Below are 55,264 nucleotides of genomic sequence, written 5' to 3' on the forward strand. Positions count from 1 at the left end.
ACACATTGCCCTTCAGGGTTGCATTTGGGCCAGACATATAAAGACTGGCGTTGCCAAGTTCCACATCGCCATTAATAGTGCCTGAATTAGAAATACCATGAGTAATGGTGCCTTTATTATTAATAGAAAACTTATCTCCGCGTATCACGCCTCCAGACGCATTCGTGATGGTATCAACAACGCCTTTAGCGTCGATAGAAATTCCATTTCGCTTTCCATATAGCAAGGAAGCATTGGTAATCTGTTTTATCCTGGACGGCCTCATGCTGGAACCATCCAGTAGAGCCTCGCCTTGCCCGGCGACCTGAATTGCGTCCTGCTCAACTGTGATCCCTTTACTTCCAGAGCGATTATTGAGGTTTCCGAGCCGTCCTCCATTTTGAACCAGAACACCATGCTTGGGGCCAGTCACTGTTCCATCATTATTAAAAGTATCGACATTACTGCCAGCATCAATAACAAATGTTGCGAGATTAGAGCTGATATTATCCTTCAGAGATGTCAATATGCCACTATTATCAAGAGTCTTAAGTGTTGAAGATATAACAGTTATCCCATCAATCGATCCGCGATTTAGGAGGGTATCTACGTATCCATATGGACCATTATTGGAGCCAATCGCTTCTTTGATCATTATTGCATTAAATGAATTAGGATTATTATTAGCTGTGATTGAGCCATAATTATCCAGCGTATTTATTCGACCAGAAACCCATACGGCACCGCTCACTCCACTTATGGTTCCATTATTAAGCAACCGCCCAACAGAACCATTGGCAGTTACCGTGACCCCACTGGTTCCCTGCAAAAAACCATTATTTTCAATGCTAGTAACGGAAATTTTTTTTTCCAGAATATGGTTAGTACCGATATTGACCGCACTGTATTTCAGATCGTAGATATCGTTGACGTCATTCCCTTGAGGAACATCAATTGATACGTCCTTCTTGATAGTAAGATTTTCGCCTGATGAGAGATTACAAGAGGTTGTCTCATTTTGAGAGATAGTGGTATTTGTATTCGACGAACCGCATGATGATGAATCCGCGATTGCATCAACGCTTATTCCAGGAAAGAAAAATAAAGCCACTCTAAGAGTTATTGGGAATACTGAATGTCTGTATATCTTCATAAGAGGAATCCCTAAATAACCTGATTTTCATTTAAATAATTAAGTAGAGCCTACTAGATTCATTATTACTGTAGAATATATTTACCATATCGTCGATTATTCCAACTAAAATTTGATATTAATGATTGTATTAAAGTGGTTACTGGTGAAGATCATAGAGGATCTTGAATTCAGGTCTTTGTAATAATATACTTCTTTATCTTGTTTTTTAAGATGATTATCTTGCAAAAATGTAATTTTTTGTTTGATATAAAGAAGATCATCATTAATAAACCAATTTTTAAACTTTAATAGTAAACTATGTGTAAAGAGCAATGTTTATATTTTAAGGATAAAGATTCGGATTTATAACATTGCCTTTGTCACCTGAAAATTAGATTTAAATAATTTTTTAAAGGGTAAATATCCATTTTTTGTTGTTAATAAATATAACAACCGTGAGATTTAAGTGAGGAAAAAATTATTATGAAATACATTTAATAGTTTAATTTATGGTTTGGCACTTCGATTTTTTAGTTTATATGTAATTTTTTGTTCTTCAAGTGAAATTAATGTTATTGGTAGTAAATATATATGGTAGTCGGTGCCGATATGTTATGTAATAACAGTGTAGTCAAATACTCGAGTATATCCATTAGAAATAATTTCTAAGTTTATATAAAAACGCTTTTATTCTTTAGAAGACATTTTTTGTGGGGTGATTTTAAAGCACTGACGACCATTAATTGCCAGTGTAAGATTTTTATCGTTGTAACGCTACCTTATGGTAGCCAATCAATGTTCTGGCAATCTGAGAGGAACGCCTTTGGGTGACTACACCATCTGCCAGACCTGAAAAGGCAGACAGTAAATACTCTGGGTAAACCCGTTTATTCTTTGAAAACGGGGATCACTAAAGCGATTAAGAAACATTCAACTAAAGTTCATCAAAGTAGATGAACCCTTTCAAACGTGTTGGTTGATGTAATGCGTCTTTTGTAAATACGTCGAGAGCTTCGCGACCTTTACCAGCGTCGATATAACGGTATGCCATTTGAAACATTTGGCATCTTCGTTATCTTCGAGTCACGGTATTGGGAGCGAAAAGATGAGCGGCGTCACTTGAGTAAAAGCATAGCGATTACCAAGTGACGCCGCCAGGCGTAAAACTTCCAGACCGTATTACAACTAACGTTACGACATCTTTTTAAACGGTTTTACCAAATGAAGACAACAGTTCAACAGTTGGTATGTTTCAAAAACGTTGTAAGAGATCGTTTTAAATAATTCATAAAGCGCCCGCCGCGCGGTGGGTATTTCTGGCTTTTGAAGGGATCAGCACCTTTGAATTTCTCAAGAACATAAAATGGTGACAGGAATATAATCTTACCACCATGAGCTGTTGAGTTTATTGGGCTCACAATATAAAGCGGTTTATTCCTGAATTAGGTGCGGAATGACGGATTATTTGACATTGAACCTATCACTGATGTTATCGCGTCATTTCACAGATCACTGATATAAAAAGAGAGTAATTGTTCACATAAAATGGCGGTATTTGCAGTGAACTCACGCTATCTTATTCCCGTCTTTCAACACCAACCCTTTGGGATATCGGTATACCCAAATATACTAATAAGGCGCTAATTATGACTAATCCATTACTAGAATCTTCTGGACTACCCAAATTTGCTTCTATTAAAGCAGAACATGTTGTACCAGCTGTAAAGGAAAGGTTAGCCAACTATCGTCAGGTGATTGAGAAAGTACTGACCGAAAATTCCCCATTTACCTGGGATAATTTGTGCCAACCAATCTCCGAAGCGAAAAATCAATTTGGACGTGTCTGGTCTCCAGTCAAACACCTCAATGCCGTCAAGAATAGCCCGGAATTCCGGGTAGCTTATGAGCAGTGCCTCCGCATGGTTGCCGAGTTCGATACTTGGATGGGACAACACAAAGGATTATATCAGGCGTATAAATCACTGAAAGAAAATCCGGCATTCAGGGAGCTACCCCAATCGCAGCGCAAAGCCATTGAAGATACGCTGCTTGATTTTACATTGTCCGGTGTTGCCTTGCCGGAAGAGAAACAAAAACGCTACGGTGAGATCACAGCCCGTTTATCTGAACTGAGTTCCCAGTTTGGCAATAATGTATTGGATGCCACCATGGGGTGGACTAAGCTCATCACTGACGAATGCGATCTGTCGGGTTTACCTGAAAGCGCCCAAAATGCGGCCAAAGCCGCCGCCAAAGCGAAAGGGTTGGATGGCTGGTTACTGACACTGGATCCCCCCATTTATAATTCTGTCATAAGCTATGCTGATGACCGTGACCTGCGTGAAGAAATATATACTGCCTATATAACTCGTGCTTCTGAGCTAGGGCCAAATGCCTGCAAATGGGACAATACCTCGATTATGGAGGAAATTCTCGCTCTGCGTCATGAACGCGCTCTGCTATTAGGCTTTAAAAACTATGCCGAAAACTCTCTCGCTACCAAAATGGCGAAGACACCACAAGAAGTTCTGGATTTCTTAAACGATCTGGTCAACCGCGCCCATCGTCAGGGTGAAAGGGAGATGGAAGAACTTTGTGATTTTGCCTTCTCTCACTATTGGATTGATGATCTGGAAGGCTGGGATGTGAAGTACTACAGCGAAAAACAGAAACAGCATGATTTCTCTTTTGATGAAGAACAGCTACGTGCTTATTTCCCTGAACAACGCGCACTCAATGGGCTGTTTGAAGTTGTCCGCCGCATTTATGGTATTACCGCGAAAGAGCGCCATGATGTAGAAACCTGGCATCCTGATGTCCGCTTCTTTGACCTGTATGATGAAAAGCAGACATTACGCGGTAGCTGTTATCTGGATCTCTATGCCCGCGAAAATAAAAGAGGCGGAGCATGGAAGAGCAGCTATGTTGACAGAATGCGCCTTGCTTCCGGTGAGTTGCAGAAACCTGTCGTTTTTATTAACTGCAACTTCAATGGACCTGTAGGTGATAAACCCGCTCTGTTCACACACTCTGAAGTGAAAACGCTGTTCCATGAATTCGGACACGGTTTGCACTCCATGTTAACCCTGGTTGAAACCCTGGATGTTGCCGGCACTAACGGTGTACCGTGGGATGCTGTGGAATGTCCAAGTCAGTTTATGGAGAACTGGTGTTGGGAGCCAGAGGCATTGGCATTTATCTCTGGTCATTATGAAACCAAAGAGCCTCTGCCGAAAGAAATGCTGGATAATATGCTAGCAGCGAAGAATTTTCAGTCTGCTATGTCCGTACTGCGTCAGTTGAAGTTTGGTCTGTTTGATTTCCGCCTGCACGTTGAATATGACCCGGCAAAAGGCGCACAAATTCTGCCAATACTTCAATCAGTGGAAGAGCATGTTTCTGTGGTTCCAACACAAGATGATGATCGCTTCCCGCACTCGTTCAGCCATATTTTTAGCGGTGGCTATGCAGCAGGCTACTACAGCTACATGTGGGCAGATGTGCTGGCGGCGGACGCTTACTCCCGCTTCTCTGAGGAGGGCATTTTCAACCGCACAACCGGTCAATCGTTCCTTGATGATTATTTGACTCTTGGTGGTTCGATGGATCCAATGACGCTGTTTATTCGCTTCCGTGGCCGTAAACCATCACTGGATGCACTGCTGAAAAGACTTGGCATCACGGAATAATCATTTGTGTTAATTTGTTAAACTGCATGAATAAGGCGCTGATAACAGGGCCTTATTTCATTATCACTGCCCACCGGCATAAAAAGAACCTAATGATTCGCATATCGCCACACATCACAATACAATATCAGCATTGAACTCACGCTATCTTATCCCCATCTATCGTCAATAACCCATAATGGGATATCAAGCTGATCACAGCTTATACCCACAGACAAAAAAGGCTCTCATTATGATTAATCCGTTACTGATATCTTCAGTATTGCCTAAGTTCGCTGAGATTGAACCTAAACATGTGGTTCCTGCTGTAAAAGAAACGCTGGCGAACTACCGTCAAGTAGTTGAGAAGATTTTAACCGAGAACTCAATTTTCACCTGGGATAACCTGTGCCAACCACTTTCTGAAGCATCAGACAAGCTTTCCCGTATGTGGTCACCTGTCGGACATCTGAACGCCGTCAAAAATAGCCCAGAGCTTCGCGAAGCCTATGAGCAAAGCCTGCCCCTACTTTCCGAATTCAGTACTTGGCTTGGGCAACATAAAGGACTATATCAGGCTTATAAGTCGCTCAAAGAAAGCCATTCTTTTGAATCTCTGTCCCAGGCCCAGCGCAAATCTATTGCAGATACGCTGCGTGATTTTGAGTTAACAGGCATTGGCTTGCCAGAAGAGAAACAAAAACGCTACGGTGAAATCACCGCCCGTCTATCAGAGCTCGGTTCCCAATTCGGCAATAATGTGCTGGATGCCACCATGGGCTGGACGAAGCTCATTACCGATGAAAATGATCTGGCTGGTTTACCTGAAAGTGCCAAAACAGCAGCCAAAGCCGCCGCAGAAGCCAAAGATCAGGAAGGCTGGCTGTTGACGCTGAATATGCCAAGCTATCTTCCTGTCATGACTTATGCTGATAACCGCGAACTGCGTCAGGAAATGTATTATGCCTACACTACCCGCGCATCTGATCAAGGGCCTGATGCCGGAAAATGGGACAATAATGCCATTATGGCGGAAATGTTGGCATTACGTCATGAACTCGCTCAATTGCTAGGTTTCAAAAACTACGCCGAACACTCCCTTGCCACCAAAATGGCTAAAACACCTCAGCAGGTGCTGGATTTCCTAAATGATCTGGCTCATCGTGCTCATGGTCAAGGCAAAAAGGAACTGGAAGAGCTGACCGCCTTTGCCCGTTCACATTTTGGTGTTGATAAGCTGGAAGCATGGGATCTGACGTACTACAGCGAAAAACAGAAACAACATCATTTCTCCATTGATGATGAACAACTGCGTCCTTATTTCCCTGAACAACAGGTAATTGAAGGATTGTTTGAAGTTGTCCATCGTATTTATGGCATCACAGCTAAAGAGCGACACGATGTCGAAACCTGGCACCCTGATGTTCGCTTCTTTGAACTGTATGATGAAAAGCAGACATTGCGTGGCAGTTTCTATCTGGATCTCTACGCCCGTGAGCATAAGCGTGGCGGCGCATGGATGGACGACTGCGCTGGCAGGATGCGCCACGCTGCCGGTGAAATACAGAAACCTGTTGCTTACCTGACCTGTAATTTCAATAAACCAATTGGTGATAAACCTGCTCTGTTTACTCACGATGAAGTGATAACACTGTTCCATGAGTTTGGTCATGGCTTGCACCATATGCTGACCGAAATTGAAACACTGGATGTTTCCGGTATCAATGGTGTGCCGTGGGATGCGGTTGAGCAACCAAGCCAGTTTATGGAAAACTGGTGTTGGGAGCCGGAAGCACTGGCATTTATCTCCGGTCACTATGAGACTAAAGAACCTCTGCCACAAGAGATGCTGGATAACATGCTGGCAGCGAAAAACTATCAGGCCGCAATGTTTCTCCTGCGTCAGTTGGAGTTTGGTCTGTTTGATTTCCGTCTGTACTCTGAATATGATCCGGCAAAAGGGGCGCAAATCCTGCCAACCTTACAATCTGTGAAGAAACAGGTCGCTGTCGTTCCGTCACCAGAGTGGAACCGTTTTCCTAACTCTTTCAGCCATATATTCAATGGTGGTTATGCAGCAGGTTATTACAGCTATCTCTGGGCTGATGTGCTCGCAGCAGATGCTTACTCCCGTTTCTCTGAAGAAGGGATTTTCAATCGTACAACCGGTCAGTCGTTCCTTGACAATATCCTGTCCCGTGGCGGTTCAGAAGACCCAATGACGCTGTTTGTTCGCTTTCGTGGTCGCGAACCCAAACTGGATGCAATGCTGAAAAGCGTCGGTATCACTGGATAACTTGTGTGGAAATTCGCGTGAAGATTTGTTTAATCTGCGAACAAGGCGCTGATAACAGCGCCTTATCTCAGTTAGCTGAACGTTGGGGTCTGATACACGATGAAGATTCCACTATGGCTTTGGTATTGACTCCAGAACGGCTGGAACTGCGCAAGCGCGACGAACCCAAGCTAGGCGGGATTTATGTCGATTTCGTTGCTGGTACGATGGCGCATCGTCGCCGCTTCGGTGGCGGGCGTGGTGAAGCTGTTGCCAAAGCCGTTGGTATCAAGAAAGACTATTTACCCACAGTGGTTGATGCAACGGCAGGGCTAGGGCGTGATGCTTTTGTGCTGGCGGCAATCGGCTGCCATGTCAGAATGCTGGAACGCCATCCTGTCGTCGCGGCTTTATTAGAGGACGGGCTACAACGTGGATATCAGGATGAAGAAATTGGTGGCTGGCTGAAAGAGCGCATGACACTGATCCACACCTCAAGCATTACCGCATTGACGGATATCTCTCCACAGCCTGATGTGGTTTATCTTGATCCAATGTATCCACACCGACAAAAAAGCGCACTGGTAAAAAAAGAGATGCGCGTATTCCAGTCGCTGGTAGGTGCAGATGAAGATGCCGATGCACTATTAGCACCAGCCCGTGCACTGGCAAAACGCCGTGTTGTGGTGAAACGACCAGATTATGCAGAGCCATTAGCAGGGGTTAAAGCATCCGCAGCGATTACCACCAAAAATCACCGTTTTGATATTTATCCTTGTTGATCATATAACCTAATTAGTTGTTCTGACTAAGAAAAAAGACGCAGCCACAGCAGAAAAGCTAATGGCTGCCTTTCCGTTGAAACGTGTGATAATAACGGCAAAAACATCAAACTCAGCCATATTCTAACAATTAAGATTGGGTAAAATTGATTTTAATTACAATGTATTAAGTCACTTTACTGTATTACCACCAATCGCTTCTCATTAGATTATAAACCACCTGCTTGTAACTCAACTGTATGTAAATTGCTGTCAATTTGTTTATAGTTTGTATAGGTAATTATCTCTATACTCCAAAGGCCATCGCGAGTTTCAGCGTGGCATCTAATTCAAAAAAACAAGGAGATATCATGAGCAAATTACAACGTGAAATCGCAGAAAACAAAGCCCAGGTAACCAATTCAGACAAAAATAAAACACAGAGCAAAGAGCTCGTTGACAATCTGCTAGATACAGTTTCAGGTGGTTGGGTGAATGCCTTTGCAAACTGGAGCAAGGCATTGTAATGAGCATAAGTGCAATGGGAGGGAGCAGTTTCTCCCTCCTTTTTTCTTCATGGAGGGTGTGACAATGGCAATAGTAAAAAATGAGAAGATTAAGCATATTGAAATAATTCTAAAAATCAGTGAACGATGCAATATCAATTGTACTTACTGCTATGTATTCAACATGGGGAACACGCTGGCTGCCGATAGTACTCCAATCATATCTCTTGATAATGTAGCTGCGCTGAGAGGATTCTTTGAACGCTCTGTAATAGAAAACGAGATTGAAGTGATCCAGGTAGATTTTCACGGTGGTGAGCCACTGATGATGAAAAAAGAACGTTTCAACCGAATGTGCGAGATTCTCCGCGAGGGAAACTATGGCAGTTCTCGGCTAGTTTTGGCGTTACAGACTAATGGCATTCTGATTGATGATGAATGGATTGCGCTTTTTGAGAAACACCAAGTGCACGCAAGCATATCTATAGATGGCCCAAAACACATCAATGACCGACACCGGCTGGACCAAAAAGGAAAAAGTACTTACGAGGGAACAGTTAAGGGCTTACGCATGCTCCAGAATGCCTGGGCACAAGGGCGCATCCCGGTAGAACCAGGAATTCTTTCTGTGGCTAATGCTAAAGCGAATGGAGAGGAAATTTATCACCACTTCTCAAAGGAACTTAAATGTCAGCGTTTTGATTTCCTCATACCCGATGATCAGCATACTGATGGTATTGACGCGGAGGGCATTGGCCGATTCCTTAATGAGGCGCTTGATGCCTGGTTTGCTGACGGCCAGCCAAATATTTTTGTCAGGATCTTTAACACATACCTCGGTACGATGCTCAATAATCAGTTTAGCCGTGTTCTTGGCATCAGCGCTAATGTTGAATCTGCTTATGCTTTCACGGTAACTTCCGACGGCCTGCTTCGCATCGATGATACCTTACGCTCAACTTCGGATAAGATATTCAACTCCATTGGTCATGTCAGCAAGTTAACTCTCGCAAGCGTACTCGAATCATCTAATGTCAGAGAATATCTTTCGCTGAGCGACGAGTTACCTGACGCTTGTTGCGGCTGTATATGGAGTAAAGTCTGCCATGGTGGCCGACTGGTAAATCGTTTTTCTCAGACAAATCGTTTCCATAATAAAACCGTGTTCTGTCCATCCATGCGGCTTTTTCTCAGTCGCGCTGCATCACACTTGATTGCGGCCGGTATCAGTGAAGAGACAATAATAGAAAATATCCAAAAATAAGAATAGTGAACTCCAACAATGATCAAATTTAATTATTGGTTAGCAATACTTTCATTTTTTATTATCGCTACTTTTTCAGAGAATTCTCCTGCTAATATAGAAAAACCTGTAATACTAAAACTGAACTTTGATAAATATTCTGTTCCTTATACAACATTTATGATTGACGGTCAGCCAGTATATGCAATGGTTGATACAGGCTCTTCTATGGATTTTTACCTTTATGAAGATCAGATAAATAAAATAAAAGGACTCAAAAAAGAAAACACTTATCACAGTACCGATTTAACCGGAAAAGTTCAGGAAAATATAAAGTATCTGGTTAATTCTCTGGATTTAAATAATATGAAATTTAAAAATGTGATTGTAACTCCATTTAAGCAATGGGGACTATTGGTTTATCACAAAGGAAAATTGCCAGATACTCCTGTTGTGGGTCTCGGTGCTTTTAAAGACAAACAAATAACACTGGACTATATCTCTAATTCATTAATTATAGCGGATAGTCTTACTGGTAATCGAAAAACGCCAAAAGGTTTTACAGAACTTACTTTCCAAATGTCCGCTGATGGAATGGTCTTTGATGCCGAGCAGTCAGGTCATAAATATCACATGATCCTGGATACAGGCGCTACCGTATCTATGATATGGCGTGAGAGGCTTAAGTCCTATAGACCGATAAGCTGTTTAACGGCTCATCCAGAAATGGATAACAAAGGATGTGAAGCCACAACGCTTACAATTAAATCAATAACCGGGAAACCAGAACATTTTGGCGCTGTCATTGTTGACGGGCATTTTCAACATATGGGAAAAGTTGACGGCCTTATAGGAAACAGCTTCCTTAGAAACAAAAAAATAATCATCGATTTTAAAAATAAGAAGGTTTTTCTTTCCGATGAGCACCGAAAAGAATGAAAATTCAATCTATCGTATCGAAGCTCTGCAACATAAGCGAGAAGGATGGCTTGGTACATCTTATCTGAACATTCCATCAAGTCTCTCCATTTGTCTTCTGACAGGTATGCTGACTTTCGTTTTCATTATATCAATAATTACATTTGGTTCTTACAGCGAAAGAGTCAATGTCACAGGCATTGTAGTTTATGATCCCCCCGCTGTGTCATTAATTGCGCAAAACGATGGTGTAGTTATTCAATCAGCAGCCTTAGAAAAAAAATTAATTAAGCAAGGTGAAGTCATTTTTTCTGTGAGTGATGAAATTGAAACGCATCTTGGTGCTACCAACTTTGAAATAGAGGTACGTTTGAGAAACCAACAGAATGTACTTTTGAAAAAACTTAATATGACTACCAGAGAAGCTGATGAAAATAAAATTTATCTCATTGAAAAAATAAAAAATAAAGAACAAGAAATAGAAAACCTAAATATTCTTATAAAAACATCGGAGGAGCAGAAGAAATGGTTAGAAAAAAAATCTAGCTTATATGCACAATTGAGGAAAAAAGGTCTTGCACTTGACACTGAATTTATAGACAGGAAGAAAGATTATTATTCCGCTACTGTGAATCTCTCATCTGCAAGGGTAAAGATAATTACCCTGCAAGGAGAGTTACTGGATTTGAAAAAGAAAATATCTGCTATCGACAGAGAATTAGACTCCGCGAAGAAATCAATCGCAACTGAAATTGCCGGCATAGAGCAACAGATCCTGATGATAGAAAGAAAAAGAGAATATTTAATTACTGCACCACTTGATGGAATGATAACCAGCGTAACCGTCCATAAAGGTGAGAGGGTAAAGGCAGGACAACAAATCGCTGTACTCATTCCCCGGAATGCAATGCCAAAAATTGAGCTGCTTTCTCCGTCTGATTCTCTCGGTGATATTGCTAACGGGCAGCGGGTAAAGATGCGAGTGGCTGCATATCCATATCAATGGCATGGAAAGATTGCAGGTATCATAGAAACAATATCAGAAGCACCAGTAAATATTTCCCCATCCGCTCAGGCAAACGATGAAAATAAAGGTAAAGAGCTTTTTCGGATAATAGTACGACCAGTTATGACAGCGAGGCAAAAAAGCATATTTCTTCTGCCGGGCATGAAAGTAGAAACAGAGATATATGTAAGGGCTAGAAAAATTTACGAGTGGCTCTTTATGCCAGTTAAGAGGGTATATGAACGAGCAAACGACAGTATGCAATAAAAAAATGCAGCACAAAATTAATGGTTTTTTTGAGTCTTTCGGCAAAAAACTTCCTGTAATCATGCAAACAGAAACCACAGAATGTGGATTAGCATGCCTAGCCATGATTGCGACTTGGCACAACCGGGAGACTGATGTCTACAGTATGAGGAAGATTTTCGACGTATCGAGCAATGGTATGTCATTAAGGCAACTCATCACGGTAGCAGGAAAAATAAATATGAATGCCAGAGCTATGCGCCTTGAGCTTGAAGAACTCAGAAGTGTCAAGCTTCCATGCATCCTGCACTGGTCCTTTAACCATTTTGTGGTATTAAAAAAAATCACAATAAAAAATGCTGTTATCCATGATCCTGCTTTAGGGAAAAGAGTGATCTCTCTGAAAGAATTATCAAATAAATTCACGGGGATAGTTCTGGAAGTATGGCCACAGTCTGATTTTAAAAAGGAGAAAACGGGTGAGAGCATCACAATCACAGATATGTTCCGGGGGGTGTCCGGGCTTAGAAGCACGCTGTTAAAAATCATTCTGCTGTCGCTCTTTATTGAAGGATTAGCTCTTTCAATCCCCCTAAGTTCTCAATTTATTATTGATGTAGTGTTACGCTCCAGCGACCTTGAGATGTTAAACCTGATTGTTATTGGCGTTATTTTTCTGCTTATCCTTCGCTCTGCCCTCAGTATCATCCGGGCCTGGACGCTAATGGCAATGCGTTACTCACTGGGAATACAGTGGAGCATAGGTTTTTTTAACCGATTACTCAGCCTGCCATTATCATTCTTTGAAAAACGTCATGTGGGAGATATAGTCTCCCGGCTGACATCACTCAATGAGATCAAGGAGGCTTTCACTGCTGAAATGCTGACGTCTTTACTTGATGTACTCATCCTGCTAACGCTGGCTACTCTGATGTTCTGTTACAGCCCACTCTTGGCCATGATTTCACTGCTCATTGCTGCTATTTATCTTGGGGTAAAACTTGCATTCTATGACACATATAAGAGTGCAAGAGTTGAAGCAATTACCAATGAGGCGCGGCAGTCATCTCATTTCCTTGAGACAGTGCGAAACGTATCATGTGTCAAGGTATTTGCTCTGTCAGAAAATCGTCGTATTGCATGGATTAATAAGGTGATTGATACCGCTAATGCCCGGACTCATTTATTTAAGATAGATCTCATAAACCAAACCTTATCCGGGTTTCTTACAGGACTCTCATCGGCGACAATTTTGTTCTTTGGTGGTCATCTCATGGAGCAAAGTGCAATAACAACAGGCATTCTATTTGCCTTTATGCTCTATTCTGATATGTTCCTTACCCGTTTTATCAAGGTGGTAAATTCACTCTTTAACTTTCGTCTTATATCAATACACTCGGATCGTCTCACAGACATAGCAACATCAAAAACAGAAAGCGCCTGGTATCCGAAAAACCGGATATCTCTTAATAACGTAACAGGTCGGATAACACTTAACAATCTCACCTATCGTTACGGAGAAGCTGATCCCTTCATTTTTAAAGGCATCGACATGGAGATTAATGCCGGCGAGAACGTAGCGATCATAGGCCCGTCAGGTTGTGGTAAATCAACTCTTCTCAGAATAATAGCTGGTTTAGCTATTCCTCAGTCAGGGGATGTATTAGTTGATGGTACTAGCTTACGGCAGATTGGTATTGACGAATATCGTCGACACACCGCATTTGTAATGCAGGATGATAAACTTTTTGCTGCTTCCTTGATGGATAATATTTCCTCCTTTGACCCTCAACCCGATCTTGAATGGATGTATCAATGTGCTAAAGCAGCAGCAATACACGACGAGATTATGGCGATGCCGATGCAATACGAAACAATGATAGGTGATATGGGAAGTATTCTTTCAGGAGGACAAAAACAACGCGTATCTCTTGCAAGAGCGCTTTATAAACGCCCGCGCATCCTCTTACTTGATGAGGCTACCAGCGACCTAGACGTTTTTAACGAACGAAAGATAAACGAAGCCTTAAAGCAAATGTCTATTACCCGCATTTTTGTAGCCCATCGGCCAGAAACGATTGCCGTCGCGGATAGGATATATAATCTAAAAAACAAAGCCTTTACGAGATTTGACATCTCCAGCACTGTTTTGTTCTGATTGTATTTTTGATTCTAAGCCCCATGGCAACATGGGGTTTATTCATCAAAAAATCACCTATTGTTCACTGATAAGCTCACTGGATTACAATACCCCCTGCGCCAGCATTGCATCAGCGACTTTAACAAAGCCAGCTATATTCGCTCCCTGTACGTAGTTGGTTTGCTTGCTTTCTCCACCATATTCTACACAGGCCTGATGAATATCGAGCATAATGTGGTGTAAGCGGATGTCCACTTTCTCTGCTTTCCAACTGAGACGCGCTGCATTCTGCGCCATTTCCAGACCAGAAGTCGCTACGCCTCCCGCATTGGCCGCTTTACCCGGTGCAAACAAAACGCCCGCCTCAAGGAAAACATCCGTCGCTGCAATAGTTGCTGGCATATTTGCCCCTTCTGCAACCGCTTTTACACCATTCTTAATCAGTAATTTCGCATCTTCCAGATCCAGTTCATTCTGGGTAGCGCAAGGCAGAGCTATATCGACAGGCACCGACCACGGATTTTGCCCTTTAAGGAAAGTCAAACCACGCTCTTTGGCATAATCTTCGACACGACCATAACGCTTATTTTTAATCTCTTCGAGATGAGCCAGCTTCTCTGGAGTGAAACCTTCCTCATCCAACACAGTACCGCCAGAATCAGATACCGTAACCACTTTAGCGCCCTGCTCCATACATTTTTCAATAGTATATTGAGCAACATTTCCCGCTCCAGAAACGGACACCCGCATCCCATCCAGCTCCATACCATGACGTTTAAGCATGGCATGAGTGAAATAAACCAGGCCATAACCTGTTGCTTCAGGGCGGATTAAACTGCCACCAAAAGAAAGTTCCTTACCAGTGAAAACGCAAGCGGTATTGTTGGATAATTTCTTCATCATCCCCGCCATAAAGGCAACCTCCCGGCCACCAACACCAATATCACCGGCAGGTACATCGGTATCAGGCCCTAGATGGCGGTACAATTCTGTCATCAATGCCTGACAAAACCGCATGATTTCACCCTGACTTTTTCCTTTCGGATCGAAATCAGAGCCTCCTTTTCCACCTCCCATTGGCAACGTTGTCAGCGCGTTTTTCAACGTTTGCTCAAAACCCAAAAACTTAAGGATTGAGAGATTCACGGAAGGATGAAAACGCATCCCCCCTTTAAATGGCCCAATGGCAGAGTTAAACTGTACTCGCCATGCGCGATTTACCTGAACTCTTCCCTGATCATCAACCCAGCTAACGCGGAATTGAATGACTCTTTCCGGTTCAACCAGACGCTCCAGCAAACCTTGCTCACGATATTGCGGATTTCTTTCAAGAAAAGGCCAAAGTGATGACATCACTTCTCTTACCGCTTGTAAATATTCTGGTTGATGTGGATTGTGACACTGTATTGATTCGAGAAATGAGACTAAAGATGATGAAACATTCATTTATAGCTTCCTTTATATCATTCAGATGTGATGCTCCCCCTGCCATTTTCCTTTTTATTTTTTGTCGAAAATGTGAGGTAACTACGGTTTGCTTTCTGAATATACCACTGTTTCATGATTGAATTTCAATAACTATTTTTATAAGTTTTGTTAAAAATAATTCAGACAATTTCCAAAAAAGTGGCATTAAAAGAGTCATCATCTTTTCTTAAGCCAAAAAAATCGCCTGCACAAGCAGACGATTTCACAGAATCCAATTTTAACCGAAGATTAATCTTCATCACGTAATGGAACAATCAGCATATCAATATGAACTGTATTAATAAGCTGACGTGCGGAAGACATTAGCTTGCTCCAAAAATCCTGATGATGACCGCACACAACTAAATCCATATCATATTGCTTGATAGCATCAACAAGGACTTGCCCTAAATCACCGCTGCCACTTAGCGTTTCCTGAATTTCATAGCTTGAATTGGCAGACAATTCTTTCAGAGAATTACGAGTTTCATCAGCAATACGCTCTTGCATATCACCAAGATTCACGTCAATTAGACCGGTATAAAGATCAGAGTAGTTGACATCAACATGGATCAAGGAGACTTTGGCATTGTATGGTTTTGCCAATGAAACCGCTTTATCCACCAAAATCCTGCTTTCTGGAGATAGATCAACTGCAACAAGGATATGTTTGTAAGCCATATAAGTGAACTCCTTCCATCAAATGGATTGGCGGCATTAAACGCCATGATTCTATGCTTATACTATAACTGCTTGAGGTCTCTTTTGAGTGTTGTTGTGATCACAACTTGTTACTTTATTTTTTTAACCATTTGAAAATACAGACATATTATTACAACACTACGGTAATATTAAATACCTTATCAGCATTACATTCCCTGTTCTGGATCCATTTTTCACTGTCGTTTGACTTTTCTAATACTCTATTTCCTCCTAAAATTTAATACAGTGATTATTCATATTGCTACCTTTTGAGATGAATTTTTAATCTGGTATTTCATTGCCGCTCTAAGGAGGGGGAAATATGTTCAGTATGGTTGCATTCTTTTGGGCAATTTGCTTTATCTGTATTATCAATATATTACGCTACATCTCTTCGCTCCGCGTATTATTATCTATTTTGCGCCAGGCAGATCCGATGCTATACCAATCTATTGATGGTAATGGCTTTTTTACTGCTAATGGTCAGTTTGATAAACATATTCGGTTGGTACACTACATCAATTCGCAAAGCTATCTCAACCATCACAGTACTGATGTTATCTTTTTCTGCGAAAGGCTGCGGAAACAATTTATATTGACGAGTGTGTTATGTGGGATTGTTTTACTGTGTCTGATCGTCATTGTCTGATAGTGATAGTTTGATAGCAATGGCAAAGGAAAACGAATGTGAAAAGTGCAATAAAAAGGGTTGAGCCACTGAATGTGACTCAACCCTTTTTCCTAAAAACGATTAGATCAGTTGCAGAGCAATCCAGTACAGACAGCCTGACAGAGCAATTGAAATAGGCAATGTCAGTACCCACGCCAGCATGATATTTTTGATAGTCTTACTTTGAACACCCCCCCCATCAACCAGCATCGTACCTGCTACCGCAGAAGAGAGAACTTGCGTTGTCGATACCGGCATTCCCGTATAACTGGCAACCCCAATCGACACCGCTGCTGTAACCTGAGCTGAAACTCCCTGGGCATATGTCATGCCTTTTTTACCGATTTTCTCACCAATAGTGACAGCAACCCGTTTCCAGCCAACCATTGTCCCCAGAGACAGGGCAAGAGCCACAGCGATAATGATCCACATTGGCGCATATTCAACGGTATTCAGCAGATCTTTACGCAACTTATGCAGGAAACGTGCATCTTCCATACTGGTTTCAGGCAGTTTAGCTACTGCTCCCGCAGTATCAGCAATACACATCAGCATACGACGCATATTGTTACGTTGATCTGGGGTCAACTGATTGAAGTTCTGGATGCTTCCCAACATCGTTTCCGCGTTATTCAGCACCACCAACGCACGTGAGCTATCACAGTGGAAAGTCATGTCCAGTTGGTCTTCAACCGCAGATACAGCCGGTGTCAGTTCAATCGCATGAGAAAGCGCAGGAGCATGTTGTTCATAATACTGGTGTAAATGAACAACTGCATCATGGGTGCGGGCAATGTCATAGCTGGTTGAGTTCATATTGACAACAAAGCCAGCAGGCGCGACACCAATCAAGACCAGCATGATCAGACCGATACCCTTCTGCCCATCATTTGCGCCATGAGAAAAACTCACACCAACAGCAGAAAGGATCAGTGCAGTCCGTGTCCAGAATGGTGGTTTACGTTTACCATCCTGTTTTTCACGTTCAGCCGGGGTCATGTGAATACGACGACGCTTTTTAGTCCCGCTCCAGTAACGGCGCAGTAAAAAGACCATCGCTCCTGCAATCACCAAACCAACCAAAGGAGACAGAATCAATGACATGAAAATCTGTATCATCTTCGGAATATTAAGCGCCTCAACAACAGAAGAGCTGGTCACTATCGCATTGGTCAGGCCAATACCGATAATGGAACCAATCAACGTGTGAGAGCTGGATGCAGGAATGCCGAAATACCATGTGCCCAGATTCCAGATAATTGCTGCCAGCAACATGGAGAAAACCATCGCCAAGCCATGGCTTGAGCTGACATTCAACAGAAGATCTGTAGGTAATAGATGCACAATCGCGTAAGCGACACTTAATCCACCCAGGAGGACACCAAAAAAGTTAAAAACCCCTGCCATGACAACGGCAAATTGCGAACGCATAGCGCGGGTATAAATAACAGTTGCTACTGCATTTGCGGTATCATGAAACCCATTGATGGCTTCATAGAAAAGCACAAACAACAGAGCAAGTACTAACATAAGGCCGGTATAAAAATCCAGGCCAGTAAACAGATGTAGCATAAACGTTAAGCCAGTTAGTAGGACATGAACGCGGCGCATTATCAGTGACAAACGCTGGCGGGAAAAGAGAAATATGACCTTTTTTTGATTTAATGACAAGAAACCGACAGCGAATTAATCATTTTTATAATAAATATCAATATATTATATACTTTCTATGCTTTGATATTTTTTTGATGAAAAATGACTTGTCACGATAAAAGTTCAAACAAATGCTGATTTTTCTCTGCATTTTGCAGATAGTCTCTCCACAATGAAGTTTATTTCCTGCCAAGTGATCTGGCAAGAAAGTCATTCAGCAAGATAATTCAGTAAAATAGAGACAACAAACGAATGGAAAAATTTGATGTAGTAATTATTGGTGCTGGCGCGGCAGGCTTGTTTTGTGCCGCACAAGCAGGACAGGCAGGATTGAACGTTCTGGTACTGGATAACGGTAAAAAAGCAGGCCGCAAAATTTTGATGTCCGGAGGCGGGCGCTGTAACTTCACCAATATATATACTGAACCTGCTGCCTATCTTTCTGCCAATCCCCATTTTTGTAAGTCAGCACTTGCTCGCTATACACAGTGGGATTTTATTGACTTGGTTCAACGTCATAAGATTGCTTATCACGAAAAAACATTGGGACAGCTTTTTTGTGATGATTCAGCCCAACAAATTGTCGATCTGCTTTTGCAAGAGTGTGAAGCAGGTCAGGTGACAATTCGGCTACGCAGCGAAGTGACACAAATCGAGAAACATTTACAGGGATTTGAGGTTATCGCATCGGGGAAAAAAGTAGGTACACACTCACTTGTTGTGGCATCAGGTGGACTGTCCATGCCCGGATTGGGAGCGTCCCCTTTAGGTTATCGCATCGCAGAACAATTCGGTCTTAATATCCTGCCTACCCGTGCAGCATTAGTGCCTTTTACCTTGCATAAGCCATTGCTGGAACAACTGCAAACCCTTTCCGGTGTTGCGGTTCCTTCGGTTGTCACCGCAAAAGATGGCACCGTATTCAGAGAAAATATCCTGTTTACCCATCGCGGACTTTCCGGCCCCGCGATTTTACAGATCTCCAGTTATTGGCAGCCCGGTGAGTACGTGAGTATTAACTTACTTCCTGATACAAACTTGGACACCTTTCTTGATAAGGAGCGAGAATCCCATCCTAATCAAAGTTTGAAAAATACTCTTGCCAAATTACTACCCAAACGTCTGGTGGAATGTTTGCAGTCTCTTGATCAACTACCGGAACGCTCTCTGAAACAACTTAACCTGACACAGAAAAAAGAGCTGATCGCTACCCTGCAATGTTGGCAAGTACAACCAAATGGCACAGAAGGATATCGTACAGCAGAAGTTACTCTTGGCGGTGTGGATACCAATGAGCTGTCATCGAAAACAATGGAATCCCATAAAGTCAACGGATTGTATTTTATTGGTGAAGTTGTCGATGTTACCGGCTGGCTTGGCGGGTATAACTTCCAATGGGCATGGAGTTCTGCATGGGCTTGTGCGCAGGCTTTAATCATGTGTACAGAGACAATAAAGTTTCACTCCAGTAAAAGCTTATAAAATATAAAGACAGTTGCCAATTGGCAACTGTCTAAACCAGATAATACGATTATTTGAGGTCACGCGTTCAACGTATCATATAACGTAACCGCCTTTTTCAATGCATTAATATCTGAAGCACATAAAAAGCGCTTCATAGCGTCAAATTTGGCTGGTGACCAATCATAAACGTTCATAGCAAGAAGCTCATTAATAACATCTTCAGCAAAACGATATCTAATATGTTTAGCAGGGTTCCCTCCCACAATGCTATAGGGTGGAATATCACAAGTGACAACGCTATTTGCTGCAATGATAGCGCCTTCACCAATTGTGACTCCTGGCATGATCATTGCCCGCATTCCTATCCACACGCCATCATGAATATAGGTATCACCTTTGCCAATATAGGCTTCATCGATAAATTCTAAAAAAGGATAAAGGCAAAACCAGTCAGAGCGATGTGTATGGTTTCCTCCCATTAAAATAACCACTTCGGCACCAATACACACATAGTCACCAATGTATAACTTGTCTATATCCCATTTGGAAACCCAATGTCGGCTACCTTCATCGCCTTGCAAATAACGGACAACAGATTCTTCAAAACCACTGTCCCAACAATCGCTGTAATAGCTATGAGTACCTTTAATGTGTATATTCGGATTTTTTATAACATCATGAAGAAGTTGATATGTTGACCAATGTTTTTTTTGCATGGTAAATCTCATCTTAGAAATTGATTGTTACCATAGAACGCTGCCTATGGTGATGTATCCGCGTTCAAAATACATCACTCTGTGTGATTCGAGGTTGTTTCAGTAATGGGATATTCATTGTTATCTTTTAGTGCTAATTTAACGGACTGTTCAGTATGAATTGCTGTTGCAGCATATCACGAAACTCTCTATTTGTAGCCATGTCTTCTTACACCTAAGTTGCCCTGACAAGACTGGTCGTAGAAAGTTAACTGGGTTTACCCGTCGTCTTTCAAATTTCGTCTTTGTTGACTGTAATTTGCAAGACGATGAATATACCAAATAAATAGTACATCAAGGAGAATTCCTATGTATTTTATGACGATGTTTAGTTATTGCCAAATATATTAATACCACGTTTATGATGCCAGAAAATGGTAACTACTGGAGTAAAAAATAATTATTAAGGGGATATTAATAGCTAATTTAGGTTATGAATAAATACCAAAATTTAAATTAATATTTACCCAGAAAAAGAACATATTATTTCATTTAAGTTCTTAGATGAGACAAAAAAATAATTAATGAAATAGGCATATTAAATAAAGATATAATATTATCCTTCAATACACGAAAAACATTAGAAAAATCGATTGATTATTATATTCCAGTTTGGAATAATGCGCGACAACTTAGGACTAACAGCAAACTATAAAACTAGCAATTGTACATTTTCCTAGTCAAATATCCAGTTAACATAGTTTTTAGAATAATTTTAACAGCTGTCAGCACCTTCCAACATAACATCATTCTGCAAACAAGGCTCAGGGATTAATTATTAAATCGAATAATTTATTGATATTCGATAATGAAATAAACCTATTAAAAATTATTAATTTTTACTGGGAAGTGAATCCCAAGATTGTTTTGTTCAAAAAGAATGAGTCTTAAATATGCAAAATTTAACCCATGTTAAAGCACTATGTGCCTTAGCACACCCTTATCATGTTTGTGCCGAGTATGATGCATTATTTAATGATGCTATGCGTGAATTAACGTTATACCACTGTGAACATACTCCGGGTTATGAACAGTGGCTGGCAAACAATGGCTTGGATAAACAGGCTGTCATGGCGCTGGAAGACTGGTCAAGCCTGCCACCACTATTTGCCAATTATTTTAAACGTAACCTAATAGTCAGCAATAGCACAAAGGATGCGCTGGAATTGACATCATCAGGTACAACCGGGCAAAAAAGCCGTATGCACTACGATAACAGGAGTATCACAGCGGCTCAGGATATGGTGGATCACATTTTCAATTATTATGATTGGAATACCCCCGATCAACCGTGTAACTACCTGTTGCTCAGCTATGAACCTGCTGGCTCCATTACGTTAGGAACAGCTTATACCGACCAGTTTCTGTGTAAGTATGCACCTGTAAACCGGGCTTATTATGCTTTGCGTCATAACGGTAAGAGCAATGAATTCGATCCTTTCGGGACAATCAGAACTCTTCAGGAATTCGCCGAAGAAGGGCTTCCCGTGCGTATTTTTGGCTTTCCTGCTTTCCTGTGGTTTACCCTGCAAAGAATGGAAGAGATGGGATTATCCGCTCTGAAATTACATCCAGATTCGCTAGTCTCCCTCGGCGGTGGCTGGAAGACCCATGCTGACAAAGCAATTCCTAAACTGGAGTTGTATCAACGCCTGGTAGAACAACTGGGTATTCCTGATATACGTTGTCGTGATGGTTACGGTTCAGTTGAACATCCTGTGCCTTACATGGAATGTTCTCACCATCGTTTTCACGTTCCAGTCTATTCGCGGGTTTATATACGCCATACAGCCAACATATCACGGCAACCTTATGGTGATCCCGGTTTTCTACATTTCATCTCACCTTACATCACATCCAGCCCGGCTCACAGCATTGTCATGAGTGATCTGGCTGTACTGCATCCCGGTGATAGTTGTGGTTGTGAACTGAATACAGATTGGTTTGAACTGCTTGGCCGTGCAGGTACGAGCAAAAGTCGTAGTTGTGCGATTGCCGCTTCTGAATTGATTAGGGGTTCCTGAAATGTCTTCCATTGAAACAATTAATGATCAGCTTGCTGTTGAACAGGGACAGTTAGCAAAACAAAAAATCGCAAAATTACGGGCACGTTTACCAGAATTGCTCGCACAACCTCATAGTGCCGAACAGGTACTTGAGTGCGCCCAACGCTTCGCCAATCATCTTGCCAAGACCGATGATCATTTCCTTTTTGATGCTAAAACGCGTGAGGCACTTATCGACTTCTGTCAACGTGAAGCCTTACAAACTAAATTGGAGCGAGAGCTGGGGCAGGATGCTTTTTCCCTGCGCAGATTCGATTATAACCAGAATCACTACGAAGCCTGGAAACCTCTGGGGTTAGTCGTCCATATCACACCTTCCAATGCACAACTTCTTCCTTTTATGGCAGTGCTGGAAAGTTTGTTAGTCGGCAATATCAACTGGTTACGGCCAAGCAGCAGTGATAACGGATTTAGTACACAGCTTCTGGATGCATTTCTGGCTCACGATATTTCCGGCAATCTGGCAGACCGGATTGCGGTTTTGTCATTACCTGTTACACAATTGGGAGAACTGCTGAGCCAGGCCGACGCTGTTTCCGCTTGGGGGGGAGATTCTGCACTATCAGCCATTCGTACCCAATTGCCGGCAGGTTGCCGCTGGATTGATTGGGGACATCGCATCAGTTTTGCCTGGCTGAGCCCTGATGCCGTGAATAATGCCCAATTAGATGCACTGGCAGATGATATTTGTTGTTATGACCAACAAGCCTGTTCCAGTCCACAATGTTTGCTGGTCGATAGTGATGATCCGGAAGTGTTGCAAGATATCGGACAACGTATGGCAGCAGCTCTTGAACGTCGTTCTGGATTATATCCGGTATTACAGACTGACGTTCAGGAATCGGCTGAAATTACAACTCAGGTAGCTTTTCAGCGCCTTGATTTCGCATTCACCCAAGTACGTGGCAAGCTCTGGCAAGCTGATGAATGGCGGGTAATCTGGCGGCACGAGCAGGAACTGGCAGCGTCTCCTCTGTTCCGCACATTGCAGTTACGTCCGGCACCTCGTCAGCAGCTATGTTCCATTCTGCATCCCTGGCGTAACCATCTTCAGAGTTGTGCTCTGGTTGCCCGTCAGGAACATATTGCAGAAATGAGCCATACCCTGTTTGCTGCGGGAGTTAACCGTATTGCCCCTGTGGGTCAGATGCACGGCGGTTATAGCGGTGAGCCGCATGATGGCGTTTATGCACTGGCACGCCTCGCCAAACGGGTTTCTGTCAGCCTGCCTGCGGATATCTTGGCTGGTTCCGCTCACCTTGATATTCCACCATCTCGCCCGCCCGGTCTGGATAACCTGCCTGTCATAAATAAGGCAGATTTTCAGGCATTAACGCCAAATGAAAAAGGCCGCCTGTTTTTCCGCAGTGGCGGCAGTAGTGGAGCACCTAAGCTGGCCGCTTATAGTTACTCTGATTATCACAAACAAATGCAATCAGCAGCCGATGGGCTGTTCTCCTGTGGCCTTGAACCTGCTACAGATCGGGTCATGAACCTGTTGTATGGAGGAAAACTGTACGGTGGAATGATGAGCTTCTTCACCATTCTGGATAAGCTAGGAGTAACTCAATATCCGATGGGTGGCCCAACTAACGATGATTTCAGTGAAATAGCTGGTTTAATTGTGCAGCAACGCATTAATACTCTGGTCGGCATGCCAAGTACGATACACCGATTGTTCCTGAGTGAAACCAACAAACTGCGTGAATACGGTGGCGTACGCAAACTGTTTTTAGGTGGAGAACCCCTGAATGTCAACCAGAAGACTTTCCTGAATGAGTTCGGTATTACCCTGATACGTTCCGCAGTCTACGGGTCAGTAGATGCAGGTCCATTAGGCCATGGATGTGCAGCCAGTGAAGACGGCATTTTCCATTTAATGGCTGATAACCAGTGGTTAGAAATACTTAATATTCATAATGATAACCCAGTAACTGAGGGGGAAACGGGTCGTCTGATATTCACTTCCCGGCACCGCGAGGCACAATCTGTTCAGCGCTACGATTTGGGCGATCTCGGATACTGGATCGCTGAACCTTGTGCTTGTGGTCAGTTGACACCGCGTTTCCGGCTTGTTGGACGTCATGGTTCCCTGTTACGGGTCGGCAGTATTTTTATCAATCTGACTGAATTATCTGAACAACTGGAGGCCCCGGTGCAATGGCTCATCGATCATAACGATGAAGGGATCAACGGTATTCAGCTCTTCATTGAGAACCCTGATGTTGTCGCAGTTCGCGAGCACTTATTAGGTCTGAAAGAGAATGTAAAAATAAAGGAAGTGGTTGAAGGAGGGATGCTGAATCTGGAAGTTATATTTTCCCCGGCAACAGAATTTCGTCGGAATACCAATAGTGGAAAAGCCCCATTGTTCATTGACTTGCGTAAATTCTGATTAGGTGAAACGAATATGAATATAATGAAAAGCACGATATTAATTGATCTGTTTAATCATGTACGTGAGCATTCTGTTTATTACCGGACTCTTTACGAATCCGTCCCGGATAATTGGACGCTGCAAGATTTGCCACTGGTCACGCCCGGTAGTTACTGGGCCCATTCAGATAATTTACAGACTTGGCCAGTACTTACTGCTCCATTAGAAAACGGACATGTGTTTAAAACGGGGGGTTCAACCAGTGATGGTCGACTATCAGTTTTCAGTCAACAAGAGTGGAAAGCATTCATTCATTCATTTGGGAAAGCAATTACCCGCCAATTGACGCCGGGTGATCGGGTAGCCAACCTATTTTTTGCCGGCGACCTTTACACCAGTTTGCTATTCATTCATGGTGCTCTGTCTAACTCATCATTCCCTGTCGTGGAATTTCCTTTCACTTGCAAGGTTGACGATGGACTGCTGGCACATAACATTCAGCATCACAATATCAACGTGCTGGCGGGAGTGCCCGTTCAGCTCATTCGCTTTGCACAGTATCTGAAAGACAATGACCAGACATTACCGACGGTAGAAACCATTCTGTATGGCGGAGAAAGCCTGTTCGAAGGACAGATAACGGCAATGCGTCAGGTTTTCCCTCAGGCACGTTTTGGCTCAGTTGGTTGTGCCAGTGTTGACGGCGGCTTAATCGGCTTTGCTGACCCAAAATGTGAGCCGGGAGAGCACAGGGTTTTCGACGAAGATACCATTATAGAAATTATTGATGAGATTACCCATGAACCCATCACGGAGCCAGGACGCCGTGGCATGTTAGTTATCACTAACTTACAAAGAAAACTGATGCCGGTGATCCGCTATCCTACGGGTGATTTGGCTTGCTGGTGTGAGTCAGAACAGGCATGTCGTAAGTTTGCGCTACACGGACGCGCAAACCAAGGTTATCGGATCAGGATTGGTGATCTTTCACTATTTCCTGACGACTTAGCTACCCAGTTATCATCACAAACAGAGTTAATTGCCTGGCAGTTGGTACTGTCTCAAGAGGCGTCAAAAGACAAAATCAAATTGTTAGTAGCCAGCCCGCAACCAATCGATACTAAAAAAATCCACCATAACATACTCTCAGCATGCCCCGAACTGAACACTGCTCACTTCCACCAAAATATGCTGGAGATCGTTCAAACGAATATTGATGCAATGTATACCCACCCGCGTTCAGGTAAATTGCAGCGAGTTGTGGATCTGCGTAGTTATAATTGAAGGTTGAAATCTATGACTATTTTTCCTTCTGCTATCCAGATCCGCAGCTATCAATCAGGTGACGGAAAACATATCAGCAAATTATTCCGTGAAGTTTACGGTGATTCATACGTTTATCCTGATGTCTATCTGCCCAGATTGATAGATGACTATCAAACTACAGGAAGATGGTATTCAGCCTTGGCTTTTTATCAAGGACATCTGATTGGTCACGCGTCGCTTATTAAAGATGTTGTGCAGCAAAATCAGGCTGAATTAGCGTTGGTTGCTGTGTATCCGGGATTTCAAGGCAGAGGTATTGCTAAATCTTTGGGGCGCTATTTGTGCCACTATGCGAAAGAACAGCAGTATAGTTTGTTGACGATAAAACAAGTCTGTTCGCACCTGAAAAGCCAGTATTTAGCACAAAACCTCGGCTTTTGCTCGACAGCACTGATGCTGGACTATGTCGATTCGCCATTCGGGTTAGCAGAGCCTGAAAGTATTGTACAAGGTATTTTGCCTCTTAAAGCATTTCCATTGCCTAAACTGAACTGGCCACATCCCTTGCGAGACTGGGCCGACCAGATAGGACAATACGTTGGCGAATCATCACCCGATGAACAACAAGGAGAGTACTCTCTTTTTAATTCTAATCTAGTTAACTCCAAGCTCATTAGTTCTAAAATCAGTGGACGACGTTTGGAGATCACATTGTATGAGGTTGATTCTGACTTCTTATCGGAAATCATAGATTACCCTGCCAACCAGTTAATCTATTTAAGACTTCCTGCGTGTGAAGAGGCATTGAGGTTATATCCACAGTTAAAAAAAGGTGGATTTCGCTTCGCCGGGCTATGCCCTGATGTACATACAGGGTGGTTTCTGCTCTGGTTACGGGGTTATCAATCAACATCGTATCAATTTTCTGACATCAGTACACAAAACCTCTACCAAATGGAATTGGAGAAAACTACGGAGCACTCATTCCTGCATCAGCTAAGTGAGTGCATACCAGGTTAGAATAGTTCATCTAATTGCTCGAAGAACACGCGCTTGGCTGAGTTATCAAGACCGCCAAGCGTATCCAGAAATTCGCTAGCTGTACTTATCGAAACCTCTTCACGTAAGTTGCGATGAATAAATGCAATATCCAGCCAGCGATCTGCCATTCCGCCTCGGCCAAGATCAAGGAAGTACAATTCGTCATGTGCATCAACGAAGATATTACAGTCACAAAGATCTCCATGGGAAAATACCTTTTCTTCACTCGGTAACGTAGCATGAAGACGTGCCAGTAAATCTTGTGGAGTCGCTATTCCCGGCCATTGCCCAAGGTCATATTCTTCAGCACACAAATTGTTATTCAGCAAATACTCCAGTTCCTGAAGACGAAAATTAACCCCGGAGTCAAATGGACAATTGATTATGGATACAGCCTGTATCTGACGAACAGCTTCACGAAACAGTTCCAGAACAGGTTGATGAGCATTTATCCGCGTGTACAACGGCTCTCCGGGTATACAACGTGTGATCATAAACTCCCCTTCTGAATTCTCTGCAACACACACAACTTCCTGCACATTCAGGCGACCATTAAGCCAATGCAGCACTGAAGCCTCCCGCATGACACTATAAGTCGTATTTGCATAAACGATGGGAGAATACTTGAGAAAAAAGCAATCGTTACCCTGAATAAAACTATAGACACTGCTTGGGGATTCACCGATTTCATCAGGGATTAAGGCAGCATTGCCGATAAAGCACTCAATACTTTGTGGTAACTTGGGTAGCATGTATTTTCCTTATTAAAATTGAAAAACGAAATTTGATTAAAAAAACGCTTTACAAACGATATTGAGAACGATTATCATTATTATTACTTTCAGTGCACCACCTTCAGGGTCATGTGAAAGTACGACATTGCTCACATTGCTTCCAGTGTTTACTTTTATAGCCAGCAACTTCATGCTGGCTTTTTTTTGTATATAAAAAACCCCGTTATTCTTTCAACGGGGTTTATCAGTAGTCTGAGTCTTACTAAACTGGCTATTGATTTTAAAGAGGCTTAAATACGATTTTGTCTTTATTCTCCGCCTCTTTTTTATTTAGCGGCAATAAACTTTTGAATCATCTGAATCTTACCCTGACGGACAGCTTTGAAATCGATTTTATCTTTTTCATGCTTGTTTTTGCATTCGTATCGCATAACGGCTTCCACTAGCATTTTTTAACGGTATTATTTCGTTTAGTTATATCCTAATCTGAGGTGAGACCGCAGTCCCACCTTGTTTAATCCAGCTAATCTGAGTCTCTTACAGCTTAGGCCCTGCGTTTACCAATGCTACACCAGCAGCGGTATCTGTATATTTGTCGAAGTTATCAATGAAACGCTGTGCCAAATCTTTGGCTTTCGCATCCCACTCAGATTTATCTGCATACGTGTTGCGTGGATCGAGGATACCCGTATCGACGCCCGATAATGTTGTTGGTACAGCCAAATCAAAAATCGGCAATTCAATGGTATCCGCATCTTCAATATTGCCATTTAAGATAGCGTCAATAATCGCTCGGGTATCTTTGATAGAGATTCGTTTGCCAGTGCCATTCCAACCCGTATTAACTAAATAGGCTTTCGCCCCGGATGCCTGCATACGCTTGACCAGCACTTCTGCATACTGAGTCGGGTGTAATGACAGGAATGCCGCCCCAAAACATGCAGAGAAAGTTGGCGTTGGTTCTGTTACACCACGCTCTGTTCCTGCCAATTTTGCTGTAAAACCAGACAGGAAATGATATTGAGTCTGTTCTGGCGTCAGGCAGGACACAGGAGGCAGTACCCCGAAAGCATCAGCAGTCAGGAAAATGACTTTAGTTGCATGACCTGCTTTTGAGACAGGTTTAACAATATTTTCGATATGGTAGATAGGATAAGAAACGCGAGTGTTTTCTGTTTTTGAACCATCATTGAAATCAACAGTGCCATCTGCCAGTACAGTGACGTTTTCCAGTAGAGCATCACGGCGAATAGCGTGATAAATATCGGGCTCAGCTTCTTTCGAAAGGTTGATGGTTTTTGCATAGCAACCACCTTCAAAGTTAAACACGCCGTCGTCATCCCAGCCATGTTCATCATCACCGATCAATTTACGTTTCGGATCAGTAGAAAGCGTGGTTTTTCCCGTACCAGAAAGACCGAAGAAAACAGCAACATCACCATCTTCACCCACATTGGCAGAACAGTGCATGGAAGCAATACCTTTCAGTGGCAACAGGTAGTTCATCATTGAGAACATCCCTTTTTTCATTTCACCACCGTACCAAGTACCGCCGATCAGCTGCATCCGTTCTGTCAGGTTAAAAGCAACAAAGTTTTCAGAATTCAGTCCCTGCTCTTTCCATTGTGGGTTGGTACATTTCGCACCGTTCATCACAATAAAATCAGGGGCAAAATCAAAGAGCTCTTCATCAGATGGGCGAATAAACATGTTTTTGACAAAATGCGCCTGCCACGCTACTTCTGTGATGAAACGTACTTTCAGACGAGTATCCGCATTAGCCCCACAGAAAGCATCAACCACAAATAAACGTTTGCCTGAAAGCTGCTGAGTGACTAATCCTTTAAGATGAGACCAAGTTTCCTGGCTGAGCGGTTTATTATCGTTCTTACCTTTTCCCTGATCTGCCCACCATACCGTGTCGCGAGTCACCTCATCGCGCACAATATATTTGTCTTTAGGAGAACGCCCTGTGAAGATCCCGGTATCTACTGCGACAGCACCAAGATTGGTCAATGTGCCTTTCTCATATCCTTGTAAAGAAGATTTCGTTTCTTCAGAGAATAACAATTCATAACTTGGGTTATAAATAACTTCGCTTACATCACGAATACCATAAACCATAAGTTCCTGCACAGTAATGCCTGTAACGCTCATTTATTTATTGCTCCTGATCAGTTAGATTTAATCTCTATCTCTGCCAGAAATAATAAATAATTATGACTAATTAACAGCGATTGTTATCAAAAAATTGAAATTATATTATTTTTTTAGGTTTATATGAGACATAGAACACGAAATAAAAATTTTTAAATAATAAAAAGGGCGTATTTATACGCCCTCTAAAAATAAATCATAAATAGAGTTAATGTAACTGTTCTTTCTTCGCTATTTTAATTTCGTTAAGAGCTTTCTCATCAAAAATATAGTGCATACCACAGAATTCACATTCCATGTCAATTTTTCCATCTTGATGAAGAATATCTTGCAGATCCGCTTCCGGTAATGTTACCAGAGTATCAGCACAACGTTGGTGAGAGCAGGTGCAACGGAACTCAACCTGCTGAGGTTCATACAGAGTGACATCTTCTTCATGGTAAAGACGATGCAGAATTTCTTTCACATCCAGCGTAAACAACTCTTCGCCTTTGATGGTCGCAGTCAGTTGAACCAGATGGTCAAGCATGTCATCACTGCCTGCCTGTGCACCCGGCAGGATTTGCAATAACATGCCCCCAGCCGCCATTTTGTTATCCTGCATGCCAGTTCGGATAAACAAACGAGTCGGCAATTGTTCTGACTGTTTGAAGTAAGCATCCAAACATTCAGCCAGTGTCTCTCCTTCCAATGCGACTACACCTTGATAACGTTCACCTTCTGTTGGTGTAATGGTAATGACCATATAACCATTACCAACCATATCACGCAGACGACTTGCAGCATTGACATCACCATCAATGCGCGCAGTACCACGCATTTGCTGGCGGTTATTTCCATTAATGACCGCCAGCTTAACAGGCCCATCACCTTGAATTTGTACTGTGATATCCCCGTTGAATTTCAATGTGGCAGTCAACAGACTGGTGGCGACCAACAACTCACCCAACAATTGCTGTACAGGTTGGGGAAAATGGTGATTCTCCAGCATTCGCTGGTAAGTCTCGCTTACAGAAACAAGTTCCCCCCTGACAGAATGGCTTTCAAATAAAAAGCGGTGTAATTGGTCATGCTTAATCATAAATCTCTCTCATTTCACTGAGACGGTTATTCCGACTCATTAAATTTTGTGTTCTTGAATTTAATCAGGGTACGCCGTTCTTTCTTGTCTGGACGGCGATCAGGATGTGGCATCGTCAATGCATTCATTTTACGAGCCAAAGCCATCTTTTCCCGATTAATGATGCTTTCTTCTGTTTCCTGATAAAGCTGTTGAGCTTCTGTGGCACTGCGCCTTTGTCCGCTCAATGCCAAAACTGTCACTGTTTTCTCATCATTGCCCTGACGCAATTTAATTGCTGCGTTCAACTCAACCAGTTTACTCGGCTTACTCCGCTGCCCATTATAATGGACTTTTCCTCCATCAATCATTTCACGCGCGATGGAACGGGTCTTGTAAAAACGGGCAGCCCACAGCCACTTATCAAGGCGAACAGCGTGATCATTGTCTGAATTAGGCATGGTTGTTTCTCTCTGTTCTCTCTGATTAAAGCTTGCTGGCTAAAGACAAATTTAGGGTAACATAGCCCGCGTGATTATCACTAATTCATCGGCGGTTGTTTCAGATTGAAACAATTGTCATAGTACTGTCTGATCCGCACAAGACGCTGACTGTTTTTTTGTTTTTTCTTAATAACCAATATGCTATTAACAATTAATGTCGCCATAATTACTGCCAAAAAGAGGCAACTTCCCAGATAACGAATCAACGTAATAGAATCAGGTTCACTATGTAACATGATATGACGAGTACCGTTTGCATCTTCAGATAACCCCGTCACAATACCTTCGGTTTCAAATGGTATATGTGTCAATATATTCGCCAGCCGTAGCAATTCTCCCCATTGTTGCAAAGCGGTGTACTCATAAAAAATGATCGGCGCAAGCGGATATTCAACCAGTGGGCGGTCTTCATCACTAATCAGCAAAACACCTCCCGGCGGAGGGCTGTTTATGAGAATACTCACTTTATCAATTTCCCGGTAAATAAATGAGGAAGTGGTGGCATCAACAAGTTTTCCCAATGCATCAGCACTCACAGAGCGTAATAATACTTTGGTTCCATTCAATTTTCCTTTTTCTGCCCGATACAAAAGATCATCCCAATCTTTGCCATTACCCAGATTAATCAGAGCATTTTTTAGACGGTTGCAATCCATGTCCTTCTGACAAAGTGCCTGAGTATTCAAAATGATTTGAGAAAAATTATCGAGTAGTATCATTCCCGACTTAGCAATCACTTCATTCAGATTGGAATTAGATTTCCGGCTATTTTCCATTGGGCGTAGTTGCTCATTAACTGTTGTGAGCAATGCTGATGCTTTATTAATAATTTCTGATTCCGGTCTGGGTAATGCGCTGCCATTATTCCAATAGACACCAAAACAGTTAAATGGAGCAAAAGAGAGTCCATTCTGACCAGGAAAAGTATCCAGCATAGGTGGCATGTAACACATTCCTGTGCCTTTAACTCTCAGTACATCCCCTTCCCGAAGTGGCATATTTAGCAGTTCATTGACGCTGGTAATAACCTTGGTATTACTGCCGTGCAGCCATGCAAAACTCAACCGCATAGATAAACTGGCGGGTTGATAAAAATACAGTAATAACATAGCTAAAACAGAAAATACCACCAACATCTGGTTCTTTCGATAACGTTGGTAGGGATAGTGTTTTTCCTCCTCATGCAACGAGAGATAACGCCCCTGTCGTACAACATGGCAACTGGAATACATATCCACATCAGTATTTTGATCAAGCTCATGAGCAAGGTATGGCTCCCAGTGAGCGGGATAAATCAGGTCAATTCCGCCCAATGAGATATTTTTTTTGTGTTCCGGCTCAAACTCACTGAAAACACCCCAGCGTTTCAATATCCCGCTAAAGCAATTTATATTCAACAAATTACGTGAAGATGGCCACCTGAAAAGTGGCCAAAAACTGGCAAGTATAAGCAGAATAGAAATCAACATTAGCCACGGCAATAAAGGTATAGGCACAAAAAGAGCCAGAAACCATAAGGAAAGCCCCATGCACATCAGAACGCCTTCCTGGATACCTGTTGAGTGGCGCAGACGATACTCTTCCGGCGTTTCCTTTCGCACATACAGCAAATTGGCATTCGAATTACCGTTCTTCTGAATTGAAGCGTGTTCCGTTTTCTTAAAATTTGGGGTATTCAGATTCTGCTGATAATCTGTCAGACAATGACCATTCACTGTAATAACGAGCGGTATCGAAGAAGTTTGAACAATGTCTACCGTATTCCGCTGATTAACAAACGGCTCAAGCATTGCAGGAAAATGTATTTCCGTTTCATCAACATAATAGCGCCAATGCTGCGCTTCTTCTGAAGCAGCGGAAAAACGGGTTATGGTATGGCTAATGGTATAAACCGTATCATTTCTGACCGGCAACGCCGGACAGCCGGACATATAGCTCCTGTCTGATTTCATTTTGGGCAGGATATTTTTCAGATAAGACTCAATAGCTTGAGATTCATCCGCACTTAGCTTGCGGCTAGCTGCTTTAGCCATCAATGACAAGTAACGCGCGTTATCAGAACGCCTCCATCTGAAAGTCAGAAAGGAAGCCATTATAGTCAGGCTAACGATAAAAATAGCCAATATAATGACTAGTGAGCTCATTTTTTCTCCACGCCCATAAAGCAATACAGAGGCTGACAAAATAACAATCTAAAGAATTACTCAGAATCAGGTTATTCCTATTCTCGCTTCCTATTTTTAATTTTATTTACAAAATGTTATATAAATTTTCTCACACCCGCTCGTAAAAAGAAGTTTTTTTGTGCAAGAGTAAGATAGTAACAAAAATACATACAAGCGATAATCGCTATCATTTACTGGCATAATCGGCCATATTAAAGCAGAGTTTGGATTCACATCCAATGTCACTACAAAAATTGTATTTCCCAAGCGCCATGAGCTGATTGGATGGATTATTTTTCAATTGACTAATGCGCAATAACCGCCAGGGGCAAGCATGATTGATCTGAAAAAGCCTAAGATATTGAATATAAGTGATATTGCCCATTCTCGTCTATTCAACATCCAGTCCGTTGATCTTGAATTCAGTAATGGTGCCAGACGTATTTATGAGCGCATGAAGCCGGCTAATCATGAAGCAGTCCTCATCATTCCGGTGATTGGTGATGAGTTACTTCTGATACGTGAGTACGCCGTTGGTATTGAGCAATATGAGTTAGGTTTTCCTAAGGGAGCGATTGATGCGGGGGAAAGTATCCTTGAAGCCGCCAACCGTGAATTAAAGGAAGAAGTAGGATTAGGAGCAAAAAAGCTTGAACTACTGACAAAACTGACGATGGCTCCCTCTTATTTTTCCAGCAAAATGAACATTGTCATTGCGCAAGATCTCTATCCCGAAAATCTGGAAGGAGATGAACCGGAACCTCTGGTGCAGGTTTGCTGGCCAATAACAGATATGATGTCACTATTGGAACATCCCGATTTTAACGAAGCCAGAAACATCAGCGCCTTATTTTTTGCACAACGATATCTGAATGAAAAACGCTAGGACTACGCTTACAGCAGGTATGTAGCAAGATGATGAAAGGGCATTAAAGATCATGATCTTTAATGCCCATTTCTTATGACTATATAAAATTAATTAAACACCATTACCCAATATACATTAGAAAAATCTTTAACTTTATTTACTACCTAAGTGCTGGTATTTAAAAACAATCAGAACAGCTCATGGCTTTCGCCATTCTCTATCACTGTCGTTCCCGCCTCTGGTACGGTATATTCTGTCGGCTGCGTACCTTCAATAAAATATTCCTTACGGGTATTTGCCCCACCATTGGAGAGCTTGCCTGTCGCCCGATCAATTGTGACAGACACAATACCTTCTGGCGGTTCCATCTCTTTTTCCGCCACCCCTTCCAATGCCATTTTCATGAAATCATCCCAAATTGGCTGCGCCGTTTTCGCTCCACCTTCCCCTTTCAGAGCAGGTGTCCGTCCCAGACTTTTACTGTGCTCATCGAAACCAATCCAGACTGTCGCAACCCTATCTGGCCCATAACCTGAGAACCATGCATCTTTCGAGCTGTTGGTTGTCCCGGTTTTGCCGCCAATATCACGGCGCTTCAAATCACGAGCAGCACGCCAGCCTGTTCCCATCCAACCCGGCTCACCAAAGATATTGGTTTTCAGAGCGTCATGGATCAGAAACGCCAACGGTGTGCTGATAACATGCGGAGCATACTGCTGATCATCGGTATGCACATTAGGCGCGACACTTTCCAGATCCGGCTGAGGTAAAGCTGGCTCGGCAGAAAGATTGGAGTGGGCTACGTTTTCAATCGAATCTTCAGATAATTCAATGGAACGGGTGGTATCACCATAGATTACAGGAATATCGGTACACTGCGGACAAGCAATCTTCGGCTTCGCTTCAAACAGGACTTTTCCTTCATCATTCTCAATTTTGTTAATGAAATAAGGATCGACCAGATAACCACCATTTGCCATCACTGCATAACCACGCACTAATTGCATTGGTGTGAAAGAAGGAGACCCCAATGCCAACGACTCTGTGCGGACAACATTTTCACCCGGCAAACCAAAGCGTTTCAGGTAATCAGCAGCATAATCAACACCCATTGCACGCATAGCGCGCACCATCACCACGTTCTTGGATTGCCCCAATCCCTGACGCAGACGAATCGGACCATCATAGGTTGGTGGAGAGTTTTTGGGACGCCAGTCAGTACCCGCGCCTGCATCCCAACGGCTGATAGGTGCATCGTTAAGCAACGATGCCAGTGTCAGACCTTTATCCATCGCAGCGGTATACAGGAACGGTTTGATATTGGAGCCAACCTGACGCAACGATTGAGTTACGCGGTTAAATTTACTCAATTCAAAATTAAATCCACCGACCAATGCTTCTATCGCACCATTCATCGGGTTGATGGAAACCAGCGCAGCATTAACTTCCGGTAATTGAGCCAGCCACCAGATGTCATTGACTTTCCTGACCCAAATCTGTTCACCGGTTCGAATGACTTCATTAACACTTTGCGGTGGAGGCCCTTGCAGATTGTCTGTCTTAAATCGACGCGCCCAGTGAACTCCCGCCATAGTCAGTTCAACTTTACTGCCATCCGTCAATATGGCTTCTGCCTGAGTTGCATCGGATTTCGTCACAACAGCAGGTAACAAAGGATCATATTTCTGCAAAGTTTTCAGTTTATCGATGATCTGAGACTGGCTCCATGCTGGTTGACCAGCTTTCCATAACACTTCCTGAGCACCGCGATAACCATGACGGACATCATAATCAATCACATTGGTACGAACAGCATCAACAGCCGCCAGTTGGGGTTTACGTGTAATCGTGGTATAGACCTTATAGCCATCCGTATAGGCATTTTCACCATAACGGTTAATCATTTCCTGCCTTACCATTTCAGTCAGGTAAGGCGCAGAGAAAACAATTTGCGGAGTGTGGTAACGGGCAATTAATTTCTCACTTCTTGCCTGATAATATTGTTGTTGAGTGATGTATCCCTCCTCCAGCATACGCCCCAATACCACATTGCGGCGATTAAGCGCCCGCTCATGAGAATAGAGTGGGTTAAAGGTAGAAGGCGCTTTCGGCAATCCGGCAATCATCGCCATTTCACCCAAAGTCAATTCATTAACGTTTTTGCCAAAATAGACATGTGCTGCGGCACCGACACCATAAGCACGATAACCAAGGTAGATTTTGTTGAGATATAGCTCAAGAATTTCATCTTTGGTTAACAATTGCTCAATTTTAATCGCCAGAAACGCTTCTTTAGCCTTACGTATCAAAGTCTTTTCCGGACTGAGGAAAAAGTTCCTCGCAAGTTGCTGAGTAATAGTACTTGCCCCCTGAGAAGCATGACCAGAAGTCATCACAACTGAGACCGCACGGATAATACCTATCGGATCAACACCATGGTGTTCATAAAAACGGCTATCTTCCGTGGCAATAAAGGCTTTCACCATTAAAGGCGGTATTTCGGACAAGGTCAGCGGCAAACGACGTTTTTCACCATATTGTGCAATAAGTTCGCCATCAGCACTGAATACCTGCATTGGTGTCTGTAATCGGACATCCTTTAAAGTCGCGACATCTGGCAACTGTGGTTCGATATATTTGTACAAACCCAAAATCGAGACGGTTCCCAATAAAATGCAAACAACGACAAGGATCAAAAAATACTTTATGAACTTCACCTGAAATTTCTCACGCCATGTTAATGAGGCAATTTATAAACGATTAGTACGTAGTATAAAGGCTATACAACACAATGAATATGTCCTTTCATTTAATAACAACTTGTCACTCATCACTGATAAGGAGATCACGACATGTACCCATCAAGATGGTATATCGGATTGGATATCCATGAACATTACATTCGGGCAATCGCGGCTATTAAACGCCGCAATGGCTGGCAACTCCGTCATTGCTGGCAATACTCTTTATTTAATAAATTACCGTTATTTAATGAAATACCATTATTAAAAGACACACCACACGGCACTGTCTCAGGAGGATGGTTACAGCACCCTGAAAAATTACAGCATATTCTAATGCAATGGCGTCAAATATTACCTAACAAGATTAAATTAAGACTGGCCCTGCCTGTTCAGCAAACCCTACAGAAACAGATTGCTTTGCCTCACCACATCTCATTACAGGAGCCTGAACTCGGATGGTTTGTTCACGCCAACGCTGAAAAACAATTTCCTGTCACTGATCTTGCCCTGGATTATCGGGTTCATGGTCAGCAAATCTGCATCAGTGCAACCCGACAAAAAGATCTCAACTTCTGGATTGAACTGCTCGCAGAAATTGGTTTATTCCCTGATGCCATTGATATTGCGCCCTGTGCATTACGTTATGCAGCAGAATCTGCCGGTATTCCCAATGACAGCTGGTTGATCCATAAACGGATAACTGACTGGCTGTGGGTCGCTCCAGCTAATCTCCCTTTTAATTATGGATTGATCTCAACCCAGTCTCATCCATTTCTGGCACAAGTTATTAACCAGTTACCCATTACAACAGAGAGTAAAAATCACACCATTTACTACAGTGACGAACAATCTACTGATATCAATAAAGAAAAACAGCAAACCGTACCCAAAGAACCCGTTGACGTCTGGCATATGCTGGCAGCATTTCGCCATTATCAGCCTCCACTGCCGACACAAACAGATGCTTTCGTTATAGCTGCCGGGCTGGCTCTCAGACCGGATGACCAATGATGTATCAGGTTAATTTCTTGCCCTGGCGTCAGGCAAAACTTAAACGCCAATACTGGAAATGGGGATTATTTCTTGGCCTGCAATTGATTCTATGGGGGGCTTTTTTCATATTTATCTCAATACAACAGCAGCAGAAAATCGAACAATATCACGTTCGATTTGCCCAAAATAGCCAGCAACTTGAGCAAATAAAACAAATTATCAATGAAACAGAACAAGCGGTTCATCATCACCATCAGTTGACCCAACAAGTCAGGAAAAAACAGATATTCATGGAACAGAATCAACGATATTTACAACTATTTCGCCAACTTCCTCATTTATTACCGGAGAAAAGCTGGCTTACTGCTTTCAGTGATGACACCGGGCAATTAGTTTTTGCAGCCAACAGCCAAAGTTATGAAGATGTCTCCAATTTATTGGATAACCTGACAGGTAATACTTCACTTATCAATGTCCAGTTGAAAAAAATGACCACCACATCTGAGGATTATCTTAAGGTATTCACCATTGATGCAGACTGGTTGATGGGAGACAGAAATGAGAAATAATTATCTTGTGTGGTTATTTCGCCCCATATGGCAGTTATTTTTATTGCAGCAATTGGTGATCATTCCTCTTATATTGGGCTTCTATTTTTTTGTTTGGCAAAAGAGTGAAGATGTCATTCATTCTCTTCAAGTTAAACTGACAGAACAAAAAAATGATCTCGCCTTATCTCAAAACCAATTTTCCGCATTACCTAACCTGACTGAGCTCCACCAGCAGATCCAACAAATAACAGTCAAACTCGGCCAGAACGGCCATATCTCATCGCCGCTAAAAACTACCGTACTTAAACGACTCCACCAGCCTTTGGTCAATTCCGGGAGTCAACTCATGGAATGGAAAAGCATCAAAGAAGGGGATCAGGTTTTATGGCATATCATACTGTCACTGACCTATGAACAATTACTCCGTTTCATCAATGAGATTCAGCAATTACAACCTATCTTGCTGATAAAACATCTCACGATCACACCTGCCGATAATAGTCTGACTGTCCGTATGGTGCTGAAAGATATTGGCTATGAGGAAAAATGATGAATTGTCGTGCTTTCGCTTTACTGGCCTTCCTGCTCCTGACTTTTTCCTGTTTCGCCGAAGAAATAGAACCGGAAGAAACAACTTATTCAATGACAGTGAGAGATCCTTTTCAGCCGCCAAAAAATAACCTAGATGAAGAAGTTCAGTTCTTCCCGACAGATCAAGAAGAACAAGAAATAGAATATCAGGTTATTCCTCTGCAATACGCCGATGCCGGACAAATAACAGAACAATTACAAAAAAACACGCCTGCCTTACTGACAAAATGGGGAAAAGTGGAACATGATAATTTAACGAATAGTTTGATATTAGAAGATAAGTTTGATGCTATCACTCGCATCAAAAACTGGCTGAAAGAAGTGGATACACCACAACAACAAGTGCAAATCACAGCCCATATTGTCACGAGCAGCAGAGAAGCATTACATGAGCTAGGTATTCACTGGGGTATCGCAGCCGATCCACAAAATCGCTCACTCGGCCTCAACCGCTTGAACCTGCATCAACCCGCAGGAAATCAAAGCCACCGATTAGTACTGAACACTGCCCGCATCCATGCAAATCTGTTAGAAATGGAACTCAGCGCCCTGGAGCAGGAAAATCAACTGGATATCATCGCCAGCCCACGTCTGACCGCTTCACATCAACAACCCGCCAGTATCAAACAGGGTTCTGATATCCCTTATCTCGTTCAGAATAAAAACAAAACAACTATTCAATTCAAGGAGGCAGTATTAGGCATGGAAGTAACTCCACACATTTTAAGGCAAGGAAAAATCCGGTTAATGTTGAAAATCAGCCAGAATGCGCCCGGCCTTCCTATTAATCAGGGAGGGAATGAAAATCTGGCTATCGATAAACAGGAAATTATGACACAAGTTACCGTCAGAAACGGCGAAACCCTCATTCTGGGTGGAATTTTCCAACAGAAAAAAGGCGCCAGTACACAAAAAGTTCCTTACTTATCAGACATTCCTCTGTTGGGATCATTATTTAGCCAGCAAGGAGAACGGCATAGTCGAAGGGAGCTCGTAATTTTTATTACACCTCAACTGGACAATATTTGATCAATTTAAAATATATACATATTTATCAGTTGGTTGATAAAGGTCTCTGTGCTTTTTCTACCATATTGCTGGTTATTTTTCTTGGTCTGACCTGTTTATGGATTTGACGCTGAGAGTAATTTAGCATACAAGGTTTACCTAATTGAGTGAGCAGGTCTCTCATCACCAGTAAGAGCCTATCGGAATATACACAGGTAGGATCATAATCAGCCGAAAAAGCATGAACCTTACTTCACAGGTTCGTGCAAATTTATATAGTTGCAATATAGGCTGATGTATTGAGATAATTTTTCTATCTGATCTCACATTCTCACTCATGAGGTTTCAGTTTAGGTCCCGCGGCTAATCTGATTGGCGGGGCGGGTTATCATTAACAAATATCTTAGTAATACCAAAAACATGGCAGAGAAACGCAATATCTTTCTGGTTGGGCCTATGGGTGCCGGCAAAAGCACTATTGGTCGTCAGTTAGCTCAGCAACTCAATATGGAGTTTTACGACTCTGATCAAGAAATTGAGCGACGTACCGGAGCTGACGTGGGCTGGGTATTCGATGTGGAAGGCGAAGAAGGCTTCCGTGAACGCGAAGAAAAAATAATTAACGAACTGACTGAGAAACAAGGCATTGTATTGGCAACTGGGGGTGGTTCAGTTAAATCAAAAGAAACCCGCAATCGTCTGTCTGCCCGTGGTGTGGTCGTCTATTTAGAAACAACCATAGAAAAACAGTTAGCTCGTACCCAGCGCGACAAAAAACGCCCTTTACTTCAAGTTGATGCACCAGCACGTGAAGTTTTAGAAAATCTGGCTGATGAGCGCAATCCTCTTTATGAGGAAATTGCTGACCTGACTATACGTACAGATGAGCAAAGTGCCAAAGTTGTAGCTAACCAAATTATTGAGCTATTGGAAAAAAATTGATCTTTGCGGACTCGCTCCGCAGCACACGATAAGGCGAAAGCTGATATGGAACAAGTGATTGTTACGTTAGGTGAAAGAAGCTATCCGATTACCATCGCCCAAGGGCTGTTTTCCAGCAGTGAAGCATTCAAGCCCCTGCAATCTGGTCAGCAGGTCATGATAGTGACCAATGAAACACTGGCACCCCTGTATCTTGAACAGGTGAAATCCACATTGCAGAGTATGGGTCTTCAGGTAAATGAAGTTATCTTGCCTGACGGTGAACAATACAAATCACTTCTTGTGCTCAATGATATATTTTCTGCCTTACTGGAAAATAATCACGCTCGTGACACAACGCTTATCGCTCTCGGTGGTGGTGTCATCGGTGATATGACGGGGTTTGCTGCCGCCAGCTATCAACGCGGCATTCGTTTCATTCAGATACCCACCACTCTACTTTCTCAGGTTGACTCTTCCGTTGGCGGAAAAACAGGGGTCAACCATCCCCTTGGTAAAAACATGATTGGGGCTTTTTACCAACCTGCCTCCGTTGTTATTGATCTCAATTGTTTAAATACCCTGCCAGCCCAAGAGTTGTATGCCGGTTTAGCGGAAGTGATCAAATATGGCGTGATTCTGGATGGTGAGTTTTTTAGCTGGCTTGAAGACAATATTGAGAAATTAATCGCTCTTGATCATCAGGCAATGGCTTACTGTATTCGTCGTTGCTGTGAACTGAAGGCATTTGTCGTCGCAGCAGATGAATATGAACGCAGTGGAATGCGGTCTTTATTAAATCTCGGCCATACTTTCGGACATGCCATTGAAGCGGAAATGGGTTATGGTGTCTGGCTGCATGGTCAAGCAGTCGCTGCGGGTATGGTAATGGCTGCACGAGCGTCTGAACTTGTTGGAACATTTTCCAGTCAGGATACACAACGTATTATCAACTTGCTGGAAAGAGCAAAACTCCCTGTTCACGGCCCGGCAATCATGTCCCCTGAAGATTATTTACCTCATATGATGCGTGATAAAAAAGTATCAGCGGGTAAACTTCGTCTGACTTTGCCTAAGGTTATAGGGGAAGCAGAACTTCGTTCTGATATCAGTACAAACGTCATATTAGATGCCATTCGACGTTGCAGAGAGTGATCCATCATTTTCTAGCTGTTTGCTATAAAATAGCTACATTGATAGATACACCTGATAGCTTTCAAGTTGCCGCCAACAAAGAGGCAACTTGAAAGATAAAGGGTATAATACACTATCAGTTTTATTACCGGTTTTAGTTAGGTCAGGCTGCCAAACCTATAGACCAAACCTATAGAATAGTAATTGGCAGTATTATCTCGACTGGGAGGGCATATGGACGAATTAAAATCAGAAAATAAGCAAGAAACAAAAAACGAATTTAAACCTGATGCTTCTGATCGCCGCCCTCCGCGATCACGAACTCAAAACCAACGCCCAAAACTGGCAGTATCGCGTCAACAAATGATGATTGGGGTCGGTATACTGGTGCTTTTACTACTGATTATCGCTATCAGTTCTGCCCTGAAATCCCCAACCGAGCATGAAAAACAGCAATCACAGAATTCAGTCGAGAAAAATATCGATCTGCCAGGCTCTCCATCATCTTCTACTAACACGCAAGCGACTAATGCGCAAAATAGTATGCAGGGAAATCCATCTGAACCTGCCACATCGACATCGCCAACAAATAATCCGCGCGAAATCGGTATGCCACCAATCAGCAGTACACCTAGTCAAGATCCCGCTCCTGCAACAACCGGAACGGGTGGCTACAACCAACGCATAGAGTTACCTGGCGATATTTCTGATGCTTTAAATCAACAACAGAGCAACATTAACGATACTGTGCAAAAAAATACGGCACAAAAAAATCTGTCATCATCACAAAATAACCCGGTAAAACAAACGGTAATCCCGCCGGAAGAACAGAAAAAAACTGAAAAGGTTGCACCTCCCAAAATAGAAAAAACAGACAAGCAGCACAAGGAAACAGCTAAACCTGCCATCATTGATGACTTACTGAAAGTACCTGCAAATCGGTTTACACTTCAATTGAGTAGCGCGAGTCGCTCTGATACCTTGATCGCTTTTGCGAAAAAGAATAACCTTGTTAATTACAAGGTTTATGAAACCAAACGTAATGATAAAACATGGTTTATTTTGATCTACGGTAGCTACAACTCCGCTTCTGAGGCCAAAAAGGCAATTTCTTTACTCCCTACAGACATTCAGACTCAAAAACCCTGGGTGAGAAAACTACAACAGGTTCATCAAGATCTGAAAAAATAAAACTATTTTTATTAGGCGCTGATATGCTGTCCTAAACAGAGTACAATCTGCGGCTCTGAAATTATTGAATACTTTATTTGGCGGCATGAAAAAAAAACGCGCTTTCTTAAAATGGGCCGGTGGAAAATACCCTTTGGTGGATGACATTAAACGTTATCTGCCAGAGGGCGAGCGCTTAATTGAGCCATTTGTTGGCGCAGGTTCGGTATTCCTGAATACCGATTATGATTCTTACATCTTATCAGATATCAACAGTGATCTAATCAACCTGTACAACACAGTAAAATCCAGTGCGGATGAATTTATTGGTCATGTCCGTCCCTTATTTTCACCAGAGTTCAACACGTCTGAAATCTTCTATCACCTGAGAGAAGAGTTCAACAACAGTAAAGACCCATTCTATCGCAGTGTGTTGTTTCTGTACCTTAATCGCCACTGTTATAATGGCCTTTGCCGCTATAACTCACGGGGCGAGTTTAACGTTCCTTTCGGGCGCTATAAAAAACCGTATTTTCCGGAAGATGAGTTGTACTGGTTTGCCGAAAAATCCCAAAAGGCCTCTTTTATCTGCCAGCATTACGGAATCGCACTAACTAAAGCGCCAAAAGGCTCAGTCGTTTATTGCGATCCACCTTATGCGCCTCTTTCAGCAACGGCAAATTTTACAGCCTACCATACAAATAGTTTTAACCTCCTGGATCAGGAAAATCTGGCGCGGCTCGCCTATAATCTCTCGTCGCAACAGGATATCCCCGTACTTATATCCAATCATGACACGCCGATGACACGGGAATGGTATCATCAAGCTTCCCTTTACATTGTTAAAGCCCGCCGGACAATAAGTAGAAATATTCTTGCCCGCAGTAAAGTTGATGAGCTTTTGGCGTTATACTGCCAGAAGTGATTGAGGTTTCCTGCCCCTGAAATAACGGGGATAAACAATGAATTGGAGAAGAGAATAATGAAGAAAGATTTTCTGATTGCCCCATCCATTCTATCCGCAGATTTTGCCCGTCTGGGTGAAGATACCGCAAAGGTATTGGCAGCAGGTGCTGATGTTGTGCACTTTGACGTTATGGATAACCATTACGTTCCGAACCTGACAATTGGCCCGATGGTCTGTCAGGCTCTGCGCAATTATGGTATTACCGCTCCGATTGATGTTCACCTGATGGTAAAACCTGTTGATCGCATTATCCCCGATTTTGCCAAAGCAGGTGCAACCTATATCACTTTCCATCCAGAAGCGAGCGAGCATGTTCACCGAACGCTGCAACTGATTAAAGATCATGGTTGTAAAGCGGGTTTGGTTTTCAATCCGGCAACATCTCTCAGCTACCTTGATTATGTTATGGATAAACTGGATGTCATTTTGTTGATGTCAGTTAACCCTGGTTTCGGCGGTCAATCTTTCATTCCAGAAACCCTGAACAAACTGCGTCAGGTACGCAAACTTATTGATGAAAGTGGATACAATATTCGCCTTGAAATTGATGGTGGTATCAAAGCCAACAATATTGCCGCAGCAGCTCAGGCCGGGGCGGATATGTTCGTCGCAGGCTCCGCTATTTTCAGTCAACCTGACTATAAAACGGTTATTGATGAGATGCGCCGTGAATTATCAACAGTAGCATAATGGCAGACAACATGATGGGAAAAAATGTAGTTAAAAACATTCGGGCCATTGCATTTGATCTGGATGGAACACTGACCGACAGTGCCGGTGGCCTGGCCGATGCTCTAGATCAGGCACTGACTGCCAAAGGATTGCCCACAGCAGGCAAAGAACGCGTTGCGGTTTGGGTGGGTAATGGCGCAGATATCATGGTTGAACGCGCATTGAAATGGGCGACGGTGGAATTTACCCCAGAACTGCATCATGAAATCCGCGAACTGTTTGATAAATTCTATAAAACCACCGTCACAACAGGCAGCACACTCTTTCCTCATGTCAAAGAAACGTTGGCAGAGCTGGCAAAACATAACCTGCCGATGGCGATTGTCACTAACAAGCCAACACCTTTTATTGCACCATTGCTGGAATCATTAGGTATCAGTGAATATTTTTCACTGGTACTAGGTGGTGACGATGTTAAACAGAAAAAACCGCATCCGGCACCACTGTATCTGACAATGGGCATGTTTGGTCTACATAAGGAAGAATTGCTTTTCGTTGGTGATTCACGTAATGATATTTTGGCTGCACAGGCAGCAGGTTGTCCTTGTGTTGGCTTGACCTATGGATATAACTATGGGGAATCTATAGCATTAAGTCGTCCGAATTATGTATTAGACAATTTCTCGGATTTAATCCCAACAATTGGACTATCAATTTTGAACTTACAGGAAGCGTAATAAAATGAATGAACCCACTGCAATGAAATCAAACGCACAAAAACCCATTGTATTCAGCGGCGCACAACCCTCCGGTGAATTGACCATCGGTAACTACATGGGGGCGTTACGTCAGTGGGTTAAAATGCAGGATGAATATGATTGCATCTACTGTATCGTTAATCAACATTCTATTACCGTACGCCAAGATCCCGAAGAACTGAAAAAACGCACACTGGATACGCTGGCACTTTACCTTGCTTGTGGCATTGATCCAAAGAAAAGCACTATTTTCGTTCAGTCACATGTTCCACAACATACTCAACTGGCTTGGGTATTAAACTGTTACACCTATTTCGGCGAACTCAGCCGCATGACTCAATTTAAGGATAAATCAGCCCGTTATCCAGAAAACATTAATGCTGGTTTATTTGAATATCCTGTCCTGATGGCTTCTGATATTTTACTTTACCAAGCCAATCAGATCCCTGTTGGCATTGACCAGAAACAGCATCTTGAACTGACCCGTGATTTAGCACTGCGCTTTAATGCCTTATACGGCGACATTTTCACTGTACCAGAACCATTCATTCCGAAAGACGGTGCACGCGTGATGTCATTGCAAGATCCAAATAAGAAAATGTCAAAATCAGATGATAACCGTAATAACGTGATTGCTCTGCTGGAAGATCCAAAATCGGTTGCTAAGAAAATCAAACGTGCAGTTACTGATTCCGAAGAACCACCTCGTGTACGTTATGATCTGGAAAATAAGCCTGGTGTTTCCAATTTGTTGGATATACTTTCTGGCGTCACAGGTAAAACAATTCCTGAACTGGAAGCCGAATTTGAAGGAAAAATGTACGGTCATCTGAAAGGTGCAGTAGCAGATGCAGTATGTGAAATGCTGGCAGGTTTACAAGAACGTTTCCATCATTTCCGTAATGATGAGGTTCTACTTAACCAAATAATGGCAGAAGGCGCAGCTAAAGCACAAGCTCGTGCTCAGGCGACTCTGGATAAGGTCTATGAGGCGGTTGGGTTTATTGCTCATCCGTAATCATGTTATACCCAATGGATTTCAAGATACAGCTAACAAATCTGAAACTTGAAAGACGACGGGTATTTTTATTATTTATTGCCAAAGGAGATCAATATATCTCCTTTGTTTTTTGTCTGTTGATGTAGTTAATGTTTTAGTTACCATTTTAATTTTTTGAATCGAAGCATAATATCATTATTTGTTACATTAGATGCAGAAGGAAATTCTGTATCATCATGCAGAATAACACGATCTTTCCTTTCACGTCTCCATTTTGCACTTGCATCTACACGTTTAAAAATATTTTCGTTTTCTTTCTCAAATCTAAAATGTTTAGAAGGCCTTTTATCTCTTCTTTCTCGATCAATTGTATATAAATGATTTTTATAAGTATCAGGTCCTGTATTCATACCTACTTCAAAACGAAAATCACATAATACTCGTGAAGTCGCCCAAGTATCATTTCTTTCTTCTTCATTAGCCTCATTACATGGATTTCTACACTCTCTAAAATATTTTAACTTTCTAATACTAGTGGGATTTTTATATTTATCATCTCTCTTAAGCATGTTGGATGAAAATCTTTCACTCATAGAAATTAAAATACTCTCAATTTCTTTTGAGCCAATATTAGCAGCAAGAATTGCAGTACCACCAAAAGAATTGACCTTCCAGGATTTTCCTCTAACATCACCAAAAGCAACGCCTAATGGTGCATCAACATTTCTAAATTTAGCCTCTTGAGAAATATTTTTAATACTTGCCTCCTCCAATTCAACATCAACATCCAGGTAAATACCTCCTTCTAAATATAAAATAACCGAACGCGCAATATCACTTGACATTCCATAATTATGATAGTATCCATTGATATTCCTATAAAACATAGACTTCAAAAATATAATATTTTTATGCAAATGTATAAGTTTTTTATGTACAGTGTCAAAAGCTTCATCTATATCTCTAATAAAAAAAGTATTAAATTTATAATTTAATTTTTGTATTTTCTCTTTTCCTCCAATCTTATCAAACTCACATCCAAATAACTCACCTACATTAATTACACCAAATTTACTATCAATGTTTTCTATTATATTATTAAATGTTCTTGTCATTAATGATTTATTAATAACCCATAAATGCACTTCAAAACCCTGGTTGTGCGTTTTCATTTCAATAATATTTCTCATAAACTTTTCTGGTATATTTTTACCAGTCCAGAAATAGTGGATTTTATTTGGTATATTCACAAATCATCTCTTCATTATTATTAATGTTTTAATTTTGATTGAATTTATATTTTTTACAGAATCAGAAATTCGTATGGCTAATCTATTTTAATAGTGTAAATACACATTTTTGTGATATTTATCACATTTAAAAAATAAGTATGACGATAACAAGAATCTGGTTATCGTCAACTGTGCTCTGACAATATATTGTTTGACGATTTTCTTAATTATTTCCAAATAAACGACGATTGAAGTCCTCTATTTTTCCATGCAATATCCGCTTTTGCATCGTCAGACTCCAGCTAGCAGATAACCCTGCTGCCCCCATTAAACGTTGGTATTGTTCTCCATCAAATGGGCTATGGAAAGCAATAGAAATAGCATCCTTAACAGAAACATCACTATTTCGACTGAGTAATTTTAGTGGTTCAACAGCACTGACAAAACCTGAAGAGATGACCCGATATAACCAACCACAATACCCTTTATCTTGCATCATGGCTGCAAAATTCGCAATTCCAGTAATAAGATTAAGTTTGTAGCAAGGAGAACGGGGTTGTGTCACCTGAATAATTGCTTCTCCCCACTGGAAAATATCCCCAATATAAACATTCTCTTCTGTCATACCTTCCGTTGATATGTTTTCACCAAATAAGGGAGATACAAATAATTCCACTAATTCAGGAAATTGCCTTTTCCAAAAGAGGTAATGTTCCATAGGATAATGACAAAGCGCGCGATCAGGACCGCCATGAAAACGAGTCTCTGCCTGTTCATCTCCTTCCAGACCAAGAGAGGTTAGCTGTAAGCGTCCATTCACCAGCAGTTTGTTGATTGCACTGAAACCCCACTTTTCGGAAGATGTTATTTTACCTCTATATACCTGTGGGTAATACATTTCTATTTCTCCTCAATAGGCTAATATAAATATTATCCTGACCAAATAAACGCGCCAAGCTTCATCTTTTTGCCCTTTTAAAGCAGAAAAGATGTCAAATGATAACGAATATTATGAGCAATAAAAATGCTGACCCCACAGTGATCAGCATTATTAAGAGAGGGATTTTTAGAACTTATTCCATTTTTTCTTCGTAACGTTTTGCCGCTTCTTCCCAATTTACGACATGCCAAAATGCCTTAATATAGTCGGGGCGACGGTTTTGATACTTCAGATAATAAGCATGTTCCCACACATCCAATCCCAAAATAGGATAACCAGAAGTACCAGAAATCTCTTCACCCATCAATGGGCTATCCTGATTTGCAGTAGAAACAACGTCAAGTTTGCCATCTTCTTTTAAGACTAACCAGGCCCACCCAGAGCCAAAACGGGTTGCGGCTGCTTGTTCAAATTTTTCTTTGAAAGCATCAACGCTACCGAAATCCCTTTCTATTGCTGCTTTTAATGCACCAGATAAAGTTGTCCCTAATTTCAAACCCTTCCAGAACAGACTATGGTTTAAATGACCTCCTGCATTATTACGCATGAAAGTACGTTTATCCTCAGGAACTTCATCAAGCCGCTGAACGAGTTCATCAATCTCCAGACAGGCTAGTTCTGGACAGGCTTCTAATGCAGTATTGGTATTTGTAACGTAGGTTTGATGGTGTTTGGTGTGATGAATCATCATCGTTTGTTTATCGAAATGCGGCTCTAGCGCGTCATAAGGATATGGTAGAGAAGGTAATGAATGGCTCATGTCATATCTCCAGTTGTTTTTAAAATATACACACCTTTTATTTATTGGGTATGAGGCTCACACCTTGTGAACTGCCAGATTATTATAGTGAATTAAACGATAATGAAAACGATTATCAATTCCATATTATAACTATGGTTTCTTTTTAATTTCTCTTTTATTTCGTTTATTAGACGAAATAACTAAATAAAATCCATCAGTTAGTGTATTTGTTTAAATAATGAAATTATTAATGACAATTAATTTTCACAAATACGCCGCACTAAATGCTCATCTCATGAAATTCATTCTTTCCAATTGCGTGATCTTCCGCCCAAAAAAGAAACAAAATTTCTTCTTACACTTTAGTTAACCTTGTTTTGACATAGTATTAACAATTGCAAGGAGATAAAAATATGACTCAAATAATCAAGCATCCTATTCCTGCTGACATCGCAGAAACAGCCCTGATAAACAAGCAACAATATATGCAAGACTACCAATGGTCACTACAAGATCCTGAAGGGTTCTGGGGTGAGAAAGGTAAGATACTGGATTGGATAAGACCTTATACCAAGGTTAAAAACAGTTCTTTTGACCCCGGACACATCAGTATCCGTTGGTTTGAAGATGGAACACTGAATCTAAGTGCTAACTGCCTTGACCGCCATTTACAAGAACGTGGTGATCAGACTGCCATTATCTGGGAAGGAGATAATCCCGCTGAATCCAGACATGTTACGTATCAAGAGCTATATCACGATGTCTGTCAATTCGCTAATGCATTGAAAAAAATTGGGATTAAAAAAGGTGATGTCGTTGCTATCTATATGCCAATGGTGCCGGAAGCTGCCGTTGCTATGCTGGCCTGTGCCCGGATTGGCGCAATTCACTCGGTGATTTTCGGTGGTTTTTCTCCTGATGCAATTTCTGGTCGGGTTATCGATTCAAATGCCAAATTAATTATTACTGCTAATGAAGGCATACGAGCCGGACGAACTGTTCCACTGAAAAAAAATGTTGATGAAGCACTGAGCAATCCAACCGTGACAAGTGTTACCAATGTTGTTGTTTTTAAACGGACAGATAATGCAACAAGCTGGCAAACCGAACGTGATTTATGGTGGCATGAATTAACTGATGGGATGAATACAGACTGTCCGGCCGAAGAGATGAATGCAGAAGATCCGCTATTTATTCTTTATACTTCCGGCTCCACAGGTAAACCCAAAGGTGTTCTGCATACCACTGGTGGTTATCTGGTCTACGCGTCTTTGACGTTCAAATATACGTTTGATTACCGTCCTGGTGAAGTTTATTGGTGTACAGCCGATATCGGTTGGGTAACAGGTCATAGCTATCTGTTGTATGGCCCGCTATCTTGTGGTGCAACATCCGTGATGTTTGAAGGTGTACCGAACTATCCTGATGTGAATCGTCTCAGCCAGGTTGTTGATAAACACCAGGTGAATATCCTCTATACTGCGCCAACGGCTATTCGTGCATTAATGGCCGAAGGGGACAAAGCTATTGAAGGAACCAAACGCACATCATTGCGCATCATGGGATCTGTAGGCGAACCCATCAACCCGGAAGCCTGGGAATGGTATTACAAAAAAATAGGTAATGGTAAATGCCCTATTGTCGATACATGGTGGCAAACGGAAACGGGTGGTTTCATGATTACACCATTACCTGGAGCAACTGCTCTCAAAGCAGGATCAGCGACTCTGCCATTCTTCGGCATTAGCCCCGCATTAGTAGATAACTCAGGTGGCATTCTGAGTGGTGAATGCGAGGGGAATCTTGTTATTACCGATTCATGGCCGGGACAAGCCAGGACTCTATTTGGCGATCATGATCGTTTTGAGCAAACATATTTTTCTACCTTCAAAGGGGCATATTTCAGTGGCGATGGTGCCAGACGTGATGAAGACGGCTATTACTGGATTACTGGCCGCGTTGATGATGTGCTGAATATTTCAGGCCATCGATTGGGTACTGCTGAGATTGAATCGGCTCTGGTAGCTCATCCTAAAATCGCGGAGGCAGCCGTTGTTGGTATCCCTCACCATATCAAAGGACAAGCTATTTACGCTTATGTCACATTAATTCACGGTGAAGAACCTTCTCCTGAGCTGTATAGCGATGTCAAAAATTGGGTACGAAAAGAAATCGGCCCAATTGCAACCCCTGATATTCTTCACTGGACAGATTCTCTACCCAAAACGCGTTCAGGAAAGATTATGCGACGGATTTTGCGCAAAATCGCTTCCGGTGATACTAGTAACTTAGGAGATACTTCCACTTTGGCTGATCCTGGCGTTGTTGAAAAATTACTAGAAGAAAAGCAGTCCATGGCTATGCCTTAGCATATGCAGTAAAAACATCCATGCCGCCGTAGGGCGGCTTGGTAACATACCATCAAAAGTGCAGAACTACCAGGGACGTGATAAGTAGTCATGAATTCCTGCGAATGCGGCTGCTCCGTATTTAATAGTCCTTAATGTGGCTTAAGGTGATCCTTTAACATTTAAAAGGAGAAACTCTGATGAATGCCGATATTTATCAAGAGGTTGAGAATAACCCTCGCTTCAAGGAATTAGTTGAGAAGCGCGGACGTTTTGCCGGGCTGTTGTCCATCATTATGTTAATGCTTTATGTTGGTTTTATTTTTCTCATTGCCTTTGCCCCCGAATGGCTTGGCACACCTCTCTATGAAGGCTCCAGCGTAACACGTGGTATTCCTGTTGGTATCGGTATTATTTTTATTTCTTTCATATTAACAGGGATTTATGTTGTCAGAGCGAATGGTGAATTCGATCGTTTGACATCGACTATTCTCAAAGAGGTGGGAAAATGAAAAAGCTTCTCTTCTCAACAATCCTGCTATTTTTTTCCTTCTACCCTATTTTAGCCCAGGCAGACGCCCTTTCAGGTAAAGTAGAAAAGCAACCTTTGAATATTCAGGCCATTATCATGTTTCTGTTATTCGTTGGGTTCACGCTTTACATTACTTATTGGGCATCAAAACGAACAATTTCTCGTTCAGATTACTATACTGCCGGAGGGCGGATCACGGGTTTTCAAAATGGTATGGCCATTGCTGGGGACTATATGTCAGCAGCCTCTTTTTTAGGGATTTCTGCATTGGTTTATACCTCCGGTTATGATGGCCTGATTTATTCCATCGGTTTCCTTGTTGGCTGGCCAATTATTTTGTTCCTGATCGCTGAACGGTTGAGAAATCTGGGACGTTACACATTTGCTGATGTTGCTTCTTATCGATTAAAGCAGCGCCCTATCCGTACTTTGTCTGCAATGGGATCTCTGGTTGTTGTTGCGTTATATCTGATTGCACAAATGGTTGGAGCTGGAAAACTCATCGAACTATTATTCGGACTGAATTACCACATCGCTGTTGTTTTAGTTGGTATTCTAATGGTTCTGTATGTACTGTTTGGTGGCATGCTGGCAACAACGTGGGTTCAGATTATCAAAGCAATTTTATTGCTGGCTGGAGCAACATTTATGGCTTTGATGGTTATGAAAGCCGTGAATTTCAATTTTAATACCCTATTTAAAGAAGCTATTGCCGTACATTCACACGGGCAGGATATTATGAGCCCAGGTGGATTAGTTTCTGACCCAGTATCTGCACTCTCTTTAGGGCTAGCGTTAATGTTTGGTACTGCTGGCTTACCGCATATCATCATGCGATTTTTTACCGTTAATGATGCTAAAGAAGCCCGCAAAAGTGTTTTCTATGCCACCGGCTTTATCGGTTATTTCTACATCCTAACCTTTATCATTGGATTTGGTGCAATACTGTTAGTCAGCCCCAATGCTGCATTTAAAGATCCAACCGGAACATTAATTGGTGGGACTAATATGGCCGCAGTCCATCTTGCAAGTGCGGTTGGCGGTGATTTTTTCCTCGGTTTTATTTCTGCTGTCGCTTTCGCCACGATTTTAGCTGTTGTAGCAGGGCTAACATTAGCTGGTGCCTCAGCCGTTTCTCATGATCTCTATGCTAATGTAATTAAACGGGGACAAGCCAATGAACAGGATGAGTTAAAAATTTCCAAAATTACTGTAGTCTTCCTGGGAATTATCGCTATTGGATTAGGTATTTTATTCGAAAAACAAAATATTGCTTTTATGGTCGGTCTGGCTTTCTCCATTGCAGCAAGTTGTAATTTCCCAATTATTTTATTGTCGATGTACTGGAGCAGGCTGACAACACGTGGAGCTTTGATTGGTGGATGGTTGGGATTAATGATAGCCGCCGTATTAATGATCCTTGGCCCAACAATCTGGGTTAGTATTCTTGGTCATGAAAAACCCATTTATCCTTATGAGTATCCAGCTCTATTCTCCATGATTGTAGCATTTGCCGGTGCATGGCTTTTCTCCATCACAGATACATCAGAACAAGGTCAATTGGAAAGAGAAATGTTCCGTAAGCAATTTCTACGTTCACAGACAGGCCTTGGTATTGAGCAAGGAAACGCACATTAGCATTAAATACTGAACTTATCCTGCCCTTTTGGGCAGGTTCTATTTTGTTAACCAAACGGAGAGCTGATGTTTAATGTAATCTGATGACAAACTTGGACAACAAAGAACTTAATTCACTGTCGAAGAGCAAATTCTGAATTTAATAACTGATATTAGCAAAGCAGCCAAAGCAATTAATGTCAATAAATCAGCGATGAACAGATTAATTCATCAATTAAGGCAGAACCGACAAGGAAAATAGGCCACGACGGTACTCATGGGGAATAAGGAAAGGTATATGACCCAACTTCACTGAGAAAACGCAAAAAAGCCATCCGGTTCAGGATGGCTTCTCTGTCAAATGGCTGTCTGGCAGTGCCCTACTCTCGCATGGGGAGACCCCACACTACCATCGGCGCGACGGCGTTTCACTGCTGAGTTCGGCATGGGGTCAGGTGGGACCACCGCGCTATTGCCGCCAGACAAATCCTGTTTTCAATCCCGAACAAGCTGCCGGAC

General features: G+C 42.2%; 43 protein-coding genes, 1 rRNA gene and 1 pseudogene. 29 read left to right on the plus strand and 16 right to left on the minus strand.

The features are described 5' to 3' along the window. Both Xind_RS16430 and Xind_RS22790 read right to left on the minus strand, forming a co-directional pair. Window positions 1-1,132 (minus strand): annotated as a pseudogene (locus Xind_RS16430) (autotransporter outer membrane beta-barrel domain-containing protein); the annotation flags it as partial. 916 nt (window positions 1,133-2,048) lie between these two features. Then, the gene (locus Xind_RS22790) at window positions 2,049-2,174 is read right to left on the minus strand and encodes a hypothetical protein (protein ID WP_255347634.1); all 126 of its coding nucleotides are present in this window, start codon (window positions 2,172-2,174) and stop codon (window positions 2,049-2,051) included. A gap of 586 nt (window positions 2,175-2,760) precedes the next feature. Here Xind_RS22790 and prlC (Xind_RS16435) point away from each other — a divergent pair. The 8 genes from prlC (Xind_RS16435) (at window position 2,761) to Xind_RS16470 (ending at window position 13,895) form a co-directional block, all read left to right on the plus strand. After that, on the plus strand, window positions 2,761-4,803 hold the full coding sequence (prlC, locus tag Xind_RS16435) for an oligopeptidase A (protein ID WP_047680275.1): 2,043 nt from the start codon (window positions 2,761-2,763) through the stop codon (window positions 4,801-4,803). A 232-nt stretch (window positions 4,804-5,035) separates the two neighbouring features. Then, complete coding sequence (prlC, locus tag Xind_RS16440) at window positions 5,036-7,078, plus strand: oligopeptidase A (protein WP_047680277.1); 2,043 nt, start codon at window positions 5,036-5,038, stop codon at window positions 7,076-7,078. Between the two features lie 17 nt (window positions 7,079-7,095). Beyond that, window positions 7,096-7,839 (plus strand): 16S rRNA (guanine(1516)-N(2))-methyltransferase RsmJ, encoded by a 744-nt coding sequence (rsmJ, locus tag Xind_RS16445; RefSeq protein WP_187650498.1) that lies wholly within the window; start codon window positions 7,096-7,098, stop codon window positions 7,837-7,839. Between the two features lie 350 nt (window positions 7,840-8,189). Beyond that, window positions 8,190-8,345 carry a XyeA family cyclophane-containing RiPP triceptide gene (gene xyeA, locus Xind_RS16450; RefSeq protein WP_072032494.1) on the plus strand — a complete coding sequence of 52 codons (156 nt, stop codon included), beginning with the start codon at window positions 8,190-8,192 and terminating at the stop codon, window positions 8,343-8,345. A gap of 64 nt (window positions 8,346-8,409) precedes the next feature. Then, window positions 8,410-9,588, plus strand: coding sequence for a cyclophane-forming radical SAM/SPASM peptide maturase XyeB (xyeB, locus tag Xind_RS16455; protein ID WP_187650499.1), 1,179 nt, complete (start codon window positions 8,410-8,412; stop codon window positions 9,586-9,588). Window positions 9,589-9,606: 18 nt separating this feature from the next. Beyond that, complete coding sequence (locus Xind_RS16460) at window positions 9,607-10,506, plus strand: pepsin/retropepsin-like aspartic protease family protein (RefSeq protein WP_187650500.1); 900 nt, start codon at window positions 9,607-9,609, stop codon at window positions 10,504-10,506. Further along, window positions 10,487-11,758: an HlyD family secretion protein gene (locus Xind_RS16465; RefSeq protein WP_187650501.1), complete on the plus strand. Its 1,272-nt coding sequence runs from the start codon at window positions 10,487-10,489 to the stop codon at window positions 11,756-11,758. Before Xind_RS16460 ends, Xind_RS16465 begins: the two co-directional genes overlap by 20 nt. After that, the gene (locus Xind_RS16470) at window positions 11,730-13,895 is read left to right on the plus strand and encodes a peptidase domain-containing ABC transporter (RefSeq protein WP_231571364.1); all 2,166 of its coding nucleotides are present in this window, start codon (window positions 11,730-11,732) and stop codon (window positions 13,893-13,895) included. Before Xind_RS16465 ends, Xind_RS16470 begins: the two co-directional genes overlap by 29 nt. 84 nt (window positions 13,896-13,979) lie before the next feature. Here Xind_RS16470 and gdhA read toward each other — a convergent pair whose 3' ends face one another. Then, complete coding sequence (gene gdhA, locus Xind_RS16475) at window positions 13,980-15,323, minus strand: NADP-specific glutamate dehydrogenase (RefSeq protein WP_047680285.1); 1,344 nt, start codon at window positions 15,321-15,323, stop codon at window positions 13,980-13,982. 270 nt (window positions 15,324-15,593) lie between these two features. Next, window positions 15,594-16,025 (minus strand): universal stress protein UspA, encoded by a 432-nt coding sequence (uspA, locus tag Xind_RS16480; RefSeq protein ID WP_047680287.1) that lies wholly within the window; start codon window positions 16,023-16,025, stop codon window positions 15,594-15,596. Window positions 16,026-16,368: 343 nt separating this feature from the next. On the opposite strand from uspA, the gene uspB reads away from it, so the two are divergent. Beyond that, entirely contained in the window at window positions 16,369-16,695 is a 327-nt protein-coding gene (gene uspB, locus Xind_RS16485; RefSeq protein WP_047680289.1) for a universal stress protein UspB, read from the plus strand. A gap of 102 nt (window positions 16,696-16,797) precedes the next feature. On the opposite strand, the gene pitA is transcribed toward uspB, so the two are convergent. Continuing rightward, on the minus strand, window positions 16,798-18,288 hold the full coding sequence (gene pitA / locus Xind_RS16490; protein WP_047680291.1) for an inorganic phosphate transporter PitA: 1,491 nt from the start codon (window positions 18,286-18,288) through the stop codon (window positions 16,798-16,800). A 333-nt stretch (window positions 18,289-18,621) separates the two neighbouring features. Between pitA and Xind_RS16495 the strand changes: the two genes are divergently transcribed. Continuing rightward, the gene (locus Xind_RS16495) at window positions 18,622-19,851 is read left to right on the plus strand and encodes a BaiN/RdsA family NAD(P)/FAD-dependent oxidoreductase (protein ID WP_187650502.1); all 1,230 of its coding nucleotides are present in this window, start codon (window positions 18,622-18,624) and stop codon (window positions 19,849-19,851) included. A gap of 59 nt (window positions 19,852-19,910) precedes the next feature. Here the strand turns inward: Xind_RS16495 and Xind_RS16500 are convergent, their stop codons facing one another. Beyond that, window positions 19,911-20,549, minus strand: coding sequence for a CatB-related O-acetyltransferase (locus Xind_RS16500; RefSeq protein ID WP_047680293.1), 639 nt, complete (start codon window positions 20,547-20,549; stop codon window positions 19,911-19,913). Window positions 20,550-21,481: 932 nt separating this feature from the next. Here Xind_RS16500 and Xind_RS16505 point away from each other — a divergent pair. From Xind_RS16505 to Xind_RS16520, 4 genes are read left to right on the plus strand one after another with little or no spacing between them, the layout of a single operon-like run. Next, window positions 21,482-22,612, plus strand: coding sequence for a LuxE/PaaK family acyltransferase (locus tag Xind_RS16505; protein ID WP_047680295.1), 1,131 nt, complete (start codon window positions 21,482-21,484; stop codon window positions 22,610-22,612). A gap of 1 nt (window position 22,613) precedes the next feature. After that, window positions 22,614-25,049, plus strand: a complete 2,436-nt coding sequence (locus Xind_RS16510; protein ID WP_187650503.1) for an acyl-CoA reductase — start codon at window positions 22,614-22,616, stop codon at window positions 25,047-25,049. A gap of 15 nt (window positions 25,050-25,064) precedes the next feature. Beyond that, window positions 25,065-26,315, plus strand: coding sequence for a phenylacetate--CoA ligase family protein (locus tag Xind_RS16515; protein WP_222941840.1), 1,251 nt, complete (start codon window positions 25,065-25,067; stop codon window positions 26,313-26,315). A 12-nt stretch (window positions 26,316-26,327) separates the two neighbouring features. Beyond that, window positions 26,328-27,317, plus strand: a complete 990-nt coding sequence (locus Xind_RS16520; protein WP_052189445.1) for a GNAT family N-acetyltransferase — start codon at window positions 26,328-26,330, stop codon at window positions 27,315-27,317. Here the strand turns inward: Xind_RS16520 and Xind_RS16525 are convergent. The 5 genes from Xind_RS16525 to Xind_RS16545 form a co-directional block, all read right to left on the minus strand. Further along, on the minus strand, window positions 27,314-28,090 hold the full coding sequence (locus Xind_RS16525) for an APH(3') family aminoglycoside O-phosphotransferase (RefSeq protein ID WP_187650504.1): 777 nt from the start codon (window positions 28,088-28,090) through the stop codon (window positions 27,314-27,316). The genes Xind_RS16520 and Xind_RS16525 overlap by 4 nt on opposite strands. 519 nt (window positions 28,091-28,609) lie before the next feature. Beyond that, window positions 28,610-30,229 (minus strand): phosphoenolpyruvate carboxykinase (ATP), encoded by a 1,620-nt coding sequence (pckA, locus tag Xind_RS16530; RefSeq protein WP_187650505.1) that lies wholly within the window; start codon window positions 30,227-30,229, stop codon window positions 28,610-28,612. 208 nt (window positions 30,230-30,437) lie between these two features. Then, complete coding sequence (gene hslO, locus Xind_RS16535) at window positions 30,438-31,310, minus strand: Hsp33 family molecular chaperone HslO (RefSeq protein ID WP_187650506.1); 873 nt, start codon at window positions 31,308-31,310, stop codon at window positions 30,438-30,440. Window positions 31,311-31,336: 26 nt separating this feature from the next. Then, the gene (hslR, locus tag Xind_RS16540) at window positions 31,337-31,750 is read right to left on the minus strand and encodes a ribosome-associated heat shock protein Hsp15 (RefSeq protein ID WP_187650507.1); all 414 of its coding nucleotides are present in this window, start codon (window positions 31,748-31,750) and stop codon (window positions 31,337-31,339) included. Window positions 31,751-31,830: 80 nt separating this feature from the next. Beyond that, complete coding sequence (locus tag Xind_RS16545) at window positions 31,831-33,936, minus strand: IgaA/UmoB family intracellular growth attenuator (RefSeq protein WP_047680306.1); 2,106 nt, start codon at window positions 33,934-33,936, stop codon at window positions 31,831-31,833. A gap of 355 nt (window positions 33,937-34,291) precedes the next feature. On the opposite strand from Xind_RS16545, the gene nudE reads away from it, so the two are divergent. Continuing rightward, window positions 34,292-34,843 (plus strand): ADP compounds hydrolase NudE, encoded by a 552-nt coding sequence (gene nudE / locus Xind_RS16550; protein ID WP_047680308.1) that lies wholly within the window; start codon window positions 34,292-34,294, stop codon window positions 34,841-34,843. 170 nt (window positions 34,844-35,013) lie between these two features. Here nudE and mrcA read toward each other — a convergent pair whose 3' ends face one another. Then, window positions 35,014-37,542 (minus strand): peptidoglycan glycosyltransferase/peptidoglycan DD-transpeptidase MrcA, encoded by a 2,529-nt coding sequence (gene mrcA / locus Xind_RS16555; protein WP_047680310.1) that lies wholly within the window; start codon window positions 37,540-37,542, stop codon window positions 35,014-35,016. A 135-nt stretch (window positions 37,543-37,677) separates the two neighbouring features. On the opposite strand from mrcA, the gene Xind_RS16560 reads away from it, so the two are divergent. The 11 genes from Xind_RS16560 to trpS all read left to right on the plus strand — a co-directional run bounded on the left by Xind_RS16560 (window position 37,678) and on the right by trpS (window position 47,352). After that, a complete protein-coding gene (locus Xind_RS16560) occupies window positions 37,678-38,580 on the plus strand; it encodes a type IV pilus biogenesis protein PilM (protein ID WP_047680312.1) in 903 nt (300 codons plus the stop codon). Beyond that, window positions 38,577-39,131, plus strand: a complete 555-nt coding sequence (locus Xind_RS16565; protein ID WP_047680314.1) for a PilN domain-containing protein — start codon at window positions 38,577-38,579, stop codon at window positions 39,129-39,131. The genes Xind_RS16560 and Xind_RS16565 overlap by 4 nt, the downstream gene beginning before the upstream one ends. Beyond that, complete coding sequence (locus Xind_RS16570) at window positions 39,121-39,663, plus strand: hypothetical protein (RefSeq protein ID WP_047680316.1); 543 nt, start codon at window positions 39,121-39,123, stop codon at window positions 39,661-39,663. The genes Xind_RS16565 and Xind_RS16570 overlap by 11 nt, the downstream gene beginning before the upstream one ends. After that, window positions 39,663-40,733, plus strand: a complete 1,071-nt coding sequence (locus Xind_RS16575) for a secretin N-terminal domain-containing protein (protein WP_047680318.1) — start codon at window positions 39,663-39,665, stop codon at window positions 40,731-40,733. The genes Xind_RS16570 and Xind_RS16575 overlap by 1 nt, the downstream gene beginning before the upstream one ends. 399 nt (window positions 40,734-41,132) lie before the next feature. Further along, on the plus strand, window positions 41,133-41,654 hold the full coding sequence (gene aroK, locus Xind_RS16580; RefSeq protein ID WP_038260059.1) for a shikimate kinase AroK: 522 nt from the start codon (window positions 41,133-41,135) through the stop codon (window positions 41,652-41,654). Between the two features lie 45 nt (window positions 41,655-41,699). Continuing rightward, complete coding sequence (gene aroB, locus Xind_RS16585) at window positions 41,700-42,788, plus strand: 3-dehydroquinate synthase (protein WP_187650508.1); 1,089 nt, start codon at window positions 41,700-41,702, stop codon at window positions 42,786-42,788. Between the two features lie 213 nt (window positions 42,789-43,001). Beyond that, window positions 43,002-43,958, plus strand: a complete 957-nt coding sequence (locus Xind_RS16590) for an SPOR domain-containing protein (protein WP_047680322.1) — start codon at window positions 43,002-43,004, stop codon at window positions 43,956-43,958. Window positions 43,959-44,043: 85 nt separating this feature from the next. Next, window positions 44,044-44,862 carry an adenine-specific DNA-methyltransferase gene (dam, locus tag Xind_RS16595; protein WP_047680324.1) on the plus strand — a complete coding sequence of 273 codons (819 nt, stop codon included), beginning with the start codon at window positions 44,044-44,046 and terminating at the stop codon, window positions 44,860-44,862. A 57-nt stretch (window positions 44,863-44,919) separates the two neighbouring features. Further along, window positions 44,920-45,594, plus strand: a complete 675-nt coding sequence (gene rpe / locus Xind_RS16600; RefSeq protein WP_047680326.1) for a ribulose-phosphate 3-epimerase — start codon at window positions 44,920-44,922, stop codon at window positions 45,592-45,594. 14 nt (window positions 45,595-45,608) lie between these two features. Continuing rightward, a complete protein-coding gene (locus Xind_RS16605) occupies window positions 45,609-46,313 on the plus strand; it encodes a phosphoglycolate phosphatase (RefSeq protein WP_187650514.1) in 705 nt (234 codons plus the stop codon). Window positions 46,314-46,317: 4 nt separating this feature from the next. Further along, window positions 46,318-47,352 carry a tryptophan--tRNA ligase gene (gene trpS, locus Xind_RS16610; RefSeq protein ID WP_187650509.1) on the plus strand — a complete coding sequence of 345 codons (1,035 nt, stop codon included), beginning with the start codon at window positions 46,318-46,320 and terminating at the stop codon, window positions 47,350-47,352. Window positions 47,353-47,492: 140 nt separating this feature from the next. Here the strand turns inward: trpS and Xind_RS16615 are convergent, their stop codons facing one another. The 3 genes from Xind_RS16615 to sodA form a co-directional block, all read right to left on the minus strand. Further along, window positions 47,493-48,584 (minus strand): glycosyltransferase, encoded by a 1,092-nt coding sequence (locus Xind_RS16615; protein ID WP_187650510.1) that lies wholly within the window; start codon window positions 48,582-48,584, stop codon window positions 47,493-47,495. A gap of 205 nt (window positions 48,585-48,789) precedes the next feature. After that, the gene (gene yiiM / locus Xind_RS16620; RefSeq protein ID WP_187650511.1) at window positions 48,790-49,464 is read right to left on the minus strand and encodes a 6-hydroxyaminopurine reductase; all 675 of its coding nucleotides are present in this window, start codon (window positions 49,462-49,464) and stop codon (window positions 48,790-48,792) included. A 175-nt stretch (window positions 49,465-49,639) separates the two neighbouring features. Next, window positions 49,640-50,266, minus strand: a complete 627-nt coding sequence (gene sodA / locus Xind_RS16625) for a superoxide dismutase [Mn] (protein WP_047680335.1) — start codon at window positions 50,264-50,266, stop codon at window positions 49,640-49,642. A gap of 395 nt (window positions 50,267-50,661) precedes the next feature. Here sodA and acs point away from each other — a divergent pair, with 395 nt between their 5' ends. From acs to actP, 3 genes are all read left to right on the plus strand, one after another. After that, window positions 50,662-52,617 (plus strand): acetate--CoA ligase, encoded by a 1,956-nt coding sequence (acs, locus tag Xind_RS16630; protein WP_187650512.1) that lies wholly within the window; start codon window positions 50,662-50,664, stop codon window positions 52,615-52,617. 179 nt (window positions 52,618-52,796) lie between these two features. Beyond that, window positions 52,797-53,108, plus strand: coding sequence for a DUF485 domain-containing protein (locus Xind_RS16635; protein WP_047685815.1), 312 nt, complete (start codon window positions 52,797-52,799; stop codon window positions 53,106-53,108). Beyond that, window positions 53,105-54,766, plus strand: coding sequence for a cation/acetate symporter ActP (gene actP, locus Xind_RS16640; RefSeq protein ID WP_047685814.1), 1,662 nt, complete (start codon window positions 53,105-53,107; stop codon window positions 54,764-54,766). The genes Xind_RS16635 and actP overlap by 4 nt, the downstream gene beginning before the upstream one ends. A gap of 346 nt (window positions 54,767-55,112) precedes the next feature. Here the strand turns inward: actP and rrf are convergent. Next, window positions 55,113-55,228, minus strand: a 5S ribosomal RNA gene (gene rrf / locus Xind_RS16645). Window positions 55,229-55,264 lie beyond the last annotated feature (36 nt).

Source organism: Xenorhabdus indica, assembly GCF_014467235.1.
GTDB lineage: Bacteria > Pseudomonadota > Gammaproteobacteria > Enterobacterales > Enterobacteriaceae > Xenorhabdus > Xenorhabdus indica.

Bases quoted from the DNA above. Each gene is read 5' to 3' on its own strand.
- Xind_RS22790 (WP_255347634.1), bottom strand. From the start codon at position 2,174: ATGTTTCAAATGGCATACCGTTATATCGACGCTGGTAAAGGTCGCGAA.
- prlC (WP_047680275.1), top strand. From the start codon at position 2,761: ATGACTAATCCATTACTAGAATCTTCTGGACTACCCAAATTTGCTTCT.
- prlC (WP_047680277.1), top strand. From the start codon at position 5,036: ATGATTAATCCGTTACTGATATCTTCAGTATTGCCTAAGTTCGCTGAG.
- xyeA (WP_072032494.1), top strand. From the start codon at position 8,190: ATGAGCAAATTACAACGTGAAATCGCAGAAAACAAAGCCCAGGTAACC.
- xyeB (WP_187650499.1), top strand. From the start codon at position 8,410: ATGGCAATAGTAAAAAATGAGAAGATTAAGCATATTGAAATAATTCTA.
- Xind_RS16460 (WP_187650500.1), top strand. From the start codon at position 9,607: ATGATCAAATTTAATTATTGGTTAGCAATACTTTCATTTTTTATTATC.
- Xind_RS16465 (WP_187650501.1), top strand. From the start codon at position 10,487: ATGAGCACCGAAAAGAATGAAAATTCAATCTATCGTATCGAAGCTCTG.
- Xind_RS16470 (WP_231571364.1), top strand. From the start codon at position 11,730: ATGAACGAGCAAACGACAGTATGCAATAAAAAAATGCAGCACAAAATT.
- gdhA (WP_047680285.1), bottom strand. From the start codon at position 15,323: ATGAATGTTTCATCATCTTTAGTCTCATTTCTCGAATCAATACAGTGT.
- uspA (WP_047680287.1), bottom strand. From the start codon at position 16,025: ATGGCTTACAAACATATCCTTGTTGCAGTTGATCTATCTCCAGAAAGC.
- uspB (WP_047680289.1), top strand. From the start codon at position 16,369: ATGTTCAGTATGGTTGCATTCTTTTGGGCAATTTGCTTTATCTGTATT.
- pitA (WP_047680291.1), bottom strand. From the start codon at position 18,288: ATGCTACATCTGTTTACTGGCCTGGATTTTTATACCGGCCTTATGTTA.
- Xind_RS16495 (WP_187650502.1), top strand. From the start codon at position 18,622: ATGGAAAAATTTGATGTAGTAATTATTGGTGCTGGCGCGGCAGGCTTG.
- Xind_RS16500 (WP_047680293.1), bottom strand. From the start codon at position 20,549: ATGCAAAAAAAACATTGGTCAACATATCAACTTCTTCATGATGTTATA.
- Xind_RS16505 (WP_047680295.1), top strand. From the start codon at position 21,482: ATGCAAAATTTAACCCATGTTAAAGCACTATGTGCCTTAGCACACCCT.
- Xind_RS16510 (WP_187650503.1), top strand. From the start codon at position 22,614: ATGTCTTCCATTGAAACAATTAATGATCAGCTTGCTGTTGAACAGGGA.
- Xind_RS16515 (WP_222941840.1), top strand. From the start codon at position 25,065: ATGAATATAATGAAAAGCACGATATTAATTGATCTGTTTAATCATGTA.
- Xind_RS16520 (WP_052189445.1), top strand. From the start codon at position 26,328: ATGACTATTTTTCCTTCTGCTATCCAGATCCGCAGCTATCAATCAGGT.
- Xind_RS16525 (WP_187650504.1), bottom strand. From the start codon at position 28,090: ATGCTACCCAAGTTACCACAAAGTATTGAGTGCTTTATCGGCAATGCT.
- pckA (WP_187650505.1), bottom strand. From the start codon at position 30,229: ATGAGCGTTACAGGCATTACTGTGCAGGAACTTATGGTTTATGGTATT.
- hslO (WP_187650506.1), bottom strand. From the start codon at position 31,310: ATGATTAAGCATGACCAATTACACCGCTTTTTATTTGAAAGCCATTCT.
- hslR (WP_187650507.1), bottom strand. From the start codon at position 31,750: ATGCCTAATTCAGACAATGATCACGCTGTTCGCCTTGATAAGTGGCTG.
- Xind_RS16545 (WP_047680306.1), bottom strand. From the start codon at position 33,936: ATGAGCTCACTAGTCATTATATTGGCTATTTTTATCGTTAGCCTGACT.
- nudE (WP_047680308.1), top strand. From the start codon at position 34,292: ATGATTGATCTGAAAAAGCCTAAGATATTGAATATAAGTGATATTGCC.
- Xind_RS16560 (WP_047680312.1), top strand. From the start codon at position 37,678: ATGTACCCATCAAGATGGTATATCGGATTGGATATCCATGAACATTAC.
- Xind_RS16565 (WP_047680314.1), top strand. From the start codon at position 38,577: ATGATGTATCAGGTTAATTTCTTGCCCTGGCGTCAGGCAAAACTTAAA.
- Xind_RS16570 (WP_047680316.1), top strand. From the start codon at position 39,121: ATGAGAAATAATTATCTTGTGTGGTTATTTCGCCCCATATGGCAGTTA.
- Xind_RS16575 (WP_047680318.1), top strand. From the start codon at position 39,663: ATGAATTGTCGTGCTTTCGCTTTACTGGCCTTCCTGCTCCTGACTTTT.
- aroK (WP_038260059.1), top strand. From the start codon at position 41,133: ATGGCAGAGAAACGCAATATCTTTCTGGTTGGGCCTATGGGTGCCGGC.
- aroB (WP_187650508.1), top strand. From the start codon at position 41,700: ATGGAACAAGTGATTGTTACGTTAGGTGAAAGAAGCTATCCGATTACC.
- Xind_RS16590 (WP_047680322.1), top strand. From the start codon at position 43,002: ATGGACGAATTAAAATCAGAAAATAAGCAAGAAACAAAAAACGAATTT.
- dam (WP_047680324.1), top strand. From the start codon at position 44,044: ATGAAAAAAAAACGCGCTTTCTTAAAATGGGCCGGTGGAAAATACCCT.
- rpe (WP_047680326.1), top strand. From the start codon at position 44,920: ATGAAGAAAGATTTTCTGATTGCCCCATCCATTCTATCCGCAGATTTT.
- Xind_RS16605 (WP_187650514.1), top strand. From the start codon at position 45,609: ATGGGAAAAAATGTAGTTAAAAACATTCGGGCCATTGCATTTGATCTG.
- trpS (WP_187650509.1), top strand. From the start codon at position 46,318: ATGAATGAACCCACTGCAATGAAATCAAACGCACAAAAACCCATTGTA.
- yiiM (WP_187650511.1), bottom strand. From the start codon at position 49,464: ATGTATTACCCACAGGTATATAGAGGTAAAATAACATCTTCCGAAAAG.
- sodA (WP_047680335.1), bottom strand. From the start codon at position 50,266: ATGAGCCATTCATTACCTTCTCTACCATATCCTTATGACGCGCTAGAG.
- acs (WP_187650512.1), top strand. From the start codon at position 50,662: ATGACTCAAATAATCAAGCATCCTATTCCTGCTGACATCGCAGAAACA.
- Xind_RS16635 (WP_047685815.1), top strand. From the start codon at position 52,797: ATGAATGCCGATATTTATCAAGAGGTTGAGAATAACCCTCGCTTCAAG.
- actP (WP_047685814.1), top strand. From the start codon at position 53,105: ATGAAAAAGCTTCTCTTCTCAACAATCCTGCTATTTTTTTCCTTCTAC.